The sequence below is a fragment of the Mesorhizobium sp. M1307 genome, from assembly GCF_040318155.1.
In the GTDB taxonomy this organism is placed as follows: domain Bacteria; phylum Pseudomonadota; class Alphaproteobacteria; order Rhizobiales; family Rhizobiaceae; genus Mesorhizobium.
In genome coordinates, this window is the sequence record NZ_JAMYLR010000018.1 from 1 (window position 1) to 55,792 (window position 55,792).

The window sequence follows — 55,792 nt, forward strand, 5'->3', positions numbered from 1 at the left end:
GGTGTTCGTGAAGACTGAAACCGGCGTCAGGCATGGCTGCAACAATGCGAGGGCAGCCCTTGAGCAGCTCAAGACGTGGACCCGGAGAGGACCTCGCTGGCACAAGGCGGTGACCCTCTGCCTGTCAGATCTGGAGGGCGATCCGATTGACCCTCAGGTGGTACGAAAGGCCTTTGAGGCTGCCGCTAAGGAAGCCAAGATGTATCTCTCCCCGTAGGAGGAGGAGAAATTTCTCCCAAAGATTCAGTCCTTTATTCAGTACGATTCGAACATTGATTTTTCCGTGGAGTGACCAATAAAATTGCCACTTGGGTTCTCGCTGAGGTGGGAGGATGATCTGGCCGCGAGGGACTTGTAGGATTAGCTCGTGAACAAGGTGTTTGGCCGTCACCTTGTCGGGTCGACACTGCGTGCAAACGTTCATACGAGGCTCCGTAAAAGACACTATCGCAGCGGTGCGCCGAGACGGGCCATATCTGAAGGAAACTGACTGCGAGCTGGTGGAGCTTATTGTCAATGTTGCCCCAGCCTTTGGCCTATTTGTTGGGTTCGATCTTCGCGAATAACACATGGCAACCCATTGGTTCTCCCCTCCGGTCCCTGTGAGAACTGAGCGCGCCGGTATGACCCGGAACGTGAACAACGTCGAGGCAGCCGGCCAGGAGATGATGAAGTGGACCAAGCGTGGCCCCAAATGGAACCGAGCGGTGCGCGTCTGCATCGCCGTGATCGCCAACGAAGATGGAACCTGAGGAGGCACGGAAGGCGTTCCTGGCTGCTGCCGAGGTAGCTAAGATGCTCGCTGCTCCCGGGGTGCGGTGATCCTCGCGCAATGTCGCATAACGTCAATTGCTTTTCGAATTGAATTATTTCAACCTCGCATTGCAGGAACGGGCGATGCTTGGGTCGAGATCGCGAAACATTGAGGGGGCAATTTTTGAACCGCATTTTGATTACACTCGGCGCGGCAGTCTGCGTCATATCTTCGGCGGCTTCAGCCGGACAGGGAGAGCAGCAAAACATTAACTTCCTGGCTCGGATGCCCGACGCCAAGTTGAACTTGGCCGCTACGATGGCAGGTAACGTCATCGGTGTTAGGCAAAGATGCCGGGCGCTGAGGCCAACCGAAGATGGGAAGGCCATTATAGCCGTTACAGTCCTTTTGTACGACGGTCTGGATAAACACCTGACACCCAATCGACCTAAGTTCAAGAGGGCCATCCGCGCCTATGAGGCCGCTTTGAACAAAGCGGTGCGGCGTAGGGATGATTGCCAGACTGAGAAGGCCAAGTACCCGAGACTCTACCGGTAGATAGCTGTCAGGGGGCATTGGTTACGGTCTGGACTAATAAACAGGCGGATCTCCTGTGTCCCTGTGCCCCCTCGGCTACACCCTGAGGAGAACTTCAGGGGAGCCAGAATCGGGGATGTAATGTAGATTGCCCTCAATAGAGTTTCGCGGGGGACCATGGCGCAATCAAGCGGGTATTTCGGATGCACTGATAAAGACGGAAAGGGCCAAGGGATATGGCATTTCGATGGAACAGTCGCGACACTAGTCGGCGTCTCAAAACCGCTCAATAACGAGTCCGCGCACGTCGCGCTTCCTTCGGGGGAAGACCTCTTCGACGCTGTCGGAGCAAAATTGGCGCGGCTTATTCCACAGTCGGCGCCCTTCTCCTTTGAACGTACGCACCTCAGACCGGGTGAGTACTATCCCCGCATGGCCAGAGTGGTTGACCAGCACGTTGGGGTCCCAAATCCGGTTTATCATTGTCCGGGGTCGAAGACGGTAGAGTCCCAGCTTGCGATCATGCGCGGGCAGCTAGTTTCGCTCACGCACAAGCTAACTGAGATTTGCCAAACGGTTCACCCCTCGCCATCGAACTTCAAAGTTTACGGGCACGAGGTAAGAAACCTTCTCATTCTTGCCTGCACAGAGGTGGAGATGCACTGGCGCGGTGTGCTTGAGGCAAATGGACTGTCGGGCAAATTCACCACGCTAAATTATGTCGCCCTTCAAAGTGCAATGCGGCTGGGTGAGTTTGGAATTTTGCTTCCATACTACCCATGGATGAAGGAGGTGAGACCCTTTGAGGGTTGGGACAGCGCGCGCCCGACGGAGTCACTACCTTGGTATCGGGCATACAACGCAGTGAAGCATGATCGCGAAGGAAGTTTTGAAGAGGGGACCCTGTCTCACGCTATCGATGCTGTCGTTGCCTGCGCCGTCATGCTGATCGCCCAATTTGGAAAGATGGAAGCATTTCGTTGGCGTTCAGAGTTTGGCTACTTCTTTCAAGTGGCATCTAAGCCGAACTGGAAGATCTCGGAATCGTACATCCACCCTTATGACGGTCATTCGTCGGGGCTGACGCCAGTGCTGTATCCGTTCTAAGAAAAGGAATTGGCGGTTCTCCCGGGGCTTCGGCTTTTGCCGAGAGACAAAGTGAATGGCCGAAATCGGATTTACAACCGAGCCTATGCAAGCGGTAGCAAAATAGGGGGCGAGAAAGTGGTGATTACACCACCTATTTCAATACTGAAATCATTGTGGTCTCGCCGATCAGATGGACAGTGGGGCGTCACTGATCTTAGAGGTCTCGAATTGACGCCTAAGCCGGGTTTCGATTCTGACTATTTCACATTTGGGGGCGACATTGAACTTCTGACCTCCACCCCGAGCCGGAACATACATGAAGCTCTGGCTTCTTTAGGTCCGGCAGACTTTCTCATGAAGCAGAGTATCGTTCCTGTCGTTGCCTGGAGGGAGGGCGACGATTTTATTCGGTGTATCGGGACCGGTTCCGTTATTAGTTGCTCTGGCTACGTCATGACCGCAGCCCACATTCTCATGGATCCTTTCGACAGCGGCTACGGTGCGACGCGCCAGGCGAACCAGATGGTCTTCGCAGAGACGCTAAATTTCGGTGTCATCGTCCCCTATAGCCCTGCCTACGGGACGCGCGGATTTAGGTACTTTTCCTTTCAGAAATACTGGCTATGGGGCCACTGGAAGGAAAGTCCCCTCGTCTATGAGAAGGATAGGTTTGAGTACTCGACAGACATTGCGATCTGCAAAATCGCAGAGATGCCCCACGGCGCTGCGCATCAACCCCTGAGTTTGTCGTTGAACCCATTCATACCGGGCGAAGCAGCGTACTCGCTGGGCTATGCGGAAATGAACGACATTCCCTTGGACTACGGTAAGGGCGGAATGGTCATCAAAGAGTTCGAAATGGACCTATTCGTCTCTGTAGGTGAAGTGATGCGAGTATTTCCGGAGAACCATTTGCAGAAAGACGTATCCACCCCGGGACCCTGCTTCGATTTCAACGCAAAAATTCCTGGCAAAATGAGCGGAGCGCCTATTTTTGGCGCCCAAGGAGCGGTCATTCGTGGTGCCGTCAGTCGGAGCTTTTCAGGCGAGCGGCATGCGTTTGGCGCGATGCTAGGGCCCGCGATGCATTTACCCCTCGATGAACCGCAAATCACCGGCCGGACACTCCGGACCCTAATGGACACAGGAAACGAGGGCATGGCTCAAGTGCAGGGGGCGGGTCTGTAGCCTGTGGTTCAGAGCCTGCCGCGTCTGTTGCTGCCTTGTTCCTGCAGCAACGGCACTTCGGCCCCTGCATGGATGGTTTGTGCGGAAAGGTGATCTGCGTGACGGCTTCTCGCGATTCGGCATGAACCTTCGGATAATTTTTCAGGGCTTCCTGTTCGATGGCGCCAAGCGGGACGAGATGTTCCCGTTTGCCCAAAATTGCCCGAAGCTCCTCGGGGATTTTGCGCCTGTAGCGCCAACCTGCCTTGCCACGTTTCACGTCAATCTTCATGCTCAAGGTACCCCGCAGCGTATCTCGCGGTGTATCTCTGGGGAAGCGGAAACCGTTGCAATCCTTGGGTTTCAAGACTTTTCTGGATTAAGTGGCTCCCCGGGCCGGATTCGAACCAGCGACCAACCGGTTAACAGCCGGTTGCTCTACCACTGAGCTACCGGGGAACAGAGGCTCTCATGTGAGTGGGGCAGCCTATAGCAAACCCGTTTCGGCTTTGCAAAGAAGCATTTCGCATTTTTTCGGTGCTTTTTGGCGCAGGGCTTGCTGGCAATGGCCGGCGAGCGCCCTCATATGAGCTGTCTCTCGCCTGTCACGGAACAGAAAAGGCCGTTGCGGCTTTCTCCGGCTGATGGTGCTACTGATGCAAACGGATCGACATTTCACATGACGGCAATGAGCGACGAACAGCCACCGGCCCGGAAAATCTCGGTCTTCGGCCGCCAGTTCACCATGCCGCGCTCGCGCGGCCTCAGGATTGCGATCGGCGTTGTGCTGATCATCGGCGGCATTCTCGGCTTCCTGCCGATCCTGGGTTTCTGGATGGTACCGATCGGACTGCTGGTGCTCTCCTACGAATTTGCCCTGGTGCGTCGTCATCGGCGCCGCTTCGTCGTCTGGTGGGAGCGACGGCGCCGGCCTGACTGAGATTGCCCCGCTGACGGCCGCCAGCCTGCCATATGTCGGCGAGCGGCGTCGTCCGCCCATACGTTTACCGAGGTTGGTCGAAGCAGCTCTCCAGACGTTCGCAAAGCTCCTTGAGAACGGCGGTAGCCGATGCCAGCCGCGCCCGGTCGCGCGGCGGCAGGCTGTTTGCGCCTTCTATGCTGAGGCGGTCGATGGCATAGCGCACAAGCTCTGCAGACTGCGACAATCCGCGCGACGTGCCGTCCTTCGTACCTGCTCGACGCATGGCGGAGCCTCCTCTTTGCCCAACGTGGCCGCCGGTTTCGGGTTCCCGTCGCCCAGAATCATGCTTAACGATAAGCTAATATGTTATTGCTAATATGGGCATTGCGTTGATAAGGCAGGGCATGGAATGTCGAGGAACCGTTGGGAATGCATGGTGGCCGCTTGACGGCATTTTCGCCGCAACCTATTGGAGCCGGGTGGAACGCCGGGAGCAATGAGGCCTCGTGGCGGAGTGGTTACGCAGAGGACTGCAAATCCTTGCACCCCGGTTCGATTCCGGGCGAGGCCTCCAATGCCCGAGCTCCCGCGCGTCAGCGCCAGGGGGCTTCAGTTCCGGTCGAAACAGCCGCGGCCTTTGCGCGGCAAGCGGATGGTTGGAACATGAGCGCTGATTTTGCCGAACGCCGGGTGAAGATGGTCGACGGCCAGATCCGCACCACCGACGTGACCAGCGCACCGCTGCTCGAGGCGATGCTTGTCGTGCCGCGCGAGGCCTTTGTCGGCGCCGGCCAGCGTGACCTTGCCTATATCGACGAGGACATCCGCATCGCCGATACGGCCGATGGCCCGCGCTATCTGATGGAGCCGTCGCCATTGGCCAAGCTGATGCAACTGGCCGATATCGGCCCAAGCGATTCGGCACTCGATGTCGGCTGCGGCACCGGCTATGCGGCGGCGATCCTGTCGCGGCTGGCAAGGTCCGTGGTGGCGCTGGAAAGCGATCCGGCGCTGGCCGAGACCGCCACTTCGACGCTTGCGGCGCTGGGTTGCGGCAATGTCACCGTGGTCCACGGGCCGCTGCCGCAAGGCCATGCCGCCAAGGCACCTTACGACGTGATCCTGATCGGCGGCAGCGTCGGGGAGGTGTCGGCGGCGCTGTTCGACCAGCTTGCCGAAGGCGGCCGACTCGTCGCCGTGGAGGGGCAGGGCAATTCGGGCGTAGCCCGGCTTTTTTTTAAGACTGGAGGGGTTGTAACGGGAAGACGCGCATTTAATGCGGCAATTAAGCCACTACCGGGATTCGAACGCATTCCCGCCTTCGAATTCTGAGTGATTTTGCCTTGCAGCGAAGGCGCTGTCATGATCGCTTGCGTTTGAACAATCGTTGCTGATCTGCATAACCGGGCGTTTCTGGGGGCTTTCAGCGGGGGAACGATAAAAAACGCGGCGCCGGCTGATCAGAAGGAGAAGCCAGCGTGGCGCAGTTCCCGTGCAAAACGAATGAGGGAATATAACGTGCCGTCTGTACGCAAGTTGCTTTTTACCGCTGTCCTAGTTTCGGCGACAGCGCTGTCTCCAATGGCCGCCTCGGCCGAAACCATTCTCGGGGCCCTTTCAAAGGCCTACCAAAACAATTCCTCGCTCAATTCTTCACGCGCCGGCGTTCGCGTCACCGACGAGGGCGTCGCCATCGCCAAGTCGGGCTGGCGCCCGACCATCACCGGTTCCGCGAGCATCGATTATACCGCCAGCCACAGCAACCGGTTGCACCGAAACATCTCGTTGACCACCGGCAACTTCGGCGTCGAGATCGACCAGACGCTGTTTGACGGTTTTCAGACCAGGAACAATGTGGCGGCCGCCGAATCGCGGGTCCGCGCTTCGTTCGAAAGCCTGCGCAACGCCGAAGAAAACACTCTTTTCAACGCGGCAAGCGCCTACATGGACGTTATCCGCGACCGCCAGGTCGCCGTGCTGACCGAACAGAATCTGCAATTCCTGACCGAGCAGGCGCGTGCGGCGCGTTCGCGCTTCGAGGTCGGCGAAGGTACGCGCACCGACGTCGCGCAAGCCGACGCCCAGCGTGCCTCCGCGGTGGCGCAGTTGAGCGCCGCCCGCGCGACGGCGCTGGCAAGCGCTGCGACCTATCGCCAGATCGTCGGCGACGAGCCGGGCAGGCTCAGGCCGGCTTCGCCGGTGTCGAAGCTGTTGCCGTCGAGCCTCGATGCGGCGATCGCGATCGCATCGGCCGAGCATCCGGCCATCCTCGCCACCGCGCATCTGGTCGACGCGGCGGGGTTTTCGGTGAAGTCGGCAGAGGGCGCGTTGCTGCCGCAACTATCGGCGTCGGCGGGTGTTTCGAGCGCCTATCGCGGCACCGCGCCCGGCTCGCTCTCCTCGACACAGGATGGCGTAACCAATTCGGCGAACATCGGCGCGACATTGACGATACCGATCTATTCCGGCGGCCGGACCTCGGCATTGGTTCGCCAATCAAAGGAATCACTTAGCCAGGCCCGTATCGAGGTCGATGTCAGCCGCGACACCGTGCGCCAGGCGGTGACCTCGGCATGGTCGCAATACACCGCCGCGCAGCAAAGCGTCACGGCCAACCGGCAGGTGGTCGCCGCCGCGCAGCTTGCCCTGAACGGCGTCATCGAAGAGCGCAATGTCGGCCAGCGCACCACGCTCGACGTGCTCAACGCGCAGGCGACCCTCATCACCGCCAAGATCAATCTTGTCAGCGCCGAACGTGACGTGGTGGTGGCGAGCTATGCCATCCTCTCGGCGGTTGGCCATTTGTCGGCAGACCGCCTTGCGCTCAACGTGACGAAGTACAGGCCCGAAGAGCATTACAACGCCGTCAAGGACAAGTGGATCGGCCTGCGCACGCCGGACGGCCGCTGATCGCCAAGCCGTGTTTTCAGCCCGCGCTCGAACGACGCGCGGGCTTTCAACTCCCGACCCTAATCTGTTGAAATCCGAGATGTCGCCAGATTGGGGATTCTCGCAAGCCGTTCCGTCGGTTACGCTGTTGCCATGATTCGAATCCGGCATTGCCGGACAGGAAATCTGAGAACGAGTCACAAGGGCGGCGGATGTGACGATGGCGACGGCAAGCAGCGTACAGCGCGAACCTTCCATGGAAGAAATACTGGCTTCCATCAGAAGGATCATCGAGGACAGCGATACCGGCCGCAAGCAGCCGGGCGACGCGGACGAGCTGCGCCAGGATCTGCAACCGGCGCCGGCAGCAGCGGAGGGGGATGCGTTCCGCTCCGAACTGCGCGGCGGACTGGAGATCGCCAAGCCGGCCACGCGCGCCGAGGTGCAGCCAGCGGCCGCGCCGGTCATTGAGCGCCAGGAAACGCCGCTGCGTCCCGGCCCGATACAAGCAGCGGTGACGCTGGCTGAGGTGAACGCCGCTCCCGAACCGCCCGCAAAGCCGGATCGGCCTGCGACAGCCAAGGCTGCCGAGACGACCGACACCATCATCGCCGATTGGCGGCGCGAGATCGCCGCGGTCGGCGACGCGATGGCCAAGCCGGAGCGCGCCGAGCCACTCCGGACGCCGGACGCCGAGCCGAAAGCCGAGGTTTTCGAGAACGAGGCGACTGCTGGACCTGTGCCGGAGCCTTCGGAAATTGGGCCGGAGCTTTCGGAAAGCGGCCCGGAATCTTCGAAAATCGGCCCGGAATCGTCGAAAATCGGATTGGCGCGTCCGGCGGCCAGCGAGGCGCCGCCCGCACGTCCGGCAATCCTTTCGGAGCATACGGGCCGGCAGGTTGCCGCCGCCTTCGGCGAGCTTTCCGACGCGTTTGCCAGCCGCAGCAAGAAGACTTTCGACGAGATGGCCGAGGAGATGCTGCGGCCCATGCTGCAGGACTGGCTGGACAACAACCTTCCGACGCTGGTCGAGCGGCTGGTGCGCGAGGAAATCGAGCGCGTCGCGCGCGGCGCGCAGTAGCAATTCGGAGAGCCGCCAATGGGCGGCGCTCGACCGGCGAATTGTCGAAGTCGGCGCTGCCCCTCATCCGCCTGCCGGCACCTCCTCCTGTATAGTGACGGGGAGAAGGGGTTGACCGCAATTTAGGCGCCTTTTCCGCAACGTTCGTGATTGGCGAGAGCTTCAGTACAGGCGTCTTTCTCCCCGTCACTATACGGGGAGAAATGCCCGGCAGGGCAATGAGGGGCAGCGCAAACCTGAAGCGATTGCCGTGCAACATTCAGTTCCGCGAGTTGCACCGAACCATCACGGCGCTATCTATCGGCCATGCCCTTGCGGTTGACTTGGCAACAACCTTCCGATTTACACCGGACCACAAATTCCGGACAGCGCGGACCGTTTTCCCATGCTCGAAAAGACCTACGACGCCAAAGCCGTCGAGCCGAAGATTGCCAGGATCTGGGAAGAGGCCGACGCCTTTCGGGCCGGTGCCGGGGCCGAGGAGGGGGCTGAAGCCTTCACCATCGTCATCCCGCCGCCGAATGTCACCGGCTCGCTGCATATGGGTCATGCGCTCAACAACACGCTGCAGGACATTCTGGTGCGCTTCGAGCGCATGCGCGGCAAGAACGTGCTGTGGCAGCCGGGGATGGACCATGCCGGCATCGCCACGCAGATGGTGGTCGAGCGCCAGCTGATGCAAAATCAGATCCACCGCCGCGACCTGACGCGCGATGAGTTCATCGACAAGGTGTGGGAATGGAAGGCAGAATCCGGCGGCGCCATCCTCAACCAGCTGAAGCGGCTCGGGGCCTCGGCCGACTGGAGCCGGGAGCGCTTCACCATGGACGAGGGCCTGTCCAAGGCCGTGCTCGAAGTGTTCGTGACGCTCTACAAGGAAGGGCTGATCTACAAGGACAAGCGCCTTGTGAACTGGGACCCAAAGCTGTTGACCGCCATCTCGGATCTCGAGGTCGAGCAGCAGGAAGTCAACGGCAACCTCTGGCACTTCCGCTATCCAGTCGAAGGCATGACCTTCGATCCGGAAAATCCGAAGACCTTCATCACCGTTGCGACGACCCGCCCGGAGACGATGCTGGGTGATACGGCTGTCGCCGTCCACCCCGACGACGAACGTTTCCGGCATCTTGTCGGCAAGAACCTCATCCTGCCGATCGTCGGCCGCAGGATCCCGGTGGTGGCGGACGAGTATTCCGATCCCGAAAAAGGCAGTGGTGCGGTCAAGATCACGCCGGCGCATGACTTCAACGATTTCGAGGTCGGCAAGCGCCACCGGCTGCCGGCGGTCAACATCCTTACCGTCAATGCGGCGGTGAGCCTCAAGGACAATGAGGACTTTCTCGCCGGACTGGACGTGACGCCGGAGCGCCAGGCCGTCTGGGACAGCCTCGACGGCCTCGACCGTTTCGATGCGCGCAAGAAGATCGTCGAGCTGATGCAGGCGGGCGGCTTTCTCGAGAAGGTCGAGCCGCATCGCCACGCCGTGCCGCATGGCGACCGCGGCGGCGTGCCGATCGAGCCGTTTCTGACCGACCAGTGGTATGTCAATGCGGCGGAACTGGCCAAGCCGGCGATCGCCTCGGTTCGCGAGAGCCGTACCAATTTCGTGCCCAAAAACTGGGAAAAGACCTATTTCGACTGGATGGAAAACATCCAGCCCTGGTGCATTTCGCGCCAGCTCTGGTGGGGTCACCAGATCCCTGCCTGGTACGGGCCGGACGGGCATGTCTTTGTCGAAAAGACCGAGGAAGAGGCGCTCGGTGCCGCCATCGAATATTATCTGGCGCTGGAAGGGCCGTGGAAGGCCTGGGTCGAGGACAAGCTTGAGAATTTCCAGCCTGGCGAGATCCTGACCCGCGACGAGGACGTGCTCGACACATGGTTCTCGTCGGCGCTGTGGCCATTCTCGACGCTTGGCTGGCCGGACCAGACGCGGGAGCTGAAGACCTATTACCCGACCGACGTGCTGGTGACCGGTTTCGACATCATCTTCTTCTGGGTCGCCCGCATGATGATGATGGGCCTGCATTTCATGGATCAGGAGCCGTTTCATACCGTCTATGTCCATGCTCTGGTTCGCGACAAGAACGGGCAGAAGATGTCGAAGTCGAAAGGCAACGTCATCGATCCGCTCGAGCTCATCGACGAATACGGCGCCGATGCGCTGCGCTTCACCTTGACTGTGATGGCAGCGCAAGGGCGCGACGTTAAGCTCGATCCGGCCCGCATTGCCGGTTATCGCAATTTCGGCACCAAGCTGTGGAACGCGACGCGCTTCGCCGAGATGAACGAAGTGGCGCGCGACGACGATTTCTGGCTGCAGGACGCCAAGCTGGCGGTCAACCGCTGGATCTTGACGGAGCTGACGCGAGCCGCGCGGGACATAACGGACGGTATCACCTCATACCGCTTCAACGAGGCGGCGGGTGCCGCCTACCGGTTCGTCTGGAACCAGTTCTGCGACTGGTACCTGGAACTGCTGAAGCCGGTGTTCATGGGCACCGACGAGGCCGCCAAGGCCGAGAGCAGGGCATGCGTCGCCTTCGTACTCGACGAGATCTACAAGCTGCTGCATCCGATGATGCCGTTCATGACCGAGGAACTGTGGGCCGAAACCGCCGGCGAGGGCAGGCAACGGCAATCGCTGCTTTGTCATGCGGCATGGCCGTCGCCCGACTTCGAGGACGAGGCGGCCGCCGCCGACATCAACTGGCTGGTCGACCTTGTCTCCGGCATCCGCTCGGTGCGTTCGGAGATGAACGTGCCGCCGGCGGCTATCGCACCGCTCGTGGTGATCGGCGCCAACGACGCGACACACGAAAGGCTCGAGCGTCAGGGCTCGGCTATCAAGCGTCTGGCGCGGGTCGGCGACATCTCGCTCGCCGAGGCGCCACCGAGGGGATCCGCCCAGATCGTGGTCAACGAGGCGACGATCTGCCTGCCGCTCGGCAGCCTGATCGACCTTGCCGCCGAGGCAGCGCGCCTGCACAAGGAGCTTGCGAAGGTGACCGAGGAAATAGCGCGGCTCTACAAGAAGCTGTCCAACGAGAAATTCGTCGCCAACGCGCCGGAAGAGGTGGTGGAGGCCGAGCGTGAAAAACTCGCCGAATATCGCGAGGCGCAAGAGAAGCTTTCGGTGGCATTGGCGCGGGTGCGCGATGCCGGTTGATCGAACAGATTGGGCCGGTTGATCGAACAGATTGGGCCGGCTGATCAAACAAATTGGGCCTGTTGGCCGCAATAGATTCGCCGGTCACGAATCTGCCTTCCAGACAGGCCGCCTGCCACGAAAACGGGCATTCCGCAGCGTAAATCTTGAGGCAAACTGAATGTTTTTGCCCCATTGTTGCCGTAATGTAACAATGGCTGACTGGGCACGCAAAATGCCCTGTTTTGTAGTGATTTAGGGGTTTTTCCCGAGTTTTCTCGTCGATCTGTATTGTGGCGGCCATTTTCCCGCCTCGGTAAGAAGGCCGACACCTTGTCGGAAATGCGTTCAGCCAAGGTGTACATGTACGCACGGCGAATTCGTTGTTGCGCCGTTAACCTGAATTGGTTCTAGCTTGATGCAAGGATATTTCGGGGAGGAGATTCATGTGTTATTCGCGTCTGAAAGTGCTGCTGGGCGCGGGGGCTTTTTCGCTGGCTTTGGCTGGGACGGTGCAAGCCGGGGGCTTTGACCGGGGCGGCGTCAACATCGACCAGCTGTTCGACGCGGCGCCATATTCGTTCGACGCAGGCGTCACCTATGTTTCGCCACAGCGCAAACTCAAGAATGTGCAGCGTCTCGATGGCTCGGGTTTGTCGACATCGGCGGTGGACGTTGGTGGCGATTATGCGGTGCCGCATGTCGGCATCAAGGCCAACATCTTTGAGCCCGTAGACTGTCTTGCCACCTATACGAGACCGTATGGTGCGGACGCGAATTTCGGCATGAACAACGCCTATTCGCCGACAGCGGTCAAATACGCCGTCGACACAGACGATTTCGGTCTCACCTGCTCCTACAAGGTGAACGTCGGCAAGGGCGCCATACGATTCATCGGCGGTGTCTCCTACCAGCAGGTCGACGCGTTTCTGTCCCGCCAGACACTGCTCGCCTTCGGCAATACCGGCCTCGGCGTATTCAAGCTATCCGACGAGGCATGGGGTTGGCGTGCGGGCGCCGCCTATGAGATCCCCGAGATCGCCCTGCGCGCCAGCCTGATGTACTCTTCAAGCTACAAATATGACGGGCTGTCGGGAACCGTCGACACTACCGGCTTCAGGGGCGCCTTTCCGGCGGATCTGATTCCCGGCTCTACCGGCGTGTACCCAGTCTCGGCGTCAGCTGAGATACCTCAGGCTCTGGAATTCAAGCTGCAGAGCGGCATAGCTCCTGGCTGGCTGGCCTTTGGTTCCATCCGCTGGCAGGAGTGGAGCAAGCTTGGCGTCATTGCCATCAATGGCGTGCGCAGTCCGGTAACCGGTTTGCCCTCGCCCGTTTCATTCGACCTGCTGTATCGCGACGGCTGGACGGTCACGGGCGGTATCGGGCACAAGTTCACCGATCAATTGTCGGGCGTGGTTTCGCTGACCTGGGATCGCGGCACCTCGACGACCTCCGGCTATCAGTCGGATACCTGGGCCGTTGCCAGCGGCGTCTCCTATTCGCCGAACGACCAGATCGAGGTCAGGCTCGGCGGCTCGATCGGTGTGCTGACGAGCGGGTCATCGACTTTCAGCGGTGTCGGCGACGTGGCAAATGCCGTTACCTATACCTACGGCAACGACCTGCTTCTCGCTGGTTCGGCTTCCGTCAAGATCAAGTTCTAACTATTAAATTTTAAACGACAAAACGGCCGGGCACTGCCCGGCCGTTGGTTGGATGCGTGGCGTCCGGCATTCGGCCGGCGCAACAATTGTCCCCATGATGTTCGCTTCTGTAATTGTGACGTTTTGGCAACAGTTTCTGAACAACCCTCGCGTCGCCCGGCCGCCCGGGAACATTGCCTATTTCCCGCCATAAACCCGGCGCACCTCGAACCTGTCTCGGGACATGCGCCAAAAGGCTAGGCGAAGAGGCAGGCCGCACCGCCCGCGGCAAGGACGAGTATGGACGCCAGAGCGATCTCCAAGGCCAAGCTGCCGAGCCGCCACGTGACCGTTGGTCCCGAGCGGGCGCCGCATCGCTCCTACCTTTATGCTATGGGGCTGTCGGCGGCCGAGATCGCGCAGCCTCTGGTCGGTGTCGCCAGCTGCTGGAACGAGGCCGCGCCCTGCAACATCTCGCTGATGCGCCAGGCGCAAGTGGTCAAGAAGGGCGTGGCGGCCGCCAACGGCACGCCACGCGAATTCTGCACCATCACCGTCACCGACGGCATCGCCATGGGTCATCAGGGCATGAAGTCGTCGCTGGTGTCGCGCGAGGTCATCGCCGACTCGGTCGAGCTCACCATGCGCGGCCATTGCTACGATGCGCTGGTTGGATTGGCCGGTTGCGACAAGTCGCTGCCCGGCATGATGATGGCCATGGTGCGCCTCAACGTACCGTCGATCTTCATCTATGGCGGCTCGATACTGCCCGGCAGCTACCGTGGCCGGCAGATCACCGTGCAGGACGTGTTCGAGGCGGTCGGCCAGCATTCGGTCGGCACGATCGGCGACGCCGAGCTGCTCGAGATCGAGCAAGCCGCCTGTCCGTCGGCCGGCTCCTGCGGCGCCCAGTTCACCGCCAATACCATGGCCACCGTCGCTGAGGCGATCGGCCTGGCGCTGCCCTATTCCTGCGGCGCGCCGGCACCCTACGAGATGCGCGACCGCTTCAATTTCGCTTCCGGCGAAAAGATCATGGAGCTGATCGCAAGGAACATCCGCCCGCGCGACATCGTTACTATAGAAGCGTTGGAAAATGCCGCGACCGTGGTCTCAGCCACCGGCGGCTCGACCAACGCGGCGCTGCATCTGCCGGCGATCGCGCACGAGGCCGGGATAAAGTTCGATCTTTTCGACGTGGCCAAGATATTCGAGAAAACACCCTACATCGCCGACCTCAAGCCGGGCGGCAAATACGTCGCCAAGGACATGTTCGAGGCTGGCGGCATTCCGCTCTTGATGAAGACGCTGCTCGACCATGGCTATCTTCATCGCGATTGCCTGACGGTGACCGGCCGCACTTTGGCCGAAAATATGGAACATGTTTCCTGGAATGACAGCCAGGATGTGGTCCGTCCCGCCAACAGGCCGATTACCCAGACCGGCGGGGTCGTGGGCTTGAAGGGTAACCTTGCCCCCGAAGGCGCGATCGTGAAGGTCGCTGGTATGGCGGAGCTCAAATTCTCGGGTCCGGCACGCTGCTTCGATTCGGAAGAGGAATGTTTCGAGGCTGTTACGCATCGCAACTATAGCGAAGGCGAGGTTCTCGTCATCCGTTACGAGGGTCCGCGCGGCGGCCCGGGCATGCGCGAAATGCTGTCGACGACGGCGGCTCTCTACGGCCAGGGCATGGGCGGCAAGGTGGCGCTCATCACCGACGGGCGTTTTTCGGGCGCGACGCGCGGTTTCTGCATCGGCCATGTCGGGCCGGAAGCGGCTGTCGGCGGCCCGATCGGGCTGCTTAGGGATGGCGACTTGATCTCGATCGATGCGGTGAACGGCACGATCGAGGTTGCATTGTCCAAAGCCGAACTGGCTGCGAGGGCAAAGGCATGGAAGGCGCGCACGACCGACTATCAGTCGGGCGCGATCTGGAAATACGCACAGACGGTCGGATCTGCCCGCGACGGCGCGGTCACCCATCCCGGCGGTGCCAAAGAAACACACTGCTATGCGGACATCTGAGTTGTTGAGGTCGTCTGTCCTTTCGGCACTGGTTGCGCTCGCCACGTTTGGCGCGACCTTGGGCGCCGTCGGCCAGGCCATGGCCTTCGACGACAAGGTGTTCGACGACAAGACCGGCGTGAAGCCGCAGTCGAGCCCTTGGGCGGTGTTCCAGTTCGGCTTTTCCGCCTACAAGAACGGCCATAAGGAGCAGGCTGCGGAAGCGTATAAATATGCCGCGGAGAACGGCCAGATCGGCGCCACCTGGAAGCTTGCGCGCATGTATGCCGAAGGCGATGGCGTGGCGCGAGACGACTACGCGGCGTTCAAGTTCTTCAGCGAGATCGTCGACCAGGATGTCGAGCCCGGTTCGCCCGAGGAAAGCTATGTTTCGGACGCGCTGGTGGCGCTTGGCGACTATCTGAGGAAGGGCATTCCCGGCAGCCCCGTCGAGGAGAACGAAGTGGCAGCCCAGGAATATTACATGCGTGCCGCCGCCAACTACCGCAATCCGAACGCCCAGTTCGAGATGGGCCAGATGTTCCTCAAGGGTGAGGGCGGCGTCAAGGCCAGCGTCAAGCAGGCCGGACGCTGGTTCCAGCTGGCGGCCGAAAAGGGCCATGCGGGCGCGCAGGCGACGCTCGGCAACCTGCTTTTCCAAAGCGGCAAGATCGTGCGGGGGCTGGCGATGATGACCGCGGCGCTCGAACGGGCCTCACCTGCCGACCAGCCATGGATCCGCGGCATGCAGGAAGAAGCGTTTGCAGCCGCCGGCGAAGCCGATCGCCGCACCGCGATCTCGCTGGCCGACGACATCCTCACCAAGGGTGGCGGCGACCAGTAGGCCGGCAGAAATTCCGTTTTGAAATCAATTCTCGGTCGGTTCCGCCGGCATGCCGCTGGGCGCCGGTGTTGAGATCGGCGTGCCCTGCAGATGTGGGGCCAGCGTGTTCTCCGGGCAGCCATCCCGCTGCTTTGTCCAGGACGTGTTGTTGAGCACCATCTCGCAACGGGCGAGGTAGCTTTGGCCGGCAAGCGTCAGGCAGGCGACCCGGCCGATCTGGAATGATTTGCCGTTAGCCAGGCACTCTGCATCGGCAAAAGCCGGCGTCGCCACCGCCATCGCAAGCGCGCAGCCGATCGGGCAGAGTGCAAATCGAGTAGTCATGGGAACCCCAGCCACCATGATGATTTCTCATCAAGCGCGCGATTTGTGGCGATAAGAGGTCAACTTATCAATGTGCCGCCGGACAGCAGCTCCGGTCAGGCCGGCTGCAGCGCCAGATCGATCGCCACCGGCACGTGGTCGGAGGGTTTTTCCCAGGCGCGCACCTGTTTTTCGATCGAAGCCGAGGAAAACCAGTTGGCGGCTTCGGGCGACAGAAGCAGGTGGTCGATGCGGATGCCGTTGTTCTTCTGCCAGGCGCCGGCCTGATAGTCCCAGAACGTAAAAATGTCCGGGGCGTCGGTGACGGCACGCACGGCTTCGGTGAAGCCGAGATTCTTCAGCCGCCGGAACGCCTGCCGCGTCGCGGGCTGGAACAGCGCGTCGCTTAGCCAGTTTTCCGGATATTTCGCGTCGATCGGCTCGGGAATGACATTGTAGTCGCCGGCCAGAACCAGCGGCTCTTCCAGTGCAAGCCGCTCCTCGGCCCAGCGCTCAAGTCGCGCCATCCAGGAAAGCTTGTAGGAGAACTTCTTCTCGTCGTCGATCGGGTTGCCGTTCGGCAGATAGATCGAGGCAACGCGCAAGGCGCCCTTGTCGGTCGAGAACACGCCCTCGATAAAACGCGCCTGTTCGTCGGCATCGTCGCCCGGCAAGCCGCGATTGACCTCGTCGAAACGCAGCTTCGACAGGATGGCGACGCCGTTGAAGCCTTTTTGGCCGTAAGTCTCGACATTGTAGCCGAGCGCCTCGATCTCGGCGCGGGGAAACTGCTCGTCGACCGTCTTGATCTCCTGCAGGCAGGCGATGTCGGGCGCGCTTTCCGTCAGCCAATGGGTCAAATTGCCGATGCGGGCGCGAACGCCGTTGATGTTCCAGGTGACGATTTTCATGGCGGCCTCGATAGGCTGGTGATCCGGAGACTAGCTATCCGGTGGATGACGTTCGACAAGGCCGATCGTATTGCCTGCCGGGTCCTTTAGGAAGGCCATCCATTCGCTTTCCCCCGCCTGGCCGAACAGGCCTTCGGTGTCGCGATGGACGAGCGCCGGCGGCGCGGTGAAGGGAACACCGGCGGCCCTTGCCGAAGCGTGGAACTCGTCGAGGCCCGATATGTCGAGATAGACGGTGCCGGCGGGCAGGCCGTCGGTGAAAAGCAGGCGCACGTCACCGGCCATGATAAAGGCGATGCCCGGCGGATCGAAACGCGCATGCAGGTTCATGCCGAGCACTTCGCGCCAGAACGCCAGCGTCGCATCGAGGTCGCGCCCGGCGGAAAGCGCGACCTGACGGACCGCGCCGATGTCGGGCATTTCTAGATCGAGAAGCTGGTGCCGCAGCCGCAGGAGGCGACCGCATTGGGGTTTCTGATCTGGAACGACTGGCCCATCAGATCGTCAACGAAATCGATCACCGAGCCGCCCATATAGACCAGCGACAGGTCGTCGATCAGCACGGTGGCGCCGTCCTTTTCGATGGCGACGTCGTCGTCATTGCGCCTGTCGACCAGGTCGAATTTGTAGGAGAAGCCGGAACAGCCGCCGCCCTCGACCGAAACGCGCAGCGCCGTCTTACCGGCTTCGCTCGCCACAATCTTGGCGATTCGCCTGGCGGCGGCGTCGGTCATCTCGACTTTCATGGCGGTCTTGGCATCAGCGCCCATGGGCGTCACCTTGCTTTCGGTTTCGTATGATAGGTATGAAGCGCGACGGGGCAAGTCAACTGCGGCATACGCTATGACCAACGAGTTGGGCGACATCGGATTCGGCTATCGGCCGCGCGCGGCCTATGCCAGCGACCCGGCGAAGTCGCGCGGGCGGCTGTTCGACGAGGTGGAAAGCCCGACGCGTACGCCGTTCCAGCGCGACCGCGACCGCATCATCCATTCGACGGCGTTCCGCCGGCTCAAGCACAAGACGCAAGTGTTCGTCGCGCACGAAGGCGACCATTACCGCACGAGGCTGACGCATTCGATCGAGGTAGCGCAAATCGCACGCGCTCTGGCGCGGGCGCTGCGCGGCGACGAGGACCTGGCCGAGGCGGTCGCCCTGGTGCACGACTTCGGCCACACGCCCTTCGGCCATACCGGCGAGGACGCGCTGAACGAGAAGATGGCCGCCTGGGGCGGCTTCGACCACAATGCGCAGTCGCTGCGTGTGGTGACGCGGCTGGAGCGGCGCTATGCCGAGTTCGATGGACTGAACCTCACCTGGGAAACGCTGGAGGGGCTGGTCAAGCACAATGGCCCGCTGACCGATGCCAAGGGCAAAGGGCTGAAGGGGCCGGTGCCGCAGGCGATCCGCGACTATTCCGAACTGCACGACCTCGAGCTCGACCGCTTCGCCGGTATCGAGGCGCAGTGCGCGGCGATTGCCGACGACATTGCCTACAACACCCACGACATCGATGACGGCTTGAGGGCAGGGCTGTTGACGCTCGATATGCTGGAGGGCGTCTCGCTGCCGGGGTCGATCCTCAAGGGCGTGCGTCAGCGCTATCCGGCGCTCGATGACGTACGCACCGGCCACGAGCTGATGCGCCGGCAGATCACCATCATGGTCGAGGACGTGATCGTCTCGACGACGGCCAATCTGGCGCGCATCCAGCCCGACAGCGCCGAAGCGGTAAGGGCGGCCGGCGAGACGATGGTGAGCTTCTCCGCCGAGACGGCCGTATCGGAAAAGGAGCTGAAGGCCTTTCTCTACAAGCACCTCTACCGGCATGCGGAGGTCATGCGGGTGCGCGCCGATGCCGACCAGATCGTCAGGGACCTGTTCGACGTCTATTTCGCCGATCCGCGCGCCATGCCGGATGGCTGGCGCGAAGGGCTCGACCGGGCAGAGGACCGCGTCAAGGCGCGCAGTGTTGCCGATTTCCTGGCCGGCATGACGGACACTTATGCGCTCAAGGAACACAGGCGTTTGTTTGACCATACGCCGGATTTGAGCTAGGGCGGGCGCGATTTTGCCGGCCAACGCGCCGGATCCATGCAAAACCGTCAGAGCCATAGCAATGAACATCTTCGCCGATTTCAACGCGCGAATCATAAAGGCCGTCGAAGCGCTTGATTTGAAAGACAAGGATGGCGCGTCGCCGGACCTGTCGCGCATCGCCGTCGAGCCGCCGCGCGATGCCAGCCATGGCGACCTCGCGACCAACGCTGCCATGGTGTTGGCCAAGCCGACCGGCCAGAGCCCGCGTGCGCTGGCCGAAAGGCTGGCCGAGGCGCTGCGCGCCGACGAGGATATCGCGGCCGCCGAGATCGCCGGCCCGGGCTTCGTCAATCTCAGGCTCAAGGACGGCTTCTGGCAGGCGCATCTGACGGCGCTGCTCGGCGAAGGCCGCAATTACGGCCGCTCGACTGTCGGCGGCGGCAAGAAAACCAATGTCGAATATGTCTCGGCCAACCCGACCGGGCCGATGCATGTCGGCCATTGCCGGGGTGCCGTGGTCGGCGACGCGCTGGCCAATCTGATGGCCTTCGCCGGTTATGACGTGACCAAGGAATACGTCATCAACGATGCCGGTTCGCAGATCGACGTGCTCGGACGCTCAGTCATGCTGCGCTACCGCGAAGCGCTCGGCGACGAGATCGGCGACATTCCGCCCGGGCTTTATCCAGGCGATTATCTGATCCCCGTTGGTCAGGCGCTGGCCAGCGAATTCGGCCGCTCCCTGCTGCAGATGCCGGACGAAGAGGCGCTTGCCATCGTCAAGGACAGGACGATCGATGCGATGATGGCGATGATCCGTGAGGATCTGGCGCTGCTCAACGTGCATCACGACGTCTTCTTCTCCGAGCGGACGCTGCATGCGAACAACGCCCGCAAGATACGCTCGGCGATCAGCGACCTGACGCTGAAGGGCCACATCTATAAGGGCAAGCTGCCGCCGCCCAAGGGCGAGAAGCCGGACGACTGGGAGGACCGCGAGCAGACGCTGTTCCGCTCGACGGCAGTCGGAGACGACATGGACCGGGCGCTGGTCAAGTCGGACGGCACCTTCACCTATTTCGCCGCCGATGTCGCTTACCTCAAGGACAAGGTCGATCGCGGCTTCGTCGATCTGATCTATGTGCTTGGCGCCGATCATGGCGGCTACGTGAAGCGGCTGGAAGCGCTTGCCCGGGCGATTGCCGGCGACGAGGTCAAGCTTACCGTGCTGCTTTGCCAGCTGGTGAGGCTGTTTCGCGCCGGCGAGCCGGTGCGTATGTCGAAGCGGTCGGGCGAGTTCGTGACCTTGCGCGAAGTGGTGGAGGAGGTCGGCCGCGACCCGATCCGCTTCATGATGCTCTACCGCAAGAACGACGCGCCGCTCGACTTCGACTTCGCCAAGGTGACCGAGCAGTCGAAGGACAATCCGGTGTTCTACGTGCAGTATGCTTCGGCGCGCTGCCATTCGGTATTCCGGCAGGCGAGCGAGCAATTGGGCGAGGCCATGTTCGACCGCAACCAGCTGGCCGCCGAAGTGGCTTTGCTGACCGATGAGGGGGAGATCGGCCTGATCAGGAAGCTCGCCGAATATCCTCGGCTGATCGAAGCCGCGGCGCTCGCGCTCGAGCCCCACCGGCTGGCATTTTACCTCTACGAACTCGCTTCCAGCTTCCACGGACACTGGAACCGGGGCACCGATAATCCCGACTTACGTTTTGTTAAGGTTAACGACCGACAATTGACGCATGCCAGACTAGGGCTGGTGCAGGCTGTTTCGGATGTTTTGACGTCCGGCCTGACGCTGATCGGAGCCAATGCGCCCACCGAAATGCGTTAGGTTTGAGTAAAAAACCTGTCACCTTTTGCCCACATTGCGCTGGTAAGGGCCAACCCTACGCGACGTCCATGGCGTCCGAATGAGTGCGAGTTCGGGAACAATAATGGCAGACAGAACCCAGCTGAGAGCAGCCGACCACAACGACATCGCCAACGATGATCCGTTCGCGGAACTGACCAGGATCATGGGGTTCGACCCGCGCCAGCCGGTCAAACCGCAAACGCCGGCCCAGCCGAAAACCGCTGCCGCCGAACCGTCGGTGGACGAGGGCGATTTCGAGATCGATCTCGAGAAGGAGTTGATGGGCGAATTCGGCGCCGACGCCAACGACAATGCTTCCCCTGCCAAGCTTCGCGAGCCGACACCCGAACCGGCCGCCGCCGACGAAATGGAGGACGCGCTTGCTGCCTCGTTCGAACAGAATTTCGCGTTCGACGACAGTGCGGCGGATGACGCTGCTCCTGTTGCGGCCGCTCCTGTTGCCGACGAAATTGCCTCCGGCCCCGAAAGGGCGTTCGCTCCCGCCGTCGAGCCGGAACTCGACGACGAGTTCGATAACGCCGTCGCCGGCTCGCTCGAAGACGTGTCGCCGTTCGAGGACGACCTTTCGAGTGACGACGAACTTGCCGCCTCGCTCGACCAGGATTTTCGGCACGACGACGGTGTGACGGCCAAGATCGCGGTGACCGGCGAGGATGAACCCAGGGCCGCAGCCGAGGCGATCGAGCCGGTCGACGAGCCCGCCTTCGACGATGAGTTCGACAGCGCCGTGGCAAGTTCGCTCGAAGACGAGCTGATGCTCGAAGAGCATGAGCCGATGGAGCAGACCGTCGCCGTTGAAACCGCCGCGCAAGCGGCCGCGTTCGATGACGAGTTCGACGATGCCGTTGCAAACTCGCTCGAAGACGAGCTGATGTTCGACGAGCATGAGCCGGCGGAAAACGTCGCCGTCCCGGCATCGCCGGTTGAGGCGGCCGATGAGGATCTTGCCGGCCATTTCGATGATGCCATGGCCGATGTCGACATGGACTTCGACGTTCGCCCGAACGAGCCTGCCGAAATCGAAGAACCAGAGTTTATCGAAGAGCGGTCGATTGAAGAGCCAGAGGCCGCCCGGCTTTCCGGCACGGCCGCTGAAGCGGCGTTCGACGACGATTTCGATCTGAGCTTCGACGATGCGCCTGCCGAGGAAGCCGAAGAGCCCGTGGCGCAAGGTGCGGCCGAACCAGTGGCGCCGGCCGCTGTCGTCCCGACGGCCCCAGTGGCTGAGGAACGCAGCCTGGAAGACGAACTGAACGCGCTGCTCGGTGCGATGAGCACACGGCCGGCACAAGCGGTCAACGAACCTCAGACAAGCCCGCAGACTGCCCAGCAGCCTGCCCAGAAGCCCGTGATGGCTGTTCAGCAGCCCATTGCGCCGGTAATTCAGAAGCCAGCAGTGGCTGCTGAACAGCCAATGGCGGCGGTCAAAGACGTCGCCAACGAACCGGTGCATGCTGTCGACGAGCTGGATTGGGAACTCGACGAGCACGAGCCCGCTGAGCCGCCGCAGTCCAGTGCCGCCGATGACGCCGATCTTGGCAGTGTCCTCCTCGATGAGCTTGAAGGCGAGAATTTCGGTGTTGAAGCCGCTGCCGGACCTGCGGATGATCTAGACAGCGATGCGCTCGATGCCGACTTCGCCAGGAACATCGGCCTGGATCATGACTCGGCCGACAAGAGTGCGGCAGCTGCTGCCGAAGAAGACCCGCTCGATGCGCTGAACTGGCTGACGACACGCGCCACGCCGCCCGAGCCGGCCCGCTCGTGGAGCCGCGTGACGCCGGTCGCACAGCCTCAGCCTGCCTTTGCAAGCCAGCCGGTGGCTTCGGCGCGTCCGGCACCACCGCCGCAGCCGGCTGCAACGCCGTCCTATCGGGCCGCACCGGTCGAAGAGAGGCCGTCCTATGAAGGCCAGGCATCCCGTGAAGATAGGTCATCCTATGAAGATCGGCCCGCCTACGTGGAAGCTGCACCAACCTCGCATCAACAGCCTTCCGCCTATGACGAGATGCCCGATGTCGAGACGGTCGACGTGCCCGAGCGCGTCGTGGCGCTGGCGGACGATCTCGACATTCCGGAGCTCAACTTCGACGATGACGAGCCGGTGGCGCCCGCCTACGACGATCTCGATGCCGATTTTGCCAGCCTTCTCACCGAAATGAATGCAACGGATATAGCGCCTGCCCCGGTGCGCAGTGCTGGCTATGACGATGAATACGATGCCGGCTTCGCGTCTGGCTACAAGCAAGATCGTAGCGAGACGCGCGCCTATGGCGCCAAGCCTGCGGAAGCCCCCGTCAGCGCGGCGGCCGCTTCCTATGCCGATGCAGCGGACGGTTTCGATCTGGGCCCATCGCCTGGCGGCCAGCCGGTTTCGCAAGCCGACGATTTCACCTTCGATGAGCTCGACTACGATCCCGAACTGGACGAGGAGATGTCGGTTCCGGGCCTTGCCGAACGCGGAGCCGAAAGGCAGCCGCGCAGGCGCGGGCTGCTGATAGGAGCGGTGGTCGGCGCCGTGGCGATCGCCGGAGGCCTTGGCGCCTTTGCGTTGACCCTCGGCGGCAAGAGCGGCGGCGATGCGCCGGTTATCGTCAAGGCCGACAACAGGCCGATCAAGATCAAGCCGGAAAATCCAGGCGGCACCGTAGTGCCGAACCAGGACAACAAGGTCTATGACGCTGTGGTCAAGGGCGCCAAGCCCGCCGAGCCGGTTCAGCAGAAGCTGGTCACCAACACCGAAGAGCCCGTGGACCTGAAGGCCAACGAACCGGAGAGCCGCGTCGTCGATCTTTCGCCCAATGACCCCGATGCCGCAGACGATATCGACGCGCCCGGCGCCGTGGCGTCCGACACCGACGGGTCTGGCACCAATGCGCCCGGCACTAACGCGCCTGACTCCAGCGCGCTTGGCGCCAGTGCGGCTGGCGCTACCGAAACCGCCGCCGCACCGGCGCCCAAGTCCGAGGATCGCATCGCGCAGGTTCTGCAGGAGGCCGAGAAGGGTGCAAGCCCCGAGATCGTCGCCGTTGCGCCGCGCAAGGTACGGACCATGGTCGTGAAACCTGACGGCTCGCTGGTGGCGCGCGAGGATCCGGCGCCTGCCGCCCCGCAGATGGCTGCTGCCGAGCCGGCCGATCCGGCGCCGCAGCACGTGGCTCCGGCCGCCCAGGCCGACGCCGCGGCGCAGACCGGCACCGTGCCCCTGATCGACCAAATAACAAGCGATCCGAAGATTGGCGACCAGCCGAGTGGCGATCAGGCGAGCGGCGATCAGGCCGAAACCTCCAAGCTGCAGCCGGCGCCCAAGCCCGACACAAAGGCTGAAGCCAAGGCCCAGGCGTCAGCCAGCAAGCAGTCCGCCAGCACCCCGGCCACGGTTCCGGTGGCGCCGCAGCGCCCGTCCGACCAGCCGGTCGACGTGGTCGGCGAGGTCAAGCCCGATCAGGTCGCTTCCATCGATCCGGCCGCGGCCGGGGCTGGTTCGTGGTCGATACAGATCGCTTCGCAGCCGACAGTCGAAAGCGCCCAGGCGACTTACCAGGATCTGCAGCGCCGCTACGGCAGCGTGCTTTCCGGCCGCACCGCCAACATCGTCAAGGCCGAGATCGCCGGCAAGGGCACCTTCTACCGCGTCCGCGTTCCGGCGCAGTCTCGCAACGAGGCTATCAAACTGTGCACCAGCTACAAGGCTGCCGGCGGCAATTGCTTCGTGTCCCACTAGGCACCAAAACCTCTCGAAAAGCCGGCGTCCGCGCCGGCTTTTTTGCGTGAACGGAAACCACTGAAGGCAATTGCGGGCGATTCCCTTTGTCGGCGCGAAGCTCTAAACTGTTCCGCATGACCGAATCAAAATCCATGATCCTCGGCTGCGCCGGGAAATCACTGACCCGCGACGAGATCCGTTTCTATCGCAACGAATGCCCGTGGGGCTTCATCCTGTTTGCGCGCAATATCGGCGAGACCGAGCAGATCCGCGATCTGGTCGCCGCGATGCGCGACTGCGTCGGGCGTGCGGATGCGCCGGTGTTCATCGACCAGGAGGGCGGCCGGGTGCAGCGCCTACGGCCGCCGCTGGCGCCGAACTATCCGGCTGCCGGTGCACTCGGCGCCTTGTGGCGCGACGACCATGACGCCGGCACCCGTGCCGCATGGCTGATGGCGCGGCTGCATGCCTTCGACCTGCTGCGCTACGGCATCACGGCGGATTGCCTGCCGGTGCTCGACGTGCCGATCGAGGGCGCCAGCGACGTCATCGGCGCGCGCGCCTATGGCAAGGAGCCGCGCGCCGTCATCGAATTAGGTCGCGCCGCGGCGGAAGGCCTGATGGCGGGCGGCGTGCTGCCGGTGATGAAGCATATTCCCGGTCATGGAAGGGCCTTCGCCGACACGCATTTCGAACTGCCGACCGTCGACGCCTCGATCGGCGACCTGCAGCGGCATGATTTTGCCCCGTTCAGGGAGCTCAACCATTTGCCGATGGCGATGACGGCGCATGTCGTCTATAGCGCGATCGACCCGAAGAACCCGGCCACCACATCCGGCAAGGTCATCGAAAAGATCATCCGCGACGAAATCGGCTTCGACGGCCTGTTGATGAGCGACGACACCTCGATGAAGGCACTTTCTGGGGATTTCCCGTCAAAGGCGGCCGCTATCCTTGCGGCGGGCTGCGATCTGGTCCTTCACTGCAACGGCGTGTTCGAGGAGATGGCCGGCATTGCATCGCGCACGACCGGGCTGGAAGGCAAGTCGTTGGAGCGCGCGGAGCGGGCGCTGACCTATATCAGGAACCGTGACGTGGCGGACGAGACCGAGATTCGGGCCGAATTTGCCAGTTATTTCGACGCGGTGGCCTAGCATCAAAGGAAGCGAAGTGGCGGAAACATTGGACCTGAAGGCCGGCAAGGCCGCACCGATGGACCGCTTGTGGGCCGAGAACGACGATTCCCGGCTGACCGGCGATCCGGCGTTGGTCGTCGATGTGGCCGGTTTCGAAGGTCCGCTCGATCTTCTGCTGCATCTTGCCCGCAATCAGAAGGTCGACCTGTCGCGCATCTCGATCCTGGCGCTGGCCGAACAGTATCTGGCGTTCGTCGAGAAGGTGAGGGCGCTGAGGCTGGAGCTTGCCGCCGACTACCTGGTGATGGCGGCATGGCTGGCCTTCCTCAAGTCGAAGCTCCTGATCCCCAAGCAGCCCGGCGACGAAGGCGAAAGCGGCGAGGAACTGGCGGCGGTGCTGCAGTTCCGGCTGAAGCGGCTGGAGGCGATGCGCGACGCGGCGGCACGGCTGGTCAACCGCAACCGGCTCGGACGCGACGTGTTTGCACGCGGCATGCCGGAAATGGTCATCGTCGAGAAGCGCAATGCTTATTCGGCCTCGCTCTACGACCTGTTGACCGCCTATGCCCAGCAGCGCCAGAAGCAGGCAATAACCAATGTGACGATCGCCAGGCGCGGCGTGTGGTCGCTCAAGGATGCGCGCGACGTGCTGACCAGGCTGATCGGGTCGCTGCGCGACTGGACGGCGCTCGACAGTTTCCTGGTCGAATATCTGGCCGGCCCGGAAGAGCGGCGCACCGCGATTGCCAGCTCGTTTGCGGCGACGCTGGAACTGGTGCGCGAAGGCAAGATGGAAATGCGGCAGGACCAGGTGTTCGCGCCGCTTTATCTGCGCGGCCGCGCCCAGGTCATCAAGATAGTCGAGGTAACACCATGAGCGAACGCGCCAACGCTTCGGTCATTCCGTTCAAGGTCGACGACGACGCCGAGCAAGGCGCGGTCGCCGAGAACCCGGCACAAGATCAGGGGCAGAATTTGTCGCGGAATCCTGGCGAGCGGCTGCATATGGCGGAGGCCGTACGGATGGCCGAGGCGATCGTATTCGCCAGCGCCGAGCCGGTCAGCGAAAAACAGCTCACTTCGCGACTGCCCGACGGCATCAACATTGCCGCGGCAATGGCCGAACTGCAGCAGATCTATGCGCGGCGCGGCGTCAATCTGGTGCGCGTCGGCGATGCCTGGGCGTTTCGCACCGCCGGCGACCTCGCCTTCCTGATGAGCCGTGACACGGTGCAGCAGCGCAAACTGTCCCGCGCTGCCCTCGAAGTGCTGGCGATCATCGCCTACCACCAGCCGGTAACGCGCGCCGAGATCGAGGACATCCGTGGCGTCGAGACGTCAAAGGGGACGCTCGACACGCTGATGGAGACCGAATGGGTGCGGATGCGCGGCCGGCGTCGCACGCCCGGCCGTCCCGTCACTTATGGCACGACCGACATTTTCCTCGACCATTTCGCACTGGAGGAGATACGCGATCTCCCCGGCATGGAGGAATTGAAGGGTGCGGGGCTGCTGTCCGGCCGCATGCCGTCGAATTTCTCGGTGCCGCTGCCGCCGGCCGACCCCGATGCGCTCACCGACGACGAGGATCCGCTGACCGACATCGACCTCGAGGAACTCGGCCTTTTGACCCCGCGCGTCACGGAAGATTGACCCGAGCGCCATCTTAAAGCCATAGGCAGGGCGGAACTGCGCCGATTGGTAGCGGGCTGCTGTGCCGAAAGTGCGTGACATCTGCCACTCATTCATGAACTCTGTCGCAGTTCTGTTTGAATCCGAACCCGAAAGCGCATAGATCAGCGTCTGGGAAACCGTTCGAGAGAGATTTGCTATGGGTTCATTTTCGATTTGGCACTGGATGATCGTTCTGGTGATCGTGCTGCTGGTCTTCGGCCGCGGCAAGATCCCTGAGTTGATGGGCGACATGGCCAAGGGCATCAAGAGCTTCAAGAAGGGCATGGCCGACGACGACACTGCTGAGGACAAGCGTACCGTCGAACACCGTTCCGACGAAACCGTTTCGGTACCGAAGGAAAAGGCCAGCAAAGGCTGAGCCCCAACACTTTAGTCGGAACGTATAGCCATGTTCGAAGTCGGCTGGACCGAGATGCTGGTGATCGCGATCGTCATGATCGTGGTCGTCGGGCCCAAGGATTTGCCCAACATGCTGCGCACCTTCGGCCGCACAACGGCGAAGCTGCGCGCCATGGCCTCCGATTTCCAGCGGCAGTTCAACGACGCACTGAAGGAAGCCGAGCTCGACGACGTCAAGAAGTCGGTCGATTCGCTGAGAAGCCTCAATCCGGCGGCCGAGATCAGGAAACAGCTCAATCCATTCGAGCAGGCGGCCGCTGACGTCCGTTCCGGCGTCGATGCCGTGATGAAACCCAAGCCGGTCGTCGATCCCGCCACTTCGACAGAACAGGCAGCCGAGCCGCTGAAGAACGGCGCAACGACGATGCCGGGCGTCAGTCCGCCGGAGCCGACGCCGGCCACGCCGATCTTTCCGGCGATGACGGACGAGTCCGTCGTGGCACCGGCAGTGCAGGCGCAAACGACTGCAGCGGCCGTGCCGCAAAAAGCATCGGCGGCAAAGAAGAAGCCGGCGTCTGCGAAAGCAGCGGCTGCCGTGCCGGCCAAGCCGGCAAAGACCGCTGCGCCAAAGGCCGCCACGAAAGCTGAGCCGAAAGCTCAATCGGCAGCAACGAAGAAGCCGGCCGCCAGGAAAACGGCGGGAGCCGCAAAGTGAGCACTTCGGATAAGGAAAAGGACGAAATCGAGAAATCGTCGGCTCCGCTGATGGAGCATCTGATCGAGTTGCGCCGGCGGCTGATGTGGTCGATCGGCGGTTTCTTCGTCGCTTTTCTTGTGTGCTTCTTCTTCGCCAAGAAGCTGTTCAACCTGCTGGTCATTCCGTTCAGATGGGCTACGCAATGGGCCGGGCTCGACCCGCACAAGGTCGAGCTGATCTATACGGCACCGCAGGAATTCTTCTTTACCCAGGTCAAGCTCGCCATGTTTGGCGGCATGGTCATCGCCTTTCCGCTGATCGCCACGCAGATCTACAAATTCATCGCGCCCGGCCTCTACAAGAACGAGCGCAATGCCTTCCTGCCGTTCCTGATCGCCTCGCCGATCCTGTTCCTGATGGGCGCGTCGCTGGTCTATTTCTTCTTCACGCCGATGGTGATGTGGTTCTTCCTCGCCATGCAGCAGACCGGCACCAACGACCAGGTGCAGATTTCGCTGCTGCCGAAAGTGTCCGAATATCTCAGCCTGATCATGACGCTGATCTTCTCCTTCGGCCTGGTGTTCCAGCTGCCGGTGGTGACAAGCCTGATGACGCGGGTCGGCATGCTGTCGTCCACGGCCCTGGCCGAGAAGCGCAAATGGGCGATCGTCATCGCCTTCGTCGTGGCGGCGGTGCTGACGCCGCCCGACCCGATGAGCCAGATCGGCCTCGCCATTCCGACGATCCTGCTCTACGAGGTCTCGATCTGGTCGGCCCGGCTGATCGAACGCAGCAAGGAGCGCGACCGTGTGGCCCGCGAAAAGCAGGACGCCACCGAAGAGGTGGCCGAAAAGCCGGCGGACGCGTCTTCGACATAGGTTCGGTTGAAGCGGGCAGCATTTTTTTGCCGGCCATAGCAACTTTGTTCTTGCTTTGTGCCGGCAGCTATGCTACTAATTTAGGTATGGTGCCAATTGGCTCCAAAAACCCGCCTCTCGAGGCGGGTTTTTGTTTCCAGGGTTCTTTCGATCGAACGTTGCGCGTGCTGCCTACCTGAGGTCGGCGCGAAGGAACTCTGCCTTGACGTCTTGTATCGATGCGGTTTACGCCCTCTGGTCTTTGTTTTGGGCATTTCCTTGCCCCGAAACCGCCGTGCCGAGGACGAACAGACCATGCTTGACATCAAATGGATTCGCGACAACCCGAAGGCCCTTGTCGAGGCGCTCCAGAAGCGCTCGTGGTCGGCTGAGGATGCGCAGTCCACGGTCGACGACCTGATCGGCGCGGATGAGGCGCGGCGCGAGCATCTGACCGAGCTGCAGACCAGGCAGGAACGCCGCAACGCCGCATCGAAGGAGATCGGCAATGCCATGCGCTCGGGCGATGCAGCTCTTGCCGAAAGGCTGAAGGCCGAGGTCGGCGAGATTAAGGCCTTCATCCAGAATGGCGAGGCGCGCGAGCGCGAGCTCGACAAGGCGCTGAACGATGCGCTGGCAGTGCTGCCAAACGTGCCGTTCGACGACGCGCCGGTCGGCAAGGACGAGCACGACAACGTCGTCAAGCGTGTCGTCGGCGAGGTGCCGACGCGGCCGAACTGGGTGAAGGAGCATTTCGAGATCGGCGAAGTGCTCGGCATGATGGATTTCGAGCGGGCAGCACGGCTTTCCGGCTCGCGCTTCACCGTGCTCAAAAGCGGCCTGGCGCGGATGGAACGCGCGCTCGGCCAGTTCATGCTGGATCTGCACACCACCGAGCACGGCTATATAGAGATCCAGCCGCCGTTGATGGTGCGCGACGAGGTGCTTTTCGGGACCGGGCAACTGCCGAAATTCGAAGAGGATTTATTCTTCGTTCGGCACGGGGACGGCAGGCTTGGCCTAATCCCAACCGCCGAAGTGCCGCTCACCAATCTCGTTCGCGACGAGATCATGCCGCACGAAAAACTGCCGCTGCGCTATACGGCGCTGACGCCGTGCTTCCGCTCCGAGGCGGGCTCGGCCGGGCGCGACACGCGCGGCATGCTGCGCCAGCACCAGTTCTACAAGGTCGAGCTGGTGTCGATCACCGACCAGGAGACTTCGGTTGCCGAGCATGAGCGCATGACCGAATGCGCCGAGGAGGTGCTGAAGCGGCTCGGCCTGCCGTTCCGCACCATGACGCTGTGCACCGGCGACATGGGCTTTGGCGCGCGCAAGACCTATGACATCGAGGTCTGGCTGCCCGGCCAGAATGCCTATCGCGAGATATCGTCGTGCTCGGTATGCGGCGATTTCCAGGCGCGGCGCATGGACGCCCGCTACAAGGACAAGGACGGCAAGGGCAACCGCTTCGTCCACACGCTGAACGGTTCGGGCACCGCCGTCGGCCGCGCGCTCATTGCCGTCATCGAAAATTATCAGAACGAGGACGGCAGCGTAACCATTCCTGAAGCGCTTCGGCCTTACATGGGCGGTCTGGAAAAGATCGAATCATCGAAGTGACAAGCTTGTCGGCCCCGCGTTCCTTCGCGCCCCCCTCTGTCCTGCCGGACATCTCCCCCTCAAGGGGGGAGATTGCGCCGTCATCACAGCTTTCGCCAACTGTTGGCGTAGCAAGGAAGGCGGCGGCTACGGAATTGCCGATCTCCCCCCTTGAGGGGGAGATGCCAAGCGGTGGAAAAGAGGGCAGGACAGAGGGGGGTATCGTAGAGCGCTGCCGTCAATCCAATTCTGCAAAGGCGGTCTCATGCGCATCCTTCTGACCAACGACGACGGCATCCATGCCGAGGGCCTTGCGTCGCTCGAACGCATCGCGCGCACGCTGTCGGACGACGTCTGGGTGGTGGCACCGGAACAGGATCAGTCCGGCTATGCGCATTCGCTGTCGATCTCGGAGCCGCTGCGGCTCAGGAAAATCGGCGAAAAGCACTTTGCGGTGCGCGGAACGCCGACCGATTGCGTCATCATGGGCGTGAAGAAGATCCTGCCCGAAGCGCCTGACCTGATCCTGTCCGGCGTCAATTCCGGCGCCAACATCGCCGACGACGTCACCTATTCGGGCACGGTCGCCGGCGCCATGGAAGGCGCGCTGCTCGGCGTGCGATCGATCGCCATCAGCCAGGCCTATTCCTATGTCGGCGAGGACCGCGTCGTTCCCTACGAGACCACCGAAGCGCTGGCGCCGGCCCTGCTTGAAAAGCTCGTCGCCATGCCGTTGCCGGACGGCGTGCTGCTCAACGTCAATTTTCCGAACTGTGCGCCGGAAGAGATCGCCGGAACTGTAGTCACTTCGCAGGGGAAGCTGGTCCACAGCCTGTGGGTCGACGAGCGGCGCGACGGGCGCGGCCTGCCTTACTACTGGCTCCGCTTCGGCCGCGAGCCAGTCGAGGGCAAGCAAGGCACCGACCTCCATGCCTTGCGCAATCGGCTGGTGTCGGTGACGCCGCTGCAGCTCGATCTCACCGCGCATGAAATCCGCGATCAACTGGCCAAGGCGCTCGCATGAACTTGAACCACGCTGCAACGGTCGACGAGCGCGAAGGTTTCGCTGCCTTCCTGCTTCGCCTGCGCGGCAGGGGGACGGTGCCGAAGGCGCTGATCGCCGCCTTCGAGGCGACGCCGCGGCGCGGCTTTCTGTCTCCGCATTTCCACTCGATAGCCTGGTCGGACCGTATGCTGCCGATCGAATGCGGCGAGGCCATCGAAGGCGCCGACCTGCAGGCGGCGGTGATCGCGGCACTTGCCATCGAGCCGGGCAACCGGGTGCTCGAGATCGGCACCGGGTCCGGCTACACGGCGGCGGTGATGTCGCGGCTTGCCGCGCGGATCGTCACCATCGACCGTTACAAGACGCTGGCCGAACAGGCCCGGCAGCGCCTCGAGGCACTCGCCATCGGCAATGTCATCGTGCGCCAGGCGGACGGTTCCAACGGGCTGGCCAACGAAGCGCCGTTCGACCGCATCGTCGCCTGGGCGGCCTTCGACAGCCTGCCGCGCTTTCTCCTCGACCAATTGTCGAGCGGCGGCATCGTCATCGCGCCGATCGGACCCGACGAAGGCGAGCAGATGCTGGCCAAGCTGACCAAGGTCGGCAGCCGCTTCGAACGCGAGGATATCGGCCTGGTGCGCCTGCAGCCGATCCTGCACGGTGTCGCCGCGGTCATCTAGACTGTGTCGATATTCAGGTGAGGCCGGCCTGCAAAATGGCGGCTTCCTCCGCTTCCGGCCTTCGCCGGCCGAAGCATTCATAAGAGGTCGCGGCAGTTAAGGCTATGGCCGGCGTAGGCCGGTGCTCACGTACCCAAAAGTACGCTCCGCTCCGGTTCTCGGAACCCACCATTTTCGGCTCCGCCTGACCTGAATCTCGACACACCCGGCGCTCGATCCTCGAATATTTTAAGAAAATTTGCGTCTGATTCTACAGGTTTAACCGACCGGTAACATTAACGCGCTTTAATCACACTCAGTTGTACCGGGTCTGTGCGGGTTAGTGCGATGCAATTCAGTGTTTTGAAGGCAAACGGACGCAATCTGGCGCGTGGCTGCGCCGTCCTCATGATCGCAGGCGCTGCGACGGGGTGTAGTTCCCAGGTGGCGCGGTTCAACAGCGTCGATGACGTGTTCACCGCCTCGACTAACAACCAGCGCGCCATCATCGACAAGCAGGATGCTGCCCAGCCCTATCCGGGCGATGTTGCGGCCGCGCCGGTCGACGGCAGCCACACCCAGTCGGTCAGCCGCTCAAGCCTCGAACCGGTTACGGCGCAGCAGTTGCCACCGCCGGCTCCCGCCCTGGCACCCGCCGCCCGCCCGGTGCGTACCGCTGCCGCGCCGGCGATGGCGCCTGCCGCTCCTCGTGTCGACAGGACGGCAACCGGCACCGTCGCTCCGGCGGCAAGGCCGTTCAAGAACGCCGAGCCCGACGCGCCGCGCATGGCGACGGCCGCCGGCGCACCGCATGCAACCGAGATCGTCGTCAAGGACGGCGAGACCATTTCCGGCCTGTCTCGGCGCTACGGCGTGCCGGCCGATGCCATCATGAAAGTCAACGGGCTGAGCGCGACCAAGGGGCTGAAGACCGGCCAGAAGCTCGTCATCCCGGCCTATGCGTATTCGAGCAACGGCGCCACGCCGAAAGTCGCCGACGCCAAGCCCGCGAACGGCACCAGGCACGACCAGCCGGCCGACGCGCCGGAGAAGGTGGCCGTGCTGCCGCAGCAACCGAAGCTCAGGGAAGGCAAGTCTGCCGCGCAGGTGGACGCCTCGGCTGCCGCGAGCCAGCCGAAGGATGGAAAGGCCGCGCCCAAAGTGGCTTCGGCGACGGCCAAGCCAGCCGGTGCCGGCGGCACCTACACGGTTCAGCAAGGCGATACGCTGTCGGCCATCGCCAGAAAGACCGGCGTCGGCGTCGTCGCGTTGAAGCAGGCGAACGGCATGCAGGATGGACTGCTCAAGATCGGCCAGACCCTGAAAGTGCCGGCAGGCGGAACCGCTGTTGTCGCCGGTGCGAAGCCGGCAAAGGTCGATCCGGTGACGACGGCCACCACCCAGCCGCCTGCCAAGGCCACGCCGACGCAGACGCTCGCCTCCTACACGCCGCCAAAGAAGGACGCGAAAGTCATCCAGCAGGCCGAGGACGACGACGCGGTGGCGCCGGACGCAACGGGCATCGGCAAGATGCGCTGGCCGGTGCGCGGCCGCGTGATCTCAAGCTTCGGCGGCGGCAAGGACGGCGTCGACATTGCCGTGCCCGAGGGGACGCCGGTCAAGGCAGCTGAAAACGGCGTCGTCATCTATGCCGGTGACGGCCTCAAGGAATTCGGCAACACAGTGCTGGTGCGTCACGAAAACGGCCTGGTCACCGTCTACGGCCACACCAGCTCGATCGAGGTGCAGCGCGGCCAGAAGGTCAAGCGCGGCCAGGAAATCGCCCTGTCCGGCATGAGCGGCACCACCGACTCGCCGAAACTGCATTTCGAAGTGCGCAAGAACTCGGCGCCGGTCGATCCTTCGACCTATCTCGAATAGATGACGAAAGCGATTTGCGGGCCACCTGACCTTCAGCCCGCCGAGGAAGTCCGCTCCGCAAGGTGCGGGCTTCTTCTGCTGTTAGTCGTTGAGCGGCTAATCCTTGAGCGGCTTGCCGAGCCGGCCTGCCAGATCCTGGGTGAACTGCCAGGCGACGCGGCCCGAACGGCTGCCCCGCGTCGTCGCCCATTCCAGCGCCTCGGCGCGCAGCGTCTCGGGATCGATGGCGAGATCGTGATGGCGGACATAGCCGTCGATCATATCGAGATATTCGTCCTGCGAACATTTGTGGAAGCCAAGCCACAGGCCGAAACGGTCCGACAGCGAAACCTTTTCCTCGACCGCTTCGGACGGATTGATCGCCGTCGAGCGCTCATTATCGATCATGTCGCGCGGCAACAGATGCCGCCGGTTCGAGGTGGCGTAGAAGATGACGTTGGCCGGGCGGCCCTCGACGCCGCCTTCAAGCGCTGCCTTCAGCGATTTATAGGACGTGTCGTCATGGTCGAATGACAGGTCGTCGCAGAACAGGATGAAGCGGAAGGGTGCTGCCTTCAGCAGGCCCATCAGCTTCGGCAGCGTGTCGATGTCTTCGCGATGGATCTCGATAAGCTTGAGCGGCAGATCGAGGTTGGCCGAAGCGTTGACCGCGGCGTGCACCGCCTTGACCAGCGACGATTTGCCCATGCCGCGCGCGCCCCACAACAGCACGTTGTTGGCAGCATAGCCTGAGGCAAAGCGCTCGGTGTTGTCGACCAATATGTCGCGGACGCGATCGACCCCGCGGATCAGGCCGATGTCGACGCGGTTGACCTTGAGCACCGGCTCCAGATAGCCGGGATCGGCCTGCCAGACGAAGCAATCGGCCTCGCCGAGGTTGGTTTGCGGCACCGGCGGCGGGGCGAGGCGAGCGACCGCCTCGATCAGGCGGTCGAGCTTCTGGCTCAGGGTATCGATGGTGCTGTCGGTCATCTCTTGTCTTTTTTGTTTCGCTTTCGGGATGGTGCGGCAGGCCAACCTACCTGATTTCAGCGGTTTCGAAACTCGTCCCAAGCATTTGTTCGGGCATGATCTTTTGCGGAAACCGAGCGTCGCTTTTCGGGATCACCCTCTAACACGGCTCACCAGGCCGGAAAAGCAGCCGATTTGCCCGGCGGCGCAGTTGCATTGGCAACGTTACCGACTATATTCCGGCCAAATTTGGCGGGGCCGTCAAATTCCCAGAACGGTTAAGGCGGCTGTTTTTAAAATTCAGGAGTACCTCGATGTTCGTGACACCGGCATACGCCCAAGGCATCGGCGGGGACTCGTCCGCAATGTTTATCCAGATCGTGCCGTTTGCTCTGATTTTCGTGATCATGTATTTTCTGATCATCCGGCCGCAGCGCACGCAGCTAAAGAAGCGCGGCGAGATGCTGGCGGCGGTTCGTCGCGGCGATACCGTTGTCACCGGCGGCGGCTTGGTCGGCAAGGTGACCAAGGTGATCGACGATAACGAGCTGGAGATCGACCTTGGCGGCGGCACCAAGGTGACGGCGCTGCGCTCGACGATCGCCGACGTACGCGTCAAGGGCGAGCCGGTGGCAAACCAGAACGCCAAGAAATAACCGAATTGTCGGCGGAACGATCCGCCAGTACGCCCTGACGGACGACGCCATATGCTTTATTTTTCGCGCTTCAAGATGATCCTGATCTGGCTGGCCGTGGCCGCCACAGTGGTCCTCGCTGCGCCCAACCTTTTTTCCGCCAGCACGCTGGCCAAGCTTCCCGACTGGGTGCCGAAGCGGCAGATGACGCTCGGCCTCGACCTGCAGGGCGGCTCGCACATCCTGCTCAGGATGGATCCGAACGATCTGATCAAGGATCGGCTGGAGACGACGCGCGACGAAATCAGGACGCTGCTGCGCGATGCCAAGATCGGCTATACCGGCCTTGCCGGGTCGGGGCGCACGGTGCAGGTCCGCATCACCGATCCCGCACAGATCGACGCCGCCAAGAACGCATTGAAGCCGTTGACCAATCCGGTGGCGGCCGGCCTGTTCAGCGGCGGCTCCGTCCAGGAGATGACCCTGGATGATTCCGAGGCCGGCCTGCTTAAATTCACCGTCACCGATGCCGGCATCAAATACCGTACGTCGACGGCGCTGACCCAGTCGATCGAGGTCGTCAGCCGTCGTGTCAACGAACTGGGAACGACCGAGCCGATCGTGCAGCGGCAAGGGGACGACCGCATCCTTGTGCAGGTGCCTGGTTTGCAGGACCCGCAACGGCTGAAGGAAATTCTCGGCCAGACCGCCAAGCTGACCTTCCAGATGGTCGACCAATCGATGCCGGTGCAGGATGCGCTGAACGGCCGTCCGCCGCCGGGGTCCTCGGTGCTGTATTCGCAGGACGATCCGCCGGTTCCGTATCTGATCGAGAACCGCGTCATTGTTTCGGGTGAAAACCTCGTCGATGCCCAGGCGACGTTCAACTCGCAGACCAATGAGCCGGTGGTTTCGTTCCGCTTCGATTCCAAGGGGGCGCAGCGGTTCGGCCAGGCGACAGCGCAGAATGTCGGCAAGCTGTTTGCCATCATCCTCGACAACCAGGTGATTTCGGCGCCGCGGATCAACGAACCGATTCCTGGCGGTTCCGGCCAGATATCGGGGAATTTCACCGCCGAGAGCGCCAACGATCTCGCCGTGCTGCTGCGCGCCGGCGCCTTGCCGGCGACGCTCACCGTGATCGAGGAGCGCACCGTGGGGCCTGGCCTCGGCCAGGACTCCATCCATGCCGGCAAGGTCGCCGGCATCATCGGCTCGATCCTAGTGGTGGCGTTCATGTTCGTCGCCTACGGTTTCCTCGGCTTCCTCGCCAACATCGCGCTGGCGGTGCATGTCGCGATGATCGTCGGGCTGCTGTCGCTGCTTGGCGCGACGCTGACCTTGCCGGGTATCGCCGGTATCGTGCTGACCATCGGCATGGCGGTCGATTCGAACGTGCTGATCTATGAGCGTATTCGCGAGGAGCGACGTGCCGGCCGCTCGGTGATCCAGGCGATCGATACCGGCTTCAGCAAGGCGCTGGCGACCATCGTCGATTCCAACGTCACTTCGCTGATTGCCACCGTGGTGCTGTTCTACCTCGGCACCGGGCCGGTGAAGGGTTTTGCCGTCACCTATGCCATCGGCATCCTGACCACGGTCTTCACCGCCTTCACCTTCACGCGCCTGCTGGTGTCGATCTGGCTTCGCCGCGCCCGTCCGAAGGAGTTGCCACGCGCGCCGGTGACCTTCATTCCGCCGGGAACGAAAATTCCGTTCATGGGCATCCGCCGCTGGACGTTCACGCTCTCGAGCGTGCTTTCGGTGCTGTCGGTCATCGGCTTCATGACCATCGACATCAATTACGGCATCGATTTCAAGGGCGGCTCGCTGATCGAGGTGCAGTCCAAGGCCGGCAATGCCGATCTGGCCGACATCCGCGGCAGGCTAACGGAACTCAATATCGGCGAGGTGCAGGTTCAACAATTCGGCGAGCCGAACGACGTTCTGATCCGCGTCGGTACCCAGGAGGGCGGCGAGAATGCCGAGCAGACCGTCATCGACAAGGTGCGCGGCGAGCTGCAGGACCAGTATGATTTCCGCCGCGTCGAAGTGGTCGGGCCGACGGTCTCGGGCGAGCTTGCCAAGCAAGGCACCATTGCCATGCTGGTCGCGCTGCTCGGCATCCTGATCTATGTCTGGTTCCGCTTCGAATGGCAGTTCGCGGTCGGCGCCATCGTTGCGACCGTTCACGACGTGGTCATGACGATCGGCTTCTTCGTCCTCACCGGCCTCGAATTCAACCAATCGTCGCTGGCGGCGATCCTTACCATCATCGGTTATTCGCTCAACGATACGATCGTCGTCTATGACCGCGTTCGCGAGGATCTGCGAAAATACAAGCGAATGCCGCTGCCGCAATTGCTGAACAACGCCATCAACGAGACGCTGTCGAGGACGACGCTGACCTCGGTGACAACGATCCTGGCGCTGCTGGCCCTGGTGCTGTTCGGCGGCGAGGTGATCCGCTCGTTCACCATGGCCATGCTGTTCGGCGTCGTGTTCGGCACCTATTCGTCGATATTCATCGCCGCGCCGCTGCTCATCCTGTTCAAGTTGCGGCCGCAGGCCGCGGCGTCGGACGAGGAAAAGCCGGTGGGCGGCGGCAAAGCCATAGCCACCTGACGGCTTGCCTCAAAAGTGGCCAAGGGCATCGTCATCCGCGAGGCGCATTTCCCCGGCCGCGCACCGATCGAGGCTTACGGCAATGGCGGTTTCCGCTTTGCCGACATGTCGCATCGCGGCTCGCTGCTGTGCCTGCCTTCTGGCATCTATGGCTGGGAGCCGGCCGATCCGTTGGCGCTGACGGCAGCGGATTTCACCAAGCTGTTCAACGAGGCCGCCAAGGTCGAGATCCTGCTGGTCGGCAGCGGCAAGGACCTGAGGCCGTTGCCGGCCGCGCTGCGTGCCGCGCTGAAGGACGCCGGCATTTCCGCCGATCCGATGTCGACCGGGGCGGCTGTGCGGACCTACAATGTGCTGCTGGCGGAAAACCGCGCCGTGGCCGCAGCACTCATCGCCGTCGACTGACGTGGCCGAAAACACCAAAGTCGCCATGGAGACGGTGCGCGCCGCCGATCATGACCGCTATCTGACCGCGCTCTACGCGCCCGAAGACAAGCGGGACGCGCTGTTTTCGCTCTATGCCTTCAACGCCGAAATTGCCGGCATACGCGATCGCATCCGCGAAGCGCTGCCGGGCGAGGTCCGGCTGCAATGGTGGCGCGATGTCATCGCCGGCCAAGAGGATGGGGCTGAGGTCGGCCATCCCGTGGCGGACGCGCTAAGGGCGACTATTTCCACTCATCGCCTGCCCAAGGCTGCTTTCGACAATATGCTCGAAGCGCGCATCTTCGATCTCTATGACGACCCGATGCCGTCGCGCACCGACCTCGAAGGCTATTGCGGCGAGACTGCCGCCGCGCTCATCCAGCTTGCGGCGATCGTGCTCGATCCGGTCCAAGCACCACGCTTTGCCGAACTTGCCGGCAGGGCAGGTTGTGCGCAGGCGATGACCGGTCTCCTGCTTCTGCTGCCGCTGCATCGCAAGCGGGGACAGTGCTTTGTCCCGGCCGATATTTTGGCGGCGGCGGGATCGTCGCCGCAAGAGTTCGTTACAGGTGACGGCGGGCCGGGCGCGGAACGCGCCGTTGCCGCGATGATCGCGCTGGCACGGGAACATCTTTCCGCTTTCGAGCAGGGGGCGTCCGTTTTGCCGGTTTCATTGCGCCCGGCCTTTCTGCCGCTGGCTCTTTCGGGCGCCTATCTCGACAAGATGGAGCGCGCCCGCCACTCACCGCTTGATAGCGCGGTGCGGCTCTCTGTCCTGCGCCGGCATTGGCTTTTGTTCCGGCGAGCGACGCGAGGCTGGCCGGCCGCATAGAGGCTGCCGCGTAGCCAACCTGATCGTTATTCCGCCGCTTCCGCCCGAAAAGGCAGCCCCAGCCATTCGCGGCAGTCGGCGAGCGCGCGCGATGTCACCGCGTGCCGCTTGGCGACCGTCTTGTCCTTGCCACGCAGCCGCTTGCCCTCGATCTTTGGCGCGTCCACGGGCGGGAACAGGCCGAAATTGACATTCATCGGCTGGAAGGAGCGCTTCCCCGGCTCGTCGTCGGAGACAATATGGCCACCAGTGATGTGGTTGAGCAGCGCGCCGAAAGCGCTGGTCAAGGGCGGCAGCGACGGCGCGTGGCCAAGCCTTTCGGCGGCGGCAAAGCGCCCGGCAAGCAGGCCGATGGCGGCACTCTCGACATAGCCTTCGCAGCCAGTGATCTGGCCGGCAAAACGCAAGCCGGGTCGCGATTTCAACTGCAGCGACGCATCGAGCAGCGTCGGCGAATTGATATAGGTGTTGCGGTGCAGGCCGCCGAGGCGGGCGAACTCGGCGTGTTCCAGCCCGGGAATGGTGCGGAATATGCGCACCTGCTCGGCATGCTTCAGCTTGGTCTGGAAGCCGACCATGTTGTAGAGCGTGCCCAGCGCATTGTCCTGGCGGAGCTGGACGACGGCATACGCCTTTACAGACGGATTATGCGCATTGGTCAGTCCCATCGGCTTCATCGGCCCGTAGCGCAATGTCTCGACGCCGCGCTCGGCCATCACCTCGATCGGCAGGCAGCCGTCGAAATAGGGCGTGCCTTCCCATTGCTTGAATTCGGTCTTCTGGCCGTCGACCAGCGCCTGCACGAAGGCAAGGTACTGCTCCTTGTCCATCGGGCAGTTGATGTAATCCTTGCCGGTGCCGCCGGGACCGACCTTGTCGTAGCGCGACTGGAACCAGCAGATATCCATGTCGATCGTGTCGAAATGGACGATCGGCGCGATGGCATCGAAAAAGGCGAGCGCGTCGGCGCCGGTTGCTTCCGCAATCGATTGGGCGAGCGAAGGCGCCGTCAGCGGGCCGGTGGCAACGATCGCCTGGTCCCACTCCGCCGACGGCAGGCCGGGCACTTCCTCGCGACGAATGGTGATGAGCGGGTGGGCTTCGAGCTTTCTGGTGACCGCTTCGGAAAATCCGTCGCGGTCGACGGCCAGCGCACCGCCGGCCGGCACCTGATGGGCGTCGCCGGCGCTCATGATCAGTGAACCAGCCAGCCGCATTTCGGCGTGCAGCAGGCCGACGGCATTGGTTTGCGCATCGTCGGAGCGGAAGGAGTTGGAACAGACGAGCTCGGCCAGCCCGTCGGTCTTATGCGCGTCGGTACCGCGGACGGGGCGCATTTCATGCAGGACAACGGGAACGCCGGCTTCGGCCGCCTGCCAGGCGGCTTCGGAGCCGGCGAGACCGCCGCCGATAACGTGAATGGGGTTCTTGTCCATGAGCGCCGAAATAGTCGCTTGGCGCAAGGATTGCAATTGCCAGGGATCGCACCGCAAGTGGGCTGCTGCGGAATATTGCCCAAAACAACAACACCCGCCGGGGGAGGAGGTCCGGCGGGTGTCGTTTTGTTGGTCGATCCTCGGGAGGAGGTGAAGATCGACCGTATTCGTCATCGCCGGGGAGGAGGTCGGCTTTGACGAAATTCCTTTCGCCATTTGAAAGGGTGCGAAACCCTTTTTGAAACAGCGCCCGCCGGGGGAGGAGGTCCGGCGGGCGCCGTTTTTGTGGTCAACCCTCGGGAGGAGGTGAAGGCTGACCGTATCCGTCAGGGTCGGGGAGGAGGTCGACCCTGGCGAAATTCTTGTGGTTAGATCGCCCTGCGAGCGACCATCTTGATCTCGTCGCGGACGATGCCGAGATCGTTGAGCTGGCGATTCGACAGGCGACCCAGCTCGGTAACCGTCTCGCGGTAGACGCGCCAGTTACGATAGTTGCGGATCAGGTTCATTGTCGTTCTCTTTTCAAAACTGGTTCGGACCATTTGCGGCCCGAAGGATTAGACCGCCTTGCGGGCGACGTAGTGAATGTCGCTGCGGCTGATGCCGAGGTCGGTCAGTTCACGGGTGCTCAGGCGGTTCAGCTCGGACACGGTGTCCCTATAGCGGCGCCAGTTGCGATAGTTGCGGATCAGGTTCATGGTAGTCTCGTTTCGTCTTTCTTTCGGATCATTCCGTCATTGTGTGCACCGTGAAAATAGGTGGGGTCATATCGATTTAAAAGCGCTATTGGTGCATGGCAGCAATGCAAATTGTGCAATGCAGCATTAACGCGCGTCCGGTTTTCCGCCCAGATCGGAAAACGCCGTTAGGTCAAACGCTTGGCCGGACGAGCTAAAAGAACCAAGCAAAGGGGGAGGGGCATGGCGAGCTATTCGTCACGGGTCAGGTCGGATATCGCGCGATGGCAGCAGGCTGGCCTGATCGACGCGCCGACAGCCGAGGCTCTAACGCGCGACGTCGAGGCAAACGAACGCAAATCGCTGAGTTTCGGCTCGATCCTGGCGATGATGGCGGCGCTGCTGTTCGGCGCAGCTATCCTGATCTTTATCGCCGCCAACTGGGAAGTCATCCCGCGGCTGGTGCGGGTCGCGGCACTTTTTGCCGTTATCCTTGCCGGCTATGTCGGCGGCGCGGTGCTGAAGATGCGCGACCATGCGGCGATCGGCGAAGCACTGTGGATCGTCGCGGCGGCAGCGTTCGGCGGATCGATCGCGCTGATCGGCCAGATGTATCATTTGTCGGGCGACGAGGCCTCGGCCTTGATCACCTGGGGCGCCGGCACGGCGCTGGCGGCGGTGGCGCTGCGCTCAAACCCGCTGACCGTCGCTGCCGTCGGCATCGCCGATGCCTGGCTGTTCCTGAGAGGGTTCGACTACTTCCGGCGCACGGAATTTCCGCATCTCTTCGTGGTCATGGCGCTAATTCTGTTCGCCGTTTCGTTCTGGACGCGCAGCCAGGCGGCGCGCCACCTGATCATCCTGTCGGTGCTTTTCTACCTCGTGCTGTTGGCCATGGAATACGACACGCTGCAAGTCGCCATCCCGCTCGTTGCCGCATCGGTGCTGCTTTTTACCGCTGCGATCTTTGCTGCCGGGCCGGTCGAGAGGGTTTTGCAACTCGGCGGCAGGTTGCCCTTGCACGCGCTGATCGGCTTTCTCACCGGCCTGGCGATGATCCAATTCGAACTGGCGGATGAAAGCAGCTACAATAGCGGCTTCGCCATTGCCTCGGCTGTTGCGCTGGCCGGCATCGTCGCGGCGATCGTGCTGGGCGGCCGCGAGAGCCGGGGACTGCGCTGGGTTGCCTATACGGGCTTCGCCTTCGAACTCGCCATCATCTACGTGGTGATGCTGCAATCAATGCTCGACACCGCAGGCTTCTTCCTTGCGGCGGCGGTGCTTCTCGCCGTTCTTGCTTTCATTATCATCCGCATAGAAAAGCGCATGAACGCCTCGAACATGACAGGAGCGGCGGCATGATGACCGGCAAAAGACTGATCATCTCGGCGCTGGTCCTGGCGCTCGTCCAGATCGGCTTTCTGAGCTGGATCATCGCCGGACGCGCGGCGATCCTGCGCGATGGCAAGCAGGTCCTGCTCAAGGTCGAGCCGATCGATCCGCGCGATCTCTTGCGCGGTGACTACATTCTGCTCGGCTACGATATTTCGCGCATACCGGTGAAACTGATCGGCAACATTCCGGCCGGCAAGCTTTCCAGCGAGGAAACGTCGATCGTGGTCAGGCTGAAGCAGGGCGCCGATGGCTATTGGGGGCCGACCGCGGCTTGGTTCGGGCAAGCGCCGGTGCCCGCAGCATCCGATGAAGCCGATATCGTCGGACATGTCTTCGAGGGCTGGAATATCAGCCAGGGAGCAACGACGATCGCGCCGGATTACGGCATCGAGCGCTTCTATCTGCCGGAAGGCGAGGGGATGGCGATCCAGAACGACATGCGGGTGCGGCCGTTCGGCATCCGGGTGGCGATTGCGGCCAACGGCACCGCGCAGATCAAAGCGCTGGTGGATGGCGACAAGACACTGTTCGAGGAGCCGCTTTACTAGATCGCACTACGGCCTTGGCAATGATCCTCCTTCGCCAAGGCTTCGGAGGAGCTTCGAGTGGCCTGCCACCCGAAGCTCGAATAGCGAAGGGTGGTGCGGATGAAGGGACTCGAACCCCCACGCCTTTCGGCACTGGAACCTAAATCCACTACCGGGTGATGGGATGGTGCGGGTAGAGGGACTCGAACCCCCACGATTGCTCGCCAGAACCTAAATCTGGTGCGTCTACCAATTCCGCCATACCCGCCGATATGGTGACCTGTGCCACGTCCATGCCACAAGCCATGTCACAAGTTCAAGGCCTTGGCACCTTTCTTCGTGGGCGGTAAGGTCCCTTTCAATGCGGGGGGATGGTGCCGTGAAGAAGTATGCGCTCATACTGGCTTTTTTGAGCCTGATCTCTCAGAACACATTTGCTGCAGACATGGCGGGGAGCGGGCTAGGGGTGCTCACATGCGCCGAGATCACGCGGATGCATAATCAAGACGGCGGCACGGAGGTTTACACATTTGTTTGGGCGCAGGGATACATGAGTGGCGCAAACGTGGAGAGATTAGTGCGCCGCGAGAACACCCGGGATTTGGGGGCGGTGTCGAACAGTGGCCAGATAGCGTATCTGCTAAACTATTGTGACAGAAATCCGCTCGAACCCTACTGGTTCGCCGTGAAAGTCCTCATGGATAGTTTGCCAGAGCACCAGCTGGCCAAATAGTCGCAACTTCAAGCCCGCTTCTTCACGACCTTGAGCTTTACTGGTGTCGTCATCCGGTCGAGCGCATCGGCCCCGACCTCAAGGTTCTTCGGGCTCAGCTTCACGTACCGCTGGGTAACCAGAAGGCTGGAGTGATCCATCCATTCCTTGATGCGGTTCGCGTCGATCCCGGCGATGGCCAAGCGGCTGGCGCAGGAGTGACGGAAGACGTGTAGTGGCTGGGTCACGTCGAGGTATCGCCCGCCGAGGTGTTCGTAGACCTTGGTGAGCTGGGCCACGGCCCACTTGTATTTGAAGTCACCGAATGGCCGGTCGACGTTCGTGCTGTGGATGCGGCGGCGCTCCAGGGCCAGGGCGGCGCGCTTGGTGAGCGGGATGACACCGAACGATCCGTTCTTCCTGTTCTCCAGCCGCAGCCGACCACCGTGGATGGTCTTCCAGTCGACCGTCAGGGCCTCCTCAATGCGCGCCCCGGTGTCGACGAGGAAGATGACGAGGTCATAGAGCTGGTCGAGACCACGGTGCTTTAGGTGGGTCAGGATTGGATCTTCCTCGCCGAACTCGAAGTAGTTGACCGAGCCGGCGCTCTCGCGGAACTTCTCGCAGTACGGGACGCCGGGGATGATCTCGCGCTGCACGGCGACACGCATCATGGTGCGGCCGGCCGAGACCTTCCGGTTGATCGTGGCGTTCTCATTGCCGAGAGAGCGGCAGTGGTCGACGTAGCTGTAGAAATCGGCCGACTTGATCGAGGTGATCAGGCGGGCGCGGCCTAGGAAGTCGGTGAACAGCTTGCCGTTGCGCACGAGGAAGCTCGAAGCCTTGGCGTTCTTGGCCGACCACCGGGTCTTGGTGACCTCGTCGAAGAGATCGCCCAGCGTCTCGATCCGCCCGCCGCCTTGAACCACAGCATTGGTGGCCTCAGGCAGCGGGCGACCCATCTTGTCCGCATGGCGAGCGTCAGCCTCCCACGCCTTGGCCTTGGCCTCGGTCTCGAAGAACGGCCGGTGACGGACACCGGACAGCTTGACGTCGACTTGGAAGCCCTTGCCGCGTGGATTGACTGACATTATCAGCTCCCTAGGATTTGGATGAGGGTGTTGTAGACGCGGACGCCTCGTGGGGTCAGCTTGACCCGCTTGAAGCGCCTGTCCATTGCGTCTTCGTACAGCTCGATGAGGCCGTAGCCGTCGACAAGAGCCGGCACCTGCTTGCCCGTTTGGGGGTCCTTCTGGAGAACCTTCCGGGTCGGGCTGAGTGCGTCGAGGTTGCGAGTGATGGTGCCACCATCGCCTAGGTCGGCGCGCTGGCTGTATTCCCTGATGGTGAGGTCAGGCTGGGCCGCAACGTGGAGAAACAGGGCAATCTGGTTGGCCTGCATCTCCTTATTGAGCTTTCGGAACTCTTCGATAAACGCGATGAACTTCCGAGCTGTCTTGTTCTCCACAGGCGTAGATATCGTCTTGGTCATGGTCTTGTCCTCTCCCTGCCATAGTCATGGCTTCTGTAGGCTTATCCCAGTACCGCATCTTCTGCAACAGCGGAGATATAAGCCCCCGTAATCTCCGCTGTTGCGTCCTAACTAGGCTATCGAACTACGCTGCGATCCGTTCCGCCAGGAGGCTCACAGGGTAGGCGTTCAGCTCGGTGATGCCGCTGTCGATCAGGGCCTCAGGAGCGGCAACCTTGACGACCTTAATGCCGCGTCGGGCTGCCTGATGGGTGAGCCAGAAACCATCGCGCTGGGTGTCCGCGACGGGCTCAGACATCATGTCGAAGGCGCTCGGCAGCATCTTGGAGAAATAGCCGAGGACCGTATCGTACTCGTTAGGAACGTTCGGGCTGTCCCATGGCGAAGCGGGTATCTCAGCCTGAGCAGGGGGTGCGGCGGGCTTGAAGGAACCTCCGCTCATAACCGTAAGAGCCTCTGCAATTTGCGAGAGGTGATGAATAATCTGTACTGCATGCACTGCGGTCATCATGCTGTTCTGCTTTCCTGAGGGTGCGAGCGACCCAGAGCGGGGGCTCATGCCGGCTCATTACCGATCGTTAACATTTGTGTCTACGCGTGAACTGTCCACTTTGGACAGGTTAGAAGATGCTTGAATAACGAGCTGCTCAAGCTTCCCATAGAAGCCTTTGACAAGCGGCAGATCACTTCCGATTAGGAGTGGAATCGCTCGCCGGCCGTTTGTGACCACCTTCACCCTGCCAAGCTCCTCAAGGGCATGAATGTGGCGGATCACGGTGGTACGCGGCAGGCTGGTTGCCGCAGCGAGAGCAGTCACATCCATAGGTCGCCCTTGGTAGTTCCCAAGTCGGATTGCCATCAAGACGATGTGCATGTCCCGGCTGGTGCCGAGCTTGTCAAGTTCGGTGGTCAGGCCGAGAACCAACTCGATAACGGCCACCCGCTTCAATCTTTCCTTGGCTGTTATGTTCGGCATTGGCGTGATCCCTGCATTGGTCCTTTAGAAGGACGTAATGCACGGATGTAGGAGGCGCGAGGTTACCTTCGTAGGGTCTCGCGCCTCTCCTAACTATGCCACCTGCAGGTGGTACCGGGCGTACTTCTGGCCGGTGTGGTCCAGCTTCAGCTCGGTGATGATCTTGTGCCCGAGGCGCTTCAGTTCGAGGACGCGGGCCGGCAACTGGCGACACCGCAGCACCCCCTGGGCTTCGAGCGACGTGATGGCACCCTTGCGGCGCAGGAGAGCGAGGACCGACTTTGTCATGGGTGCGGTCGGTTCCTTGGCGTCGATCACCTCGAACTCGTCGGGGTAGAGATTGGCGGTGGTGCCCGTGGAGCTGACGGCTTCAACCAGCCCATGAAGGTCTGGCTCGGTGATGGTCACGGTGCTGCCCGTGGAGAACCCATCGGTGTGCTCGGCCCACGCCGGCTCGATGATGCGGATGCGCTGGCCTTTGAAAAATTCATTCTTGAGCTTGAACATTGTGCTGTTGCCTTTGAGAGTTGCTGAATATTTGGATCCCGGTAGACCGCCCGAACCGGGCAGCCGACCAGAGGCAAGGAATGTGCCACCATTAGTTGAAGCGGGAGCCGACGACTTCCCAATACTGGCCGCAGCGGGTGCGCCGCTTGGTCAGCTTGGTGCCGTAGGTGGCCGGCCGGTACTCGTCGAGGTAGCCACGGAGGAAGGTGATCGCCTTGCCCTCGTTGAAGAACTGTTCGCTGATGTGGGTCACTCCGGGTCTCCGTTCATGATCGCTTCGAGGGCCGCAATGGCTGCCTCAGGGGTTGAGCCAAACGCATAGATGCCTTCGATCTGCGCGTAGTATTTGGTCGTGGCGTCGGGCTCCCAATCAGGGCCGGTCTCGCCGACGATCATTCTCTCGTCAGGTGCCTGGGTCATGCCGCCACCTTCCAAGCGGTGATGCGCTCGACCTTCATCTTGCGGACCTCGACCTTGCCGCCGCGACCGGCCAACAGGCGGGCGACCACGATGGCTGAGCCCTTCTTGGCGTGGAACCCGAGGGTGGTTGTGATGCCCCCGGTGTACTCGGCGAAGAGGTGCCATTTGTTGCCCCGCTCGGAGCGCTCAGGCATTCTCTGGATGACGTAGGTTGGACGTGGGATCATGGTGAGACCTCGCGATAGGTTGTGGTTGGACGCCTGCCCTTGATCCAAGGCGGCGTGATCTTCAGGAATGTGCGGCCGGCGTAGGTGACTGTCTGGGTCACTCGTCTTCTGCCTGCCGCTTGTTGCGGCGCTCCCACTCCCTGACGAGGAAGGCGGGGACGCAATCTGGTGGTGTGTTGGTGATCTGGTTGCGCTCGATGACCTCGGTTGGCAGCTCGACCATGAGCGGAGCGACCGGCGCTTCGAGACCACAGAGCCCATTGAGGAGCCCTGCGAGATCGTCGCGGTCGTCGATGCGGAGGGTATAGGTGCCGCTTGGTGGCAGCCCGAGGGACTTGCGGTGACCCTCGGCGTCGGCCTTCATGGTGAACCACTGGCGAGCGACGTTGTAGACGATCATTTGCCTCGTCCCTCTTCCATGGCTTGGGTGACGTGGACCAGCGTGTCCGGCCCGATGATGGTGGCTTGCCGGCCAAACCTCAGGACCGTGTAGCAAGGCCTCAGGTCGCGGTGAGCGAGTGGTGGGGACACGTCCTGCGCCCCGTTGCGCCAGTTCTTCATTAGATGCGGTCCGAGTTGCTGCACTGGTTGACGAAGTCGTCGAGGTTGTTGGCTGCCGTCTCCGCGTCGGTTCGGCCATCATCCCCATCACGGATTAAGTCCCGAGCCTCAGCCATGGGTGCGAGGATGGCGTTCATGATCTCGTCGGCATCGGCGAACGTCGTGAAGTCGCCAACAGCCATCGCCAGCCCTTCCTCGTCGCGGCCATAGATGGTCCAGAAGACCGGCTTGGTGATCCCGGCAGCAGCGCGGCGCTGTTCAGCCTCACGCTCGGCACCCTCGGGTGTGCAGGCCTTGTCGCCGATGGTGGCGATGAACTCAGGCTCCCCGAGGTAGCTCTCGATATGGTCGCCGAAGTCGACGCATGGGCGGATTTCGAAATACTGGAACTTCATGACTGTGCCTCAGCGATGAACGCGGCGGCGCAGAAGCCGGCGATCAGGGACCAGAGGGCGGCAGCGACTGCGATTTCCATAGCGGAGCCTTTCGGATGATGGGAGAGTGTCCTTTAGCGGAGACGTTAGTCGATAACAAAGCCGGAGCTGTCGCGCTTGGCGTCATTGCCCTTGGCGTAGAGGCCGACGATGACCCCTTTGGCGTCAGTGAAGCGCATGTCGGTCTCGTCGCCGTCGATGACGGGCCGGTTCATCATGCGTGTCTGGCCTTCGAGGTGATCGCCTGTCAGGCTGTCGCGCAGCGCCTTGGTGCGATAGACCACAGCGATGTTTGTGCCAGTGTCTTTCGCCGCAGCGATGACCGCGTCCTGATAGCGTGGTGACGCCTCAGAATAGGAAAGGGTCAGCGAGTAGTTGGCCGGCAGCGCCTTAGAGACGCGCTTGTAGACCTTGGTGTAATCGTAGAATTGCACCTCAGGGAACGCCTCAAAGATGGACGCGAAGCGCTGGCCGTCGCGGTAGCAAGGATGCGCGGTTTCCCAAAGTATGTCCGACGTGCCGTTAAGGCGCACGGCCGGCTTAAGACCATGCTTGGCAGCCTTGCGAGCAAACCGACCGATATCCCGCACCAATTCAGCTAGGAAGGCTTCGCGGCTGGCGAGATATCGTTGCGTCTTGGCAATGCGCGCCAGATTGATGTTTGGCGTGTAGGAAGCGCGGCCAGCCTTGACCAGACAGCCGCCGCCATGGTTCGGATCACAGCCGGCCAGCGTGGCCATGCTGCAGAGATTAGCGCCGCCAGCCATGCGGGCCGGTGCCAAGTACATAATGGCGGTTACAAATTCGCCAGCTTTATCGCCCTTGATAGTCTTGGCGTTGCCACCGGAGCGAACCGTTGCACTGTGGAAAGGCTTCATTTGATTGGTCCTTAAGATGTTTCCAAGCATGTCCTTAGGACAAGCCAAGAAACACCATTAGGGAAACTTACGTTCCCCTTAGGTGTTTGTTGCTGGCCTAACGTGATGGCCGGTGTATGCTTTCCGATTGCTTCGGCGGTGGTCAGCTAAGACCTATTCCGCTCACGGGCCAGCATTTACAGGCCTAGATGCAATCCCTCACGGTCTAAGGTGCCGTTCGGTAAACCCACCGTCTTCCCGGTGTGTGTGGAGGCGACAAACCTCAGGTAAGCCCTTGGTGGGCAGTGTCGGCGATCTCTCTGGCCCTTGGCCCCGGCCGAAGCGCCATCCGCTCCGGTGTTTCTTTCTCCCATAGCGGAGATACACGCACAAGCGGAGAAAACGATAGATGCGGAGAAAACAGCAGATATGGCGCCTATTATCGGCTAAACCGTTGATATTGCTGCGAAAGAAAGTTTGAAGAAATCTTCGAATAATCGCTAGGCACCGCTCCCAGCTGGTCAAAATGCCGGTGTTTTGAGCCCTGTTTGAGAGCCTAAATCGCATGGATTGTGTAATGATGTCAGGCACATAGCGGAGGTGCTAAGGCCTTGATTTGGGGCGCCTTGCCGATCATGCTTGCCGATCATGCCCATTGCTTAGGTGGAAAACCGCATGCCTGCCCGCGCGTGCTGTATATGGGCCGGCATTGGTGCAACTGCAGGGTTGTGAATGTGGGCTTAGGTTGTGCTGATGGTTGTGATGCATGGAACGTTAGGCTATAGCTCACGTCATGTAATACCGTAACAGGCAAAAGCACCGATTGGCGAGGGAACGCCTAGGCATTTGTTCCTATGCCCTTCACATGCCCATTTGGTGCCTGTTTAGAGCCCCATCAGGCCCGCCCTAGGCCTTGCCATGGTCCTATGATCCAGTCCGAATGCCTATGAAATCAATGGGTTAGGTGCATGCTGTGGCACAAGCTGTGACCTAGGGTGCGACACAAGGCCAAATCGAGGGGAACCGAAGGGGGCACGGGGGGAGTCGCGCGCTGCCACATATCTGATGGGTCGCTCGGACTTTTGCACCAAACATTCTCGCCTGGTGGCTGGCGGCAGAGAAATTTCACCAGACATTTCGGCCTAGCTCACGCCGACTTGGGAGCGCCCTTCGCAGCGGCCTTGTTACGTCGCTCCTCAATGCGCGCGAGCTTTTCAGGGGGGATGGTCGCGACCAGTTCCTGAAGGTCCCTTTTCTCGGTGATAGCCCAGTTCACGATGAGACGGGCCAGCCGAAACAGTATCGCGACGGTCTTTGCGTCATCGGAACCGTAGAGCTTTCCGGCGTGAAGTACTTCATTTCCTGTCAGCCTAACGACATCCATGGCCAGAGTGATGGGTGTCGGAATGCCCTGCTGTTCGAGTTCCGCTATGGCATCCTCGAACTTCGCCTCCCCGGTGACGCTCTTGCAAAGCCCTTCAATGCACATTCGGAGCAACGCAGCGGCAGCTCTGGGGCTTGCGCCTGCAATTGTCGCCGCTTCTTCAAAGTCCTTTCTCACCTCTGCCGGCAAATCTGCAGGCACGGGATGATCGGACAAATCAGGAGGATAGACCAAGTTGCCTTCGAACCAGAGACACTTGGCGCCGCAAGCCTCGCACGTGGAAAGGCCAAGATCGCTGATCGACGCCTCAATTTGTGCTAAGGTCCCGCTTCTCTTTCCGTACTCCTTTCGGTACGGAATCGTCCACGATTGGACGGCAACCACGCCGCACCGAGGACATTTGAACTTTGGCTTTCGAAACTCGGGCTGGTGTTCAATCAGAACTCCAGGTTCGCGAAGGCCGCTTGCCGCCTCTTCTTTAACTGTCGACATAGACGCCGAAGGGAGTCTGGCCATTGATGGTTCCCGATTTCACACCCTAACTCTGCTCTACGACAACGACATAAGCAATCATGCGATTGATCGGAGACGAAAGCCCTTAGCTGCCTTACGTTCCCCCTATGGGTCTCCATTGGTTCTACCCTCCGGTCTGCGTAAGGGGTGATCGGCCCGGCGTGAGGTACGGAATCACCCACGTCGAGGGTGCATCCGAGCATCTCCTCAAGTGGACCAAGAGGGGACCGAGGTGGAACCTAGCGGTGCGCGTATGTGTAGCCGCACTGGCCGATGAGGTTCCCCCTGAGGAGGCCCGTAAGGCATTCCTAGCTGCTGCCAAGGAGGAGAAGATGTTCCTTCCTGATGTCTAGGGTCTCCTGGGTCCCTCTGCCCCCTAAGCCCACCCTGGGGAGAACTCCAAGGCAGGCTCAGGTGCTATCAGGTGGCACTGAAGGGTCACCTTAGGGTCCCTCTCAGGTGCCACTTAAGGGTAACCTTAAGGGGGAGAACCCTTAGGGTAGTGCCACTGTTCACCCTATTCAATCTAGGGGTATCCGAGGGGGTACAGCGAGGCTTTAGCCGAGCCTCACCGTTGCCCCATCCAGTTGGGACCAGACACAGCAGACCCTCCCAGAGCATTCTCCATGAACCTAGCCAGCTCTGCATCGAGCAGCTCAGCCTTACGCTGGTCAGCAGCCACGGTGGTGTTCCGAGACATCCATTCCAGCCAGTAGGCAACACAGCCAGCCAGGGCATCGAGCCTGTCGTCATGCGCTAGGGCACCACGGGCTCTGGTGATCCGGGTCATCTGATAGAACAGCCGGGTCTTGTTGACCTCGTCAGCCGGGAGGTTCTCCGTGCTGAGATAGTCCTTCTCGATCACCGTCTCGCAGACCACCAGCCTGTGCTGGTTCATGATCGGCTCAAGGGTGTCGATGATCCGAGCTTCCTTCTGGGTCTTCGACCACTCGGCATCCTCAATGAGGACAGGGTAGAACACCGCGGATTTGGCCCTCAGGAGCTGGGCGAACATGCCGTCGCCGAAGTTGGGCTCGACCTTGATGATGTTGACGCCCTGGTCGCGGGCCGTGGTCAGTATCTTGGTCAGGGTGTCGTCACCGTAGCCGGCCGAGCGCACCGCGCCCATGGCTGTCAGGTAGAGGGTGCCATGGAGCATCTTGACGACAGCCCAGGCAGTCTCGTCCTTGCCGCGTCCCGAGGGATCGACGAACATGGCTGAGCCTTCGTAGTCGAGGTAGTCCTTCTCGATGAAGATCGGGCGGTTATAGCGGTCACCGGGCAGCCCCACGTTGGGGAGCTTCTCGTGGACCTGTTCAGGGCCTGAGCCCCAGACCACAGAGCGAGGAGCCTTCTTCGGGTTCAACCCCATGACGATGAGGTCGTTCAGCTTCAGCGGGAACTTGTCCTCGTCCGAGAGGCTGGTGTCGAGCATGAACTGCAGGGAGAAGCCTGAGCGCCCATAGGACAGCTCACGTTCGCTTAGGTCGACGTCATTGAACCGCTGAGGGTCCGTTGGGTCACCCACGCGGCCACTGTCGAGGTCCAGCTCTCGGCCGATGATCGGGGCAAGTCTCGAGCCGTACTTGGCGCGGCGCTCCTCGTCGGGATAGCGGGCGGGCCAGATGCGGACGACATAGCCACGCTCGGGCAGCTTGTTGTAGATCGACTGCTCGGTTTGAGGGGTGCCAAGGAAGATGATCCGGCCACCGGGGGATAGCACGGCGTCGAACTCCTTGATCTGCTCGGCGAGCTTGTCGCGCTTGAGCTGGGTGTCCGAATTGTTCGGGACTTCGATGTCGTCGGCGATGATGTAGTTGGCGCGCGAGCCGGCGATCTGGGACGTGATGCCTAGGGACTTCACAGAGGGGGCGTGGGAGGCAGCGGCCGGGTGGACGTCAAAGGCTACCTTGGACATCCGATCGTCGCCCTGTGGCCGCAGGTGGGCCAGCAATTCCATCTCGAAGATCAGACGGAGCGTGAAGGTCGAGAAGTCGTCGGAGCGCTGCTTGGAGGCCGAGATCACGAGGACTTTGGCCTGCGGGTCGCAGTAGAGGAGCCAGCACACGAAGGCCGAGGTGACCCAGGATTTGCCGACGCCACGGAAGGCTTCAATGATGAGGCGCTTAGGGCCGTGCTGAAGGAATGAGGCGATGTCGTACTGGAGCTTCGTGGGCTCCGCATTGGGCAGGACGTGCTTCCACACGAGGAACAGGAAGTTGCGGAAGTCGTCGCGAATTGGATCTCGCTCCGTCGACAAATGTGTCGAGGAGGCCAGGGATTTCTTGGTCATCTTCTCCGGTGGTTGGATGGGGCCGTAGAGGCCGGCGGTAGCGCCCAGGACGAGCGTTGTGAGCTTGGGGGCTGTTGGGTTGCTGAGCGACCTAGCGCTCGTCCTGAGGCGTCCGTTAAGCCGCTATGAGCGACTCGATTGCAGGCTTGAAGGCGTCTGCCCAAAGCTGCTGGCCGGCATCGTTGAAGTGGACGATGTCGATGTAGTAGTTCGCGGACCAGTAGGCGAACTGCGGGATGTCGAGTTCCACGAGGCGCTCTGCATACGTCGCGTAGTTGGCGCGGAGCCAAGTGTTGTACGAGGTCCGATAAGTCTCCTGCTGCGCGGTCGCGGTGTCCCGGTAAGGGACCGTTGCGGCGATGAGGAGCTGGCTGGCGTGGATGCCGTTCGCGTAGCTCTGGAAGTCAGCGATGAGCTGCGCGTCCGTCCTACCGTTGGTGATGTCGTTGATGCCTGGGCCGCCCATGCAGACGATGTTCTTGGTGAACGCAGCATCGTACTGGTTGGTCACGCGACCGGCGACGTTCGTCACCATGTTGCTCAGGTACTGACCGCCAACGGCCATGTTGACCGCGTAGATAGGCGTCGACACCGACTGGATCAGCTTCTTCGTCCACGTCTGGTTCTTGGAGTGGCCAGAGCCCTCGGTCCTGCTGTCCCCGTCGAAGACGACCTTGACGGTGGACGAGGTGACAACGTTGCACTGAGCCTTGAGGGCTGCCTCGACAGCCAAGCATTCGGCATCGGACAGGGCTGCCGGATAGGCAACGTAGGCGATGATGTCGAACTCGCCATCGTAGCTGGACGGCGTGGTGGCATTCCATCGGCCGAAGCCCTTGCCGGTCACGTTGCCTGACACAGGGGCCGTGCCCACGAGGAACAGTGAACCGTTGACGCCGAACTGCTTGCCGGTCGGACCACCTCTCCAGCGGAGAACATGCTGGTTCAGAGGCGGCACCTTCCGGGGACCCGTACGAGTGTCGTTGAAGGGCGTGGTGTTGTTGCCCCTCAGGCCGACGTTTGCCGTCGTGGTGAACAGCGACAGGGTCGTCGCATCTGCCGGCATCGAGCCGAAGTAGTTGTCGTTGAGCGAGAAGTTTGGCGAGAGCAGGTAGAACTC

General features: G+C 61.8%; 57 protein-coding genes and 3 tRNA genes (1 of these 60 cut by a window edge). 34 read left to right on the top strand and 26 right to left on the bottom strand.

From position 1 onward, the window contains the following. The 4 genes from NKH16_RS19800 to NKH16_RS19815 all read left to right on the top strand — a co-directional run. Positions 1-217, top strand: a 217-nt coding sequence (locus tag NKH16_RS19800; protein ID WP_352901329.1) for a DUF982 domain-containing protein, incomplete at its 5' end; no start/stop codon positions are given. 406 nt (positions 218-623) lie between these two features. Beyond that, positions 624-752: a hypothetical protein gene (locus NKH16_RS19805; RefSeq protein ID WP_352746004.1), complete on the top strand. Its 129-nt coding sequence runs from the start codon at positions 624-626 to the stop codon at positions 750-752. A 716-nt stretch (positions 753-1,468) separates the two neighbouring features. Then, positions 1,469-2,398: a hypothetical protein gene (locus NKH16_RS19810; protein ID WP_352746006.1), complete on the top strand. Its 930-nt coding sequence runs from the start codon at positions 1,469-1,471 to the stop codon at positions 2,396-2,398. Positions 2,399-2,734: 336 nt separating this feature from the next. After that, entirely contained in the window at positions 2,735-3,568 is an 834-nt protein-coding gene (locus NKH16_RS19815) for a trypsin-like peptidase domain-containing protein (RefSeq protein WP_352746008.1), read from the top strand. Positions 3,569-3,931: 363 nt separating this feature from the next. Here the strand turns inward: NKH16_RS19815 and NKH16_RS19820 are convergent. Continuing rightward, positions 3,932-4,006 (bottom strand) — tRNA-Asn (locus NKH16_RS19820). A gap of 220 nt (positions 4,007-4,226) precedes the next feature. On the opposite strand from NKH16_RS19820, the gene NKH16_RS19825 reads away from it, so the two are divergent. Continuing rightward, positions 4,227-4,487: a hypothetical protein gene (locus tag NKH16_RS19825; RefSeq protein ID WP_023676401.1), complete on the top strand. Its 261-nt coding sequence runs from the start codon at positions 4,227-4,229 to the stop codon at positions 4,485-4,487. 64 nt (positions 4,488-4,551) lie between these two features. On the opposite strand, the gene NKH16_RS19830 is transcribed toward NKH16_RS19825, so the two are convergent. Further along, positions 4,552-4,752, bottom strand: coding sequence for a hypothetical protein (locus NKH16_RS19830; protein ID WP_352746011.1), 201 nt, complete (start codon positions 4,750-4,752; stop codon positions 4,552-4,554). A gap of 217 nt (positions 4,753-4,969) precedes the next feature. Here NKH16_RS19830 and NKH16_RS19835 point away from each other — a divergent pair. The 8 genes from NKH16_RS19835 (at position 4,970) to NKH16_RS19870 (ending at position 16,081) form a co-directional block, all read left to right on the top strand. Next, positions 4,970-5,043, top strand: a tRNA-Cys gene (locus NKH16_RS19835). An 89-nt stretch (positions 5,044-5,132) separates the two neighbouring features. Then, entirely contained in the window at positions 5,133-5,801 is a 669-nt protein-coding gene (locus tag NKH16_RS19840; protein WP_352451401.1) for a protein-L-isoaspartate O-methyltransferase family protein, read from the top strand. 186 nt (positions 5,802-5,987) lie between these two features. Beyond that, positions 5,988-7,379, top strand: coding sequence for a TolC family outer membrane protein (locus tag NKH16_RS19845; protein ID WP_352746014.1), 1,392 nt, complete (start codon positions 5,988-5,990; stop codon positions 7,377-7,379). A 199-nt stretch (positions 7,380-7,578) separates the two neighbouring features. Beyond that, complete coding sequence (locus NKH16_RS19850; RefSeq protein ID WP_352451399.1) at positions 7,579-8,439, top strand: DUF2497 domain-containing protein; 861 nt, start codon at positions 7,579-7,581, stop codon at positions 8,437-8,439. Positions 8,440-8,824: 385 nt separating this feature from the next. Beyond that, positions 8,825-11,608, top strand: coding sequence for a valine--tRNA ligase (locus NKH16_RS19855; RefSeq protein ID WP_352746018.1), 2,784 nt, complete (start codon positions 8,825-8,827; stop codon positions 11,606-11,608). A 425-nt stretch (positions 11,609-12,033) separates the two neighbouring features. Further along, positions 12,034-13,254, top strand: coding sequence for an OmpP1/FadL family transporter (locus tag NKH16_RS19860; RefSeq protein ID WP_352744678.1), 1,221 nt, complete (start codon positions 12,034-12,036; stop codon positions 13,252-13,254). A 279-nt stretch (positions 13,255-13,533) separates the two neighbouring features. Continuing rightward, the gene (gene ilvD, locus NKH16_RS19865) at positions 13,534-15,258 is read left to right on the top strand and encodes a dihydroxy-acid dehydratase (protein WP_352746020.1); all 1,725 of its coding nucleotides are present in this window, start codon (positions 13,534-13,536) and stop codon (positions 15,256-15,258) included. After that, the gene (locus NKH16_RS19870) at positions 15,245-16,081 is read left to right on the top strand and encodes a tetratricopeptide repeat protein (RefSeq protein ID WP_023678939.1); all 837 of its coding nucleotides are present in this window, start codon (positions 15,245-15,247) and stop codon (positions 16,079-16,081) included. Before ilvD ends, NKH16_RS19870 begins: the two co-directional genes overlap by 14 nt. 24 nt (positions 16,082-16,105) lie before the next feature. Here the strand turns inward: NKH16_RS19870 and NKH16_RS19875 are convergent, their stop codons facing one another. From NKH16_RS19875 to erpA, 4 genes are all read right to left on the bottom strand, one after another. Next, positions 16,106-16,423 carry a hypothetical protein gene (locus NKH16_RS19875; protein ID WP_352454507.1) on the bottom strand — a complete coding sequence of 106 codons (318 nt, stop codon included), beginning with the start codon at positions 16,421-16,423 and terminating at the stop codon, positions 16,106-16,108. A gap of 77 nt (positions 16,424-16,500) precedes the next feature. Continuing rightward, positions 16,501-17,295: an exodeoxyribonuclease III gene (gene xth, locus NKH16_RS19880; RefSeq protein WP_023678937.1), complete on the bottom strand. Its 795-nt coding sequence runs from the start codon at positions 17,293-17,295 to the stop codon at positions 16,501-16,503. A gap of 30 nt (positions 17,296-17,325) precedes the next feature. Then, positions 17,326-17,715 (bottom strand): VOC family protein, encoded by a 390-nt coding sequence (locus NKH16_RS19885; protein WP_352451394.1) that lies wholly within the window; start codon positions 17,713-17,715, stop codon positions 17,326-17,328. A gap of 2 nt (positions 17,716-17,717) precedes the next feature. Beyond that, entirely contained in the window at positions 17,718-18,065 is a 348-nt protein-coding gene (erpA, locus tag NKH16_RS19890) for an iron-sulfur cluster insertion protein ErpA (RefSeq protein ID WP_254818314.1), read from the bottom strand. A 73-nt stretch (positions 18,066-18,138) separates the two neighbouring features. Between erpA and NKH16_RS19895 the strand changes: the two genes are divergently transcribed. From NKH16_RS19895 to NKH16_RS19955, 13 genes are all read left to right on the top strand, one after another. After that, positions 18,139-19,353 carry a deoxyguanosinetriphosphate triphosphohydrolase gene (locus tag NKH16_RS19895; RefSeq protein ID WP_352539736.1) on the top strand — a complete coding sequence of 405 codons (1,215 nt, stop codon included), beginning with the start codon at positions 18,139-18,141 and terminating at the stop codon, positions 19,351-19,353. Between the two features lie 61 nt (positions 19,354-19,414). Continuing rightward, on the top strand, positions 19,415-21,172 hold the full coding sequence (gene argS, locus NKH16_RS19900) for an arginine--tRNA ligase (protein ID WP_352746023.1): 1,758 nt from the start codon (positions 19,415-19,417) through the stop codon (positions 21,170-21,172). Between the two features lie 103 nt (positions 21,173-21,275). Next, the gene (locus NKH16_RS19905) at positions 21,276-24,938 is read left to right on the top strand and encodes an SPOR domain-containing protein (protein ID WP_352746024.1); all 3,663 of its coding nucleotides are present in this window, start codon (positions 21,276-21,278) and stop codon (positions 24,936-24,938) included. A gap of 116 nt (positions 24,939-25,054) precedes the next feature. Then, positions 25,055-26,074 (top strand): beta-N-acetylhexosaminidase, encoded by a 1,020-nt coding sequence (gene nagZ, locus NKH16_RS19910; protein ID WP_352822145.1) that lies wholly within the window; start codon positions 25,055-25,057, stop codon positions 26,072-26,074. A 58-nt stretch (positions 26,075-26,132) separates the two neighbouring features. Then, positions 26,133-26,933: a segregation and condensation protein A gene (locus NKH16_RS19915; RefSeq protein ID WP_352746110.1), complete on the top strand. Its 801-nt coding sequence runs from the start codon at positions 26,133-26,135 to the stop codon at positions 26,931-26,933. After that, on the top strand, positions 26,930-27,709 hold the full coding sequence (gene scpB, locus NKH16_RS19920; protein ID WP_352744654.1) for an SMC-Scp complex subunit ScpB: 780 nt from the start codon (positions 26,930-26,932) through the stop codon (positions 27,707-27,709). The genes NKH16_RS19915 and scpB overlap by 4 nt, the downstream gene beginning before the upstream one ends. 178 nt (positions 27,710-27,887) lie before the next feature. After that, complete coding sequence (locus NKH16_RS19925) at positions 27,888-28,109, top strand: twin-arginine translocase TatA/TatE family subunit (protein ID WP_352451388.1); 222 nt, start codon at positions 27,888-27,890, stop codon at positions 28,107-28,109. Between the two features lie 30 nt (positions 28,110-28,139). After that, positions 28,140-28,805 carry a Sec-independent protein translocase protein TatB gene (gene tatB, locus NKH16_RS19930; protein ID WP_352451387.1) on the top strand — a complete coding sequence of 222 codons (666 nt, stop codon included), beginning with the start codon at positions 28,140-28,142 and terminating at the stop codon, positions 28,803-28,805. Continuing rightward, positions 28,802-29,665, top strand: coding sequence for a twin-arginine translocase subunit TatC (gene tatC / locus NKH16_RS19935; protein WP_352746028.1), 864 nt, complete (start codon positions 28,802-28,804; stop codon positions 29,663-29,665). Before tatB ends, tatC begins: the two co-directional genes overlap by 4 nt. Positions 29,666-29,959: 294 nt before the next feature. Further along, the gene (gene serS / locus NKH16_RS19940) at positions 29,960-31,267 is read left to right on the top strand and encodes a serine--tRNA ligase (protein ID WP_352746031.1); all 1,308 of its coding nucleotides are present in this window, start codon (positions 29,960-29,962) and stop codon (positions 31,265-31,267) included. A 244-nt stretch (positions 31,268-31,511) separates the two neighbouring features. Continuing rightward, positions 31,512-32,270 carry a 5'/3'-nucleotidase SurE gene (gene surE / locus NKH16_RS19945; protein WP_352467008.1) on the top strand — a complete coding sequence of 253 codons (759 nt, stop codon included), beginning with the start codon at positions 31,512-31,514 and terminating at the stop codon, positions 32,268-32,270. After that, positions 32,267-32,932 (top strand): protein-L-isoaspartate(D-aspartate) O-methyltransferase, encoded by a 666-nt coding sequence (locus tag NKH16_RS19950; RefSeq protein ID WP_352746036.1) that lies wholly within the window; start codon positions 32,267-32,269, stop codon positions 32,930-32,932. The genes surE and NKH16_RS19950 overlap by 4 nt, the downstream gene beginning before the upstream one ends. Positions 32,933-33,259: 327 nt before the next feature. Then, entirely contained in the window at positions 33,260-34,792 is a 1,533-nt protein-coding gene (locus NKH16_RS19955; RefSeq protein WP_352539744.1) for a peptidoglycan DD-metalloendopeptidase family protein, read from the top strand. A 96-nt stretch (positions 34,793-34,888) separates the two neighbouring features. On the opposite strand, the gene NKH16_RS19960 is transcribed toward NKH16_RS19955, so the two are convergent. Further along, entirely contained in the window at positions 34,889-35,764 is an 876-nt protein-coding gene (locus NKH16_RS19960; protein WP_352746039.1) for an ATP-binding protein, read from the bottom strand. A 293-nt stretch (positions 35,765-36,057) separates the two neighbouring features. Between NKH16_RS19960 and yajC the strand changes: the two genes are divergently transcribed. From yajC to NKH16_RS19980, 4 genes are read left to right on the top strand one after another with little or no spacing between them, the layout of a single operon-like run. Then, a complete protein-coding gene (gene yajC, locus NKH16_RS19965; protein WP_352451381.1) occupies positions 36,058-36,399 on the top strand; it encodes a preprotein translocase subunit YajC in 342 nt (113 codons plus the stop codon). A gap of 51 nt (positions 36,400-36,450) precedes the next feature. Beyond that, on the top strand, positions 36,451-39,003 hold the full coding sequence (gene secDF, locus NKH16_RS19970; protein WP_352746041.1) for a protein translocase subunit SecDF: 2,553 nt from the start codon (positions 36,451-36,453) through the stop codon (positions 39,001-39,003). Positions 39,004-39,018: 15 nt separating this feature from the next. Further along, a complete protein-coding gene (locus tag NKH16_RS19975; RefSeq protein ID WP_352746044.1) occupies positions 39,019-39,408 on the top strand; it encodes an Mth938-like domain-containing protein in 390 nt (129 codons plus the stop codon). Between the two features lie 25 nt (positions 39,409-39,433). After that, positions 39,434-40,261, top strand: a complete 828-nt coding sequence (locus NKH16_RS19980; protein ID WP_502894939.1) for a phytoene/squalene synthase family protein — start codon at positions 39,434-39,436, stop codon at positions 40,259-40,261. 26 nt (positions 40,262-40,287) lie between these two features. On the opposite strand, the gene trmFO is transcribed toward NKH16_RS19980, so the two are convergent. The 3 genes from trmFO to NKH16_RS19995 all read right to left on the bottom strand — a co-directional run bounded on the left by trmFO (position 40,288) and on the right by NKH16_RS19995 (position 42,395). Further along, positions 40,288-41,697, bottom strand: a complete 1,410-nt coding sequence (trmFO, locus tag NKH16_RS19985; RefSeq protein ID WP_352746050.1) for a methylenetetrahydrofolate--tRNA-(uracil(54)-C(5))-methyltransferase (FADH(2)-oxidizing) TrmFO — start codon at positions 41,695-41,697, stop codon at positions 40,288-40,290. A 368-nt stretch (positions 41,698-42,065) separates the two neighbouring features. Next, complete coding sequence (locus tag NKH16_RS19990) at positions 42,066-42,206, bottom strand: DUF1127 domain-containing protein (protein WP_023678914.1); 141 nt, start codon at positions 42,204-42,206, stop codon at positions 42,066-42,068. 48 nt (positions 42,207-42,254) lie between these two features. Beyond that, positions 42,255-42,395: a DUF1127 domain-containing protein gene (locus NKH16_RS19995; RefSeq protein WP_023678913.1), complete on the bottom strand. Its 141-nt coding sequence runs from the start codon at positions 42,393-42,395 to the stop codon at positions 42,255-42,257. A 222-nt stretch (positions 42,396-42,617) separates the two neighbouring features. Between NKH16_RS19995 and NKH16_RS20000 the strand changes: the two genes are divergently transcribed. Next, positions 42,618-43,736 carry a DUF2157 domain-containing protein gene (locus NKH16_RS20000; protein WP_352744634.1) on the top strand — a complete coding sequence of 373 codons (1,119 nt, stop codon included), beginning with the start codon at positions 42,618-42,620 and terminating at the stop codon, positions 43,734-43,736. Next, positions 43,733-44,317, top strand: coding sequence for a GDYXXLXY domain-containing protein (locus NKH16_RS20005; protein WP_352744632.1), 585 nt, complete (start codon positions 43,733-43,735; stop codon positions 44,315-44,317). The genes NKH16_RS20000 and NKH16_RS20005 overlap by 4 nt, the downstream gene beginning before the upstream one ends. A gap of 164 nt (positions 44,318-44,481) precedes the next feature. Here NKH16_RS20005 and NKH16_RS20010 read toward each other — a convergent pair. Continuing rightward, a tRNA-Leu gene (locus tag NKH16_RS20010) sits at positions 44,482-44,564 on the bottom strand. Between the two features lie 111 nt (positions 44,565-44,675). On the opposite strand from NKH16_RS20010, the gene NKH16_RS20015 reads away from it, so the two are divergent. Further along, positions 44,676-45,029, top strand: a complete 354-nt coding sequence (locus NKH16_RS20015) for a hypothetical protein (RefSeq protein WP_352901346.1) — start codon at positions 44,676-44,678, stop codon at positions 45,027-45,029. Between the two features lie 8 nt (positions 45,030-45,037). Here the strand turns inward: NKH16_RS20015 and NKH16_RS20020 are convergent, their stop codons facing one another. From NKH16_RS20020 to NKH16_RS20080, 13 genes are all read right to left on the bottom strand, one after another. Continuing rightward, positions 45,038-46,099 (bottom strand): tyrosine-type recombinase/integrase, encoded by a 1,062-nt coding sequence (locus NKH16_RS20020; protein WP_352901348.1) that lies wholly within the window; start codon positions 46,097-46,099, stop codon positions 45,038-45,040. A 2-nt stretch (positions 46,100-46,101) separates the two neighbouring features. Further along, positions 46,102-46,500 carry a winged helix DNA-binding protein gene (locus tag NKH16_RS20025; protein WP_352704426.1) on the bottom strand — a complete coding sequence of 133 codons (399 nt, stop codon included), beginning with the start codon at positions 46,498-46,500 and terminating at the stop codon, positions 46,102-46,104. 124 nt (positions 46,501-46,624) lie between these two features. Next, positions 46,625-47,011, bottom strand: coding sequence for a hypothetical protein (locus tag NKH16_RS20030; protein ID WP_352901351.1), 387 nt, complete (start codon positions 47,009-47,011; stop codon positions 46,625-46,627). A gap of 57 nt (positions 47,012-47,068) precedes the next feature. Beyond that, positions 47,069-47,476, bottom strand: a complete 408-nt coding sequence (locus tag NKH16_RS20035; protein ID WP_352901354.1) for a helix-turn-helix domain-containing protein — start codon at positions 47,474-47,476, stop codon at positions 47,069-47,071. Between the two features lie 93 nt (positions 47,477-47,569). Then, entirely contained in the window at positions 47,570-47,983 is a 414-nt protein-coding gene (locus NKH16_RS20040) for a helix-turn-helix domain-containing protein (RefSeq protein WP_352901357.1), read from the bottom strand. Positions 47,984-48,074: 91 nt separating this feature from the next. Then, a complete protein-coding gene (locus NKH16_RS20045; protein ID WP_352901359.1) occupies positions 48,075-48,236 on the bottom strand; it encodes a hypothetical protein in 162 nt (53 codons plus the stop codon). Beyond that, positions 48,233-48,403 (bottom strand): hypothetical protein, encoded by a 171-nt coding sequence (locus NKH16_RS20050; protein WP_352901362.1) that lies wholly within the window; start codon positions 48,401-48,403, stop codon positions 48,233-48,235. The genes NKH16_RS20045 and NKH16_RS20050 overlap by 4 nt, the downstream gene beginning before the upstream one ends. After that, positions 48,400-48,630: a hypothetical protein gene (locus NKH16_RS20055; RefSeq protein WP_352901365.1), complete on the bottom strand. Its 231-nt coding sequence runs from the start codon at positions 48,628-48,630 to the stop codon at positions 48,400-48,402. The genes NKH16_RS20050 and NKH16_RS20055 overlap by 4 nt, the downstream gene beginning before the upstream one ends. 97 nt (positions 48,631-48,727) lie before the next feature. Beyond that, positions 48,728-49,030, bottom strand: a complete 303-nt coding sequence (locus NKH16_RS20060; RefSeq protein ID WP_352901368.1) for a hypothetical protein — start codon at positions 49,028-49,030, stop codon at positions 48,728-48,730. Next, positions 49,027-49,191, bottom strand: a complete 165-nt coding sequence (locus tag NKH16_RS20065) for a hypothetical protein (RefSeq protein ID WP_352901371.1) — start codon at positions 49,189-49,191, stop codon at positions 49,027-49,029. The genes NKH16_RS20060 and NKH16_RS20065 overlap by 4 nt, the downstream gene beginning before the upstream one ends. Further along, entirely contained in the window at positions 49,191-49,586 is a 396-nt protein-coding gene (locus NKH16_RS20070; RefSeq protein ID WP_352901374.1) for a hypothetical protein, read from the bottom strand. Before NKH16_RS20070 ends, NKH16_RS20065 begins: the two co-directional genes overlap by 1 nt. 125 nt (positions 49,587-49,711) lie before the next feature. Beyond that, positions 49,712-50,503: a GP88 family protein gene (locus NKH16_RS20075; RefSeq protein WP_352901377.1), complete on the bottom strand. Its 792-nt coding sequence runs from the start codon at positions 50,501-50,503 to the stop codon at positions 49,712-49,714. Positions 50,504-51,629: 1,126 nt separating this feature from the next. Next, positions 51,630-52,382: a DUF4145 domain-containing protein gene (locus NKH16_RS20080; RefSeq protein WP_352901379.1), complete on the bottom strand. Its 753-nt coding sequence runs from the start codon at positions 52,380-52,382 to the stop codon at positions 51,630-51,632. Between the two features lie 104 nt (positions 52,383-52,486). Here NKH16_RS20080 and NKH16_RS20085 point away from each other — a divergent pair, with 104 nt between their 5' ends. Then, positions 52,487-52,732: a DUF982 domain-containing protein gene (locus NKH16_RS20085; RefSeq protein ID WP_352901382.1), complete on the top strand. Its 246-nt coding sequence runs from the start codon at positions 52,487-52,489 to the stop codon at positions 52,730-52,732. Between the two features lie 215 nt (positions 52,733-52,947). On the opposite strand, the gene terL is transcribed toward NKH16_RS20085, so the two are convergent. Together terL and NKH16_RS20095 are read right to left on the bottom strand one after the other, a co-directional pair. Beyond that, complete coding sequence (gene terL / locus NKH16_RS20090; RefSeq protein WP_352901385.1) at positions 52,948-54,672, bottom strand: phage terminase large subunit; 1,725 nt, start codon at positions 54,670-54,672, stop codon at positions 52,948-52,950. 115 nt (positions 54,673-54,787) lie between these two features. Further along, positions 54,788-55,792, bottom strand: partial view of an SGNH/GDSL hydrolase family protein gene (locus NKH16_RS20095; protein ID WP_352901388.1) — the 3' portion only. It continues 417 nt past the right edge of the window; the window shows 1,005 of its 1,422 coding nt (coding positions 418-1,422); its start codon lies off the right edge, out of view; it ends in the stop codon at positions 54,788-54,790.

Coding starts and splice junctions, on each gene's coding strand:
- NKH16_RS19805 (WP_352746004.1), top strand. CDS start 624: ATGACCCGGAACGTGAACAACGTCGAGGCAGCCGGCCAGGAGATGATG.
- NKH16_RS19810 (WP_352746006.1), top strand. CDS start 1,469: ATGGCGCAATCAAGCGGGTATTTCGGATGCACTGATAAAGACGGAAAG.
- NKH16_RS19815 (WP_352746008.1), top strand. CDS start 2,735: ATGAAGCAGAGTATCGTTCCTGTCGTTGCCTGGAGGGAGGGCGACGAT.
- NKH16_RS19825 (WP_023676401.1), top strand. CDS start 4,227: ATGACGGCAATGAGCGACGAACAGCCACCGGCCCGGAAAATCTCGGTC.
- NKH16_RS19830 (WP_352746011.1), bottom strand. CDS start 4,752: ATGCGTCGAGCAGGTACGAAGGACGGCACGTCGCGCGGATTGTCGCAG.
- NKH16_RS19840 (WP_352451401.1), top strand. CDS start 5,133: ATGAGCGCTGATTTTGCCGAACGCCGGGTGAAGATGGTCGACGGCCAG.
- NKH16_RS19850 (WP_352451399.1), top strand. CDS start 7,579: ATGGCGACGGCAAGCAGCGTACAGCGCGAACCTTCCATGGAAGAAATA.
- NKH16_RS19855 (WP_352746018.1), top strand. CDS start 8,825: ATGCTCGAAAAGACCTACGACGCCAAAGCCGTCGAGCCGAAGATTGCC.
- NKH16_RS19860 (WP_352744678.1), top strand. CDS start 12,034: ATGTGTTATTCGCGTCTGAAAGTGCTGCTGGGCGCGGGGGCTTTTTCG.
- ilvD (WP_352746020.1), top strand. CDS start 13,534: ATGGACGCCAGAGCGATCTCCAAGGCCAAGCTGCCGAGCCGCCACGTG.
- NKH16_RS19870 (WP_023678939.1), top strand. CDS start 15,245: ATGCGGACATCTGAGTTGTTGAGGTCGTCTGTCCTTTCGGCACTGGTT.
- NKH16_RS19875 (WP_352454507.1), bottom strand. CDS start 16,423: ATGGTGGCTGGGGTTCCCATGACTACTCGATTTGCACTCTGCCCGATC.
- xth (WP_023678937.1), bottom strand. CDS start 17,295: ATGAAAATCGTCACCTGGAACATCAACGGCGTTCGCGCCCGCATCGGC.
- NKH16_RS19885 (WP_352451394.1), bottom strand. CDS start 17,715: ATGCCCGACATCGGCGCGGTCCGTCAGGTCGCGCTTTCCGCCGGGCGC.
- erpA (WP_254818314.1), bottom strand. CDS start 18,065: ATGGGCGCTGATGCCAAGACCGCCATGAAAGTCGAGATGACCGACGCC.
- NKH16_RS19895 (WP_352539736.1), top strand. CDS start 18,139: ATGACCAACGAGTTGGGCGACATCGGATTCGGCTATCGGCCGCGCGCG.
- argS (WP_352746023.1), top strand. CDS start 19,415: ATGAACATCTTCGCCGATTTCAACGCGCGAATCATAAAGGCCGTCGAA.
- NKH16_RS19905 (WP_352746024.1), top strand. CDS start 21,276: ATGGCAGACAGAACCCAGCTGAGAGCAGCCGACCACAACGACATCGCC.
- nagZ (WP_352822145.1), top strand. CDS start 25,055: ATGACCGAATCAAAATCCATGATCCTCGGCTGCGCCGGGAAATCACTG.
- NKH16_RS19915 (WP_352746110.1), top strand. CDS start 26,133: ATGGACCGCTTGTGGGCCGAGAACGACGATTCCCGGCTGACCGGCGAT.
- scpB (WP_352744654.1), top strand. CDS start 26,930: ATGAGCGAACGCGCCAACGCTTCGGTCATTCCGTTCAAGGTCGACGAC.
- NKH16_RS19925 (WP_352451388.1), top strand. CDS start 27,888: ATGGGTTCATTTTCGATTTGGCACTGGATGATCGTTCTGGTGATCGTG.
- tatB (WP_352451387.1), top strand. CDS start 28,140: ATGTTCGAAGTCGGCTGGACCGAGATGCTGGTGATCGCGATCGTCATG.
- serS (WP_352746031.1), top strand. CDS start 29,960: ATGCTTGACATCAAATGGATTCGCGACAACCCGAAGGCCCTTGTCGAG.
- surE (WP_352467008.1), top strand. CDS start 31,512: ATGCGCATCCTTCTGACCAACGACGACGGCATCCATGCCGAGGGCCTT.
- NKH16_RS19950 (WP_352746036.1), top strand. CDS start 32,267: ATGAACTTGAACCACGCTGCAACGGTCGACGAGCGCGAAGGTTTCGCT.
- NKH16_RS19955 (WP_352539744.1), top strand. CDS start 33,260: ATGCAATTCAGTGTTTTGAAGGCAAACGGACGCAATCTGGCGCGTGGC.
- NKH16_RS19960 (WP_352746039.1), bottom strand. CDS start 35,764: ATGACCGACAGCACCATCGATACCCTGAGCCAGAAGCTCGACCGCCTG.
- yajC (WP_352451381.1), top strand. CDS start 36,058: ATGTTCGTGACACCGGCATACGCCCAAGGCATCGGCGGGGACTCGTCC.
- secDF (WP_352746041.1), top strand. CDS start 36,451: ATGCTTTATTTTTCGCGCTTCAAGATGATCCTGATCTGGCTGGCCGTG.
- NKH16_RS19980 (WP_502894939.1), top strand. CDS start 39,434: ATGGAGACGGTGCGCGCCGCCGATCATGACCGCTATCTGACCGCGCTC.
- trmFO (WP_352746050.1), bottom strand. CDS start 41,697: ATGGACAAGAACCCCATTCACGTTATCGGCGGCGGTCTCGCCGGCTCC.
- NKH16_RS19990 (WP_023678914.1), bottom strand. CDS start 42,206: ATGAACCTGATCCGCAACTATCGTAACTGGCGCGTCTACCGCGAGACG.
- NKH16_RS19995 (WP_023678913.1), bottom strand. CDS start 42,395: ATGAACCTGATCCGCAACTATCGCAACTGGCGCCGCTATAGGGACACC.
- NKH16_RS20000 (WP_352744634.1), top strand. CDS start 42,618: ATGGCGAGCTATTCGTCACGGGTCAGGTCGGATATCGCGCGATGGCAG.
- NKH16_RS20005 (WP_352744632.1), top strand. CDS start 43,733: ATGATGACCGGCAAAAGACTGATCATCTCGGCGCTGGTCCTGGCGCTC.
- NKH16_RS20020 (WP_352901348.1), bottom strand. CDS start 46,099: ATGTCAGTCAATCCACGCGGCAAGGGCTTCCAAGTCGACGTCAAGCTG.
- NKH16_RS20025 (WP_352704426.1), bottom strand. CDS start 46,500: ATGACCAAGACGATATCTACGCCTGTGGAGAACAAGACAGCTCGGAAG.
- NKH16_RS20030 (WP_352901351.1), bottom strand. CDS start 47,011: ATGATGACCGCAGTGCATGCAGTACAGATTATTCATCACCTCTCGCAA.
- NKH16_RS20035 (WP_352901354.1), bottom strand. CDS start 47,476: ATGCCGAACATAACAGCCAAGGAAAGATTGAAGCGGGTGGCCGTTATC.
- NKH16_RS20040 (WP_352901357.1), bottom strand. CDS start 47,983: ATGTTCAAGCTCAAGAATGAATTTTTCAAAGGCCAGCGCATCCGCATC.
- NKH16_RS20050 (WP_352901362.1), bottom strand. CDS start 48,403: ATGACCCAGGCACCTGACGAGAGAATGATCGTCGGCGAGACCGGCCCT.
- NKH16_RS20055 (WP_352901365.1), bottom strand. CDS start 48,630: ATGATCCCACGTCCAACCTACGTCATCCAGAGAATGCCTGAGCGCTCC.
- NKH16_RS20060 (WP_352901368.1), bottom strand. CDS start 49,030: ATGATCGTCTACAACGTCGCTCGCCAGTGGTTCACCATGAAGGCCGAC.
- NKH16_RS20065 (WP_352901371.1), bottom strand. CDS start 49,191: ATGAAGAACTGGCGCAACGGGGCGCAGGACGTGTCCCCACCACTCGCT.
- NKH16_RS20070 (WP_352901374.1), bottom strand. CDS start 49,586: ATGAAGTTCCAGTATTTCGAAATCCGCCCATGCGTCGACTTCGGCGAC.
- NKH16_RS20075 (WP_352901377.1), bottom strand. CDS start 50,503: ATGAAGCCTTTCCACAGTGCAACGGTTCGCTCCGGTGGCAACGCCAAG.
- NKH16_RS20080 (WP_352901379.1), bottom strand. CDS start 52,382: ATGGCCAGACTCCCTTCGGCGTCTATGTCGACAGTTAAAGAAGAGGCG.
- NKH16_RS20085 (WP_352901382.1), top strand. CDS start 52,487: ATGGGTCTCCATTGGTTCTACCCTCCGGTCTGCGTAAGGGGTGATCGG.
- terL (WP_352901385.1), bottom strand. CDS start 54,672: ATGACCAAGAAATCCCTGGCCTCCTCGACACATTTGTCGACGGAGCGA.